General features: G+C 37.9%; 61 protein-coding genes (1 of these 61 running past the window's edge). 34 read left to right on the plus strand and 27 right to left on the minus strand.

What is annotated here, in order from left to right:
- Window positions 1-705: 705 nt before the first annotated feature.
- The gene (locus P364_RS0129525) at window positions 706-1,080 is read left to right on the plus strand and encodes a hypothetical protein (RefSeq protein WP_024633620.1); all 375 of its coding nucleotides are present in this window, start codon (window positions 706-708) and stop codon (window positions 1,078-1,080) included.
- 109 nt (window positions 1,081-1,189) lie between these two features.
- On the opposite strand, the gene P364_RS0129530 is transcribed toward P364_RS0129525, so the two are convergent.
- The 3 genes from P364_RS0129530 to P364_RS0129535 form a co-directional block, all read right to left on the minus strand.
- Window positions 1,190-3,103 (minus strand): C1 family peptidase, encoded by a 1,914-nt coding sequence (locus tag P364_RS0129530; protein ID WP_024633621.1) that lies wholly within the window; start codon window positions 3,101-3,103, stop codon window positions 1,190-1,192.
- Window positions 3,104-3,484: 381 nt separating this feature from the next.
- Window positions 3,485-3,697 (minus strand): transposase-like zinc-binding domain-containing protein, encoded by a 213-nt coding sequence (locus P364_RS38805; protein ID WP_435874268.1) that lies wholly within the window; start codon window positions 3,695-3,697, stop codon window positions 3,485-3,487.
- Between the two features lie 105 nt (window positions 3,698-3,802).
- The gene (locus P364_RS0129535) at window positions 3,803-4,693 is read right to left on the minus strand and encodes a DUF6710 family protein (RefSeq protein WP_024633622.1); all 891 of its coding nucleotides are present in this window, start codon (window positions 4,691-4,693) and stop codon (window positions 3,803-3,805) included.
- A gap of 253 nt (window positions 4,694-4,946) precedes the next feature.
- Between P364_RS0129535 and P364_RS38810 the strand changes: the two genes are divergently transcribed.
- Window positions 4,947-5,471, plus strand: a complete 525-nt coding sequence (locus P364_RS38810; protein ID WP_024633623.1) for a zinc-ribbon domain-containing protein — start codon at window positions 4,947-4,949, stop codon at window positions 5,469-5,471.
- Between the two features lie 198 nt (window positions 5,472-5,669).
- Here P364_RS38810 and P364_RS0129545 read toward each other — a convergent pair whose 3' ends face one another.
- The 10 genes from P364_RS0129545 to P364_RS0129595 form a co-directional block, all read right to left on the minus strand.
- On the minus strand, window positions 5,670-5,909 hold the full coding sequence (locus P364_RS0129545) for a helix-turn-helix domain-containing protein (protein ID WP_024633624.1): 240 nt from the start codon (window positions 5,907-5,909) through the stop codon (window positions 5,670-5,672).
- Window positions 5,910-6,152: 243 nt separating this feature from the next.
- A complete protein-coding gene (locus P364_RS0129550; protein ID WP_024633625.1) occupies window positions 6,153-6,893 on the minus strand; it encodes a hypothetical protein in 741 nt (246 codons plus the stop codon).
- Between the two features lie 37 nt (window positions 6,894-6,930).
- Window positions 6,931-7,545 carry an SH3 domain-containing protein gene (locus P364_RS0129555; RefSeq protein WP_024633626.1) on the minus strand — a complete coding sequence of 205 codons (615 nt, stop codon included), beginning with the start codon at window positions 7,543-7,545 and terminating at the stop codon, window positions 6,931-6,933.
- Between the two features lie 378 nt (window positions 7,546-7,923).
- The gene (locus P364_RS0129560; RefSeq protein ID WP_024633627.1) at window positions 7,924-8,664 is read right to left on the minus strand and encodes a hypothetical protein; all 741 of its coding nucleotides are present in this window, start codon (window positions 8,662-8,664) and stop codon (window positions 7,924-7,926) included.
- Window positions 8,665-8,702: 38 nt separating this feature from the next.
- Entirely contained in the window at window positions 8,703-9,320 is a 618-nt protein-coding gene (locus P364_RS0129565; RefSeq protein ID WP_024633628.1) for a hypothetical protein, read from the minus strand.
- Window positions 9,321-9,775: 455 nt separating this feature from the next.
- Window positions 9,776-11,113 carry a hypothetical protein gene (locus tag P364_RS0129570; RefSeq protein WP_024633629.1) on the minus strand — a complete coding sequence of 446 codons (1,338 nt, stop codon included), beginning with the start codon at window positions 11,111-11,113 and terminating at the stop codon, window positions 9,776-9,778.
- Window positions 11,114-11,240: 127 nt separating this feature from the next.
- A complete protein-coding gene (locus P364_RS0129575; RefSeq protein ID WP_024633630.1) occupies window positions 11,241-12,095 on the minus strand; it encodes a helix-turn-helix domain-containing protein in 855 nt (284 codons plus the stop codon).
- Between the two features lie 1,237 nt (window positions 12,096-13,332).
- Window positions 13,333-13,533 (minus strand): hypothetical protein, encoded by a 201-nt coding sequence (locus tag P364_RS37985; RefSeq protein ID WP_024633631.1) that lies wholly within the window; start codon window positions 13,531-13,533, stop codon window positions 13,333-13,335.
- A 336-nt stretch (window positions 13,534-13,869) separates the two neighbouring features.
- Entirely contained in the window at window positions 13,870-14,361 is a 492-nt protein-coding gene (locus tag P364_RS0129590) for a hypothetical protein (RefSeq protein WP_024633633.1), read from the minus strand.
- A gap of 236 nt (window positions 14,362-14,597) precedes the next feature.
- The gene (locus P364_RS0129595) at window positions 14,598-15,119 is read right to left on the minus strand and encodes a DUF2321 domain-containing protein (RefSeq protein WP_024633634.1); all 522 of its coding nucleotides are present in this window, start codon (window positions 15,117-15,119) and stop codon (window positions 14,598-14,600) included.
- 489 nt (window positions 15,120-15,608) lie between these two features.
- Between P364_RS0129595 and P364_RS0129600 the strand changes: the two genes are divergently transcribed.
- Both P364_RS0129600 and P364_RS0129605 read left to right on the plus strand, forming a co-directional pair.
- Window positions 15,609-16,733 (plus strand): replication initiator protein A, encoded by a 1,125-nt coding sequence (locus P364_RS0129600; RefSeq protein WP_024633635.1) that lies wholly within the window; start codon window positions 15,609-15,611, stop codon window positions 16,731-16,733.
- Window positions 16,734-16,902: 169 nt separating this feature from the next.
- Window positions 16,903-17,766: a hypothetical protein gene (locus P364_RS0129605; RefSeq protein WP_024633636.1), complete on the plus strand. Its 864-nt coding sequence runs from the start codon at window positions 16,903-16,905 to the stop codon at window positions 17,764-17,766.
- A 142-nt stretch (window positions 17,767-17,908) separates the two neighbouring features.
- On the opposite strand, the gene P364_RS0129610 is transcribed toward P364_RS0129605, so the two are convergent.
- The 5 genes from P364_RS0129610 to P364_RS38335 form a co-directional block, all read right to left on the minus strand.
- Window positions 17,909-18,418 carry an AbrB/MazE/SpoVT family DNA-binding domain-containing protein gene (locus tag P364_RS0129610; protein ID WP_024633637.1) on the minus strand — a complete coding sequence of 170 codons (510 nt, stop codon included), beginning with the start codon at window positions 18,416-18,418 and terminating at the stop codon, window positions 17,909-17,911.
- 281 nt (window positions 18,419-18,699) lie between these two features.
- Complete coding sequence (locus tag P364_RS0129615) at window positions 18,700-19,701, minus strand: hypothetical protein (RefSeq protein WP_024633638.1); 1,002 nt, start codon at window positions 19,699-19,701, stop codon at window positions 18,700-18,702.
- A 266-nt stretch (window positions 19,702-19,967) separates the two neighbouring features.
- On the minus strand, window positions 19,968-20,276 hold the full coding sequence (locus tag P364_RS0129620; protein ID WP_024633639.1) for a LytTR family DNA-binding domain-containing protein: 309 nt from the start codon (window positions 20,274-20,276) through the stop codon (window positions 19,968-19,970).
- Between the two features lie 467 nt (window positions 20,277-20,743).
- Window positions 20,744-21,067, minus strand: coding sequence for a hypothetical protein (locus P364_RS0129625; protein ID WP_024633640.1), 324 nt, complete (start codon window positions 21,065-21,067; stop codon window positions 20,744-20,746).
- Between the two features lie 29 nt (window positions 21,068-21,096).
- A complete protein-coding gene (locus P364_RS38335) occupies window positions 21,097-21,579 on the minus strand; it encodes a hypothetical protein (protein ID WP_236642283.1) in 483 nt (160 codons plus the stop codon).
- A gap of 389 nt (window positions 21,580-21,968) precedes the next feature.
- Between P364_RS38335 and P364_RS0129640 the strand changes: the two genes are divergently transcribed.
- From P364_RS0129640 to P364_RS0129650, 3 genes are all read left to right on the plus strand, one after another.
- Entirely contained in the window at window positions 21,969-22,667 is a 699-nt protein-coding gene (locus P364_RS0129640) for a phosphodiester glycosidase family protein (protein WP_024633641.1), read from the plus strand.
- Window positions 22,668-22,800: 133 nt separating this feature from the next.
- Complete coding sequence (locus P364_RS0129645) at window positions 22,801-23,340, plus strand: hypothetical protein (protein WP_024633642.1); 540 nt, start codon at window positions 22,801-22,803, stop codon at window positions 23,338-23,340.
- 138 nt (window positions 23,341-23,478) lie between these two features.
- A complete protein-coding gene (locus P364_RS0129650) occupies window positions 23,479-24,330 on the plus strand; it encodes a hypothetical protein (protein WP_024633643.1) in 852 nt (283 codons plus the stop codon).
- Window positions 24,331-24,412: 82 nt separating this feature from the next.
- On the opposite strand, the gene P364_RS0129655 is transcribed toward P364_RS0129650, so the two are convergent.
- Together P364_RS0129655 and P364_RS0129660 are read right to left on the minus strand one after the other, a co-directional pair.
- Window positions 24,413-25,324 carry an ATP-dependent DNA ligase gene (locus P364_RS0129655; protein WP_024633644.1) on the minus strand — a complete coding sequence of 304 codons (912 nt, stop codon included), beginning with the start codon at window positions 25,322-25,324 and terminating at the stop codon, window positions 24,413-24,415.
- 565 nt (window positions 25,325-25,889) lie between these two features.
- Complete coding sequence (locus tag P364_RS0129660; RefSeq protein WP_024633645.1) at window positions 25,890-26,438, minus strand: hypothetical protein; 549 nt, start codon at window positions 26,436-26,438, stop codon at window positions 25,890-25,892.
- A 159-nt stretch (window positions 26,439-26,597) separates the two neighbouring features.
- On the opposite strand from P364_RS0129660, the gene P364_RS0129665 reads away from it, so the two are divergent.
- Together P364_RS0129665 and P364_RS38535 are read left to right on the plus strand one after the other, a co-directional pair.
- On the plus strand, window positions 26,598-27,521 hold the full coding sequence (locus P364_RS0129665; protein ID WP_024633646.1) for a hypothetical protein: 924 nt from the start codon (window positions 26,598-26,600) through the stop codon (window positions 27,519-27,521).
- Window positions 27,518-27,652 carry a hypothetical protein gene (locus P364_RS38535; RefSeq protein WP_268870912.1) on the plus strand — a complete coding sequence of 45 codons (135 nt, stop codon included), beginning with the start codon at window positions 27,518-27,520 and terminating at the stop codon, window positions 27,650-27,652. Before P364_RS0129665 ends, P364_RS38535 begins: the two co-directional genes overlap by 4 nt.
- A gap of 153 nt (window positions 27,653-27,805) precedes the next feature.
- On the opposite strand, the gene P364_RS0129675 is transcribed toward P364_RS38535, so the two are convergent.
- Both P364_RS0129675 and P364_RS38340 read right to left on the minus strand, forming a co-directional pair.
- Entirely contained in the window at window positions 27,806-28,045 is a 240-nt protein-coding gene (locus tag P364_RS0129675) for a helix-turn-helix domain-containing protein (RefSeq protein ID WP_024633647.1), read from the minus strand.
- A complete protein-coding gene (locus P364_RS38340; RefSeq protein WP_024634632.1) occupies window positions 27,997-28,323 on the minus strand; it encodes a sigma-70 family RNA polymerase sigma factor in 327 nt (108 codons plus the stop codon). Before P364_RS38340 ends, P364_RS0129675 begins: the two co-directional genes overlap by 49 nt.
- Before the next feature lie 177 nt (window positions 28,324-28,500).
- On the opposite strand from P364_RS38340, the gene P364_RS37665 reads away from it, so the two are divergent.
- The 3 genes from P364_RS37665 (at window position 28,501) to P364_RS0129695 (ending at window position 30,898) form a co-directional block, all read left to right on the plus strand.
- The gene (locus tag P364_RS37665; RefSeq protein ID WP_161634274.1) at window positions 28,501-28,671 is read left to right on the plus strand and encodes a hypothetical protein; all 171 of its coding nucleotides are present in this window, start codon (window positions 28,501-28,503) and stop codon (window positions 28,669-28,671) included.
- A gap of 516 nt (window positions 28,672-29,187) precedes the next feature.
- On the plus strand, window positions 29,188-29,550 hold the full coding sequence (locus P364_RS0129690) for a hypothetical protein (RefSeq protein WP_024633649.1): 363 nt from the start codon (window positions 29,188-29,190) through the stop codon (window positions 29,548-29,550).
- A gap of 4 nt (window positions 29,551-29,554) precedes the next feature.
- Entirely contained in the window at window positions 29,555-30,898 is a 1,344-nt protein-coding gene (locus tag P364_RS0129695; protein ID WP_024633650.1) for a cell division protein FtsZ, read from the plus strand.
- A gap of 44 nt (window positions 30,899-30,942) precedes the next feature.
- On the opposite strand, the gene P364_RS0129700 is transcribed toward P364_RS0129695, so the two are convergent.
- Window positions 30,943-31,944 (minus strand): hypothetical protein, encoded by a 1,002-nt coding sequence (locus tag P364_RS0129700; protein WP_024633651.1) that lies wholly within the window; start codon window positions 31,942-31,944, stop codon window positions 30,943-30,945.
- 642 nt (window positions 31,945-32,586) lie between these two features.
- The gene (locus tag P364_RS0129705; RefSeq protein WP_024633652.1) at window positions 32,587-34,719 is read right to left on the minus strand and encodes a type IA DNA topoisomerase; all 2,133 of its coding nucleotides are present in this window, start codon (window positions 34,717-34,719) and stop codon (window positions 32,587-32,589) included.
- A gap of 129 nt (window positions 34,720-34,848) precedes the next feature.
- Between P364_RS0129705 and P364_RS0129710 the strand changes: the two genes are divergently transcribed.
- Window positions 34,849-35,505, plus strand: coding sequence for a hypothetical protein (locus P364_RS0129710; RefSeq protein WP_024633653.1), 657 nt, complete (start codon window positions 34,849-34,851; stop codon window positions 35,503-35,505).
- 190 nt (window positions 35,506-35,695) lie between these two features.
- Window positions 35,696-36,529 (plus strand): tyrosine-type recombinase/integrase, encoded by an 834-nt coding sequence (locus tag P364_RS0129715; protein WP_024633654.1) that lies wholly within the window; start codon window positions 35,696-35,698, stop codon window positions 36,527-36,529.
- A 79-nt stretch (window positions 36,530-36,608) separates the two neighbouring features.
- Here the strand turns inward: P364_RS0129715 and P364_RS0129720 are convergent, their stop codons facing one another.
- Complete coding sequence (locus tag P364_RS0129720) at window positions 36,609-37,217, minus strand: hypothetical protein (protein ID WP_024633655.1); 609 nt, start codon at window positions 37,215-37,217, stop codon at window positions 36,609-36,611.
- 499 nt (window positions 37,218-37,716) lie between these two features.
- A complete protein-coding gene (locus P364_RS37920; RefSeq protein ID WP_024633656.1) occupies window positions 37,717-38,160 on the minus strand; it encodes a hypothetical protein in 444 nt (147 codons plus the stop codon).
- A gap of 543 nt (window positions 38,161-38,703) precedes the next feature.
- On the opposite strand from P364_RS37920, the gene P364_RS0129735 reads away from it, so the two are divergent.
- The 11 genes from P364_RS0129735 to P364_RS0129785 all read left to right on the plus strand — a co-directional run bounded on the left by P364_RS0129735 (window position 38,704) and on the right by P364_RS0129785 (window position 48,298).
- The gene (locus P364_RS0129735; RefSeq protein ID WP_236642457.1) at window positions 38,704-38,919 is read left to right on the plus strand and encodes a hypothetical protein; all 216 of its coding nucleotides are present in this window, start codon (window positions 38,704-38,706) and stop codon (window positions 38,917-38,919) included.
- Between the two features lie 30 nt (window positions 38,920-38,949).
- Window positions 38,950-39,129 (plus strand): hypothetical protein, encoded by a 180-nt coding sequence (locus P364_RS37465; RefSeq protein ID WP_152532768.1) that lies wholly within the window; start codon window positions 38,950-38,952, stop codon window positions 39,127-39,129.
- A gap of 239 nt (window positions 39,130-39,368) precedes the next feature.
- A complete protein-coding gene (locus tag P364_RS38345; RefSeq protein WP_024633658.1) occupies window positions 39,369-39,911 on the plus strand; it encodes a hypothetical protein in 543 nt (180 codons plus the stop codon).
- A gap of 573 nt (window positions 39,912-40,484) precedes the next feature.
- Window positions 40,485-41,528 (plus strand): S16 family serine protease, encoded by a 1,044-nt coding sequence (locus P364_RS0129750; protein WP_024633659.1) that lies wholly within the window; start codon window positions 40,485-40,487, stop codon window positions 41,526-41,528.
- Between the two features lie 91 nt (window positions 41,529-41,619).
- Window positions 41,620-42,384 (plus strand): abortive infection family protein, encoded by a 765-nt coding sequence (locus P364_RS0129755; protein WP_052016829.1) that lies wholly within the window; start codon window positions 41,620-41,622, stop codon window positions 42,382-42,384.
- 25 nt (window positions 42,385-42,409) lie between these two features.
- The gene (locus tag P364_RS0129760) at window positions 42,410-43,276 is read left to right on the plus strand and encodes a hypothetical protein (RefSeq protein ID WP_024633661.1); all 867 of its coding nucleotides are present in this window, start codon (window positions 42,410-42,412) and stop codon (window positions 43,274-43,276) included.
- 168 nt (window positions 43,277-43,444) lie between these two features.
- Window positions 43,445-43,984, plus strand: coding sequence for an imm11 family protein (locus tag P364_RS0129765; protein WP_024633662.1), 540 nt, complete (start codon window positions 43,445-43,447; stop codon window positions 43,982-43,984).
- Between the two features lie 405 nt (window positions 43,985-44,389).
- A complete protein-coding gene (locus P364_RS0129770) occupies window positions 44,390-45,271 on the plus strand; it encodes a hypothetical protein (RefSeq protein WP_024633663.1) in 882 nt (293 codons plus the stop codon).
- Window positions 45,272-45,325: 54 nt separating this feature from the next.
- The gene (locus tag P364_RS0129775; RefSeq protein ID WP_024633664.1) at window positions 45,326-46,315 is read left to right on the plus strand and encodes a site-specific integrase; all 990 of its coding nucleotides are present in this window, start codon (window positions 45,326-45,328) and stop codon (window positions 46,313-46,315) included.
- Between the two features lie 226 nt (window positions 46,316-46,541).
- Window positions 46,542-47,342, plus strand: coding sequence for a hypothetical protein (locus P364_RS0129780; protein WP_024633665.1), 801 nt, complete (start codon window positions 46,542-46,544; stop codon window positions 47,340-47,342).
- A gap of 200 nt (window positions 47,343-47,542) precedes the next feature.
- Window positions 47,543-48,298, plus strand: coding sequence for a UPF0489 family protein (locus P364_RS0129785; RefSeq protein WP_024633666.1), 756 nt, complete (start codon window positions 47,543-47,545; stop codon window positions 48,296-48,298).
- Window positions 48,299-48,441: 143 nt separating this feature from the next.
- On the opposite strand, the gene P364_RS36390 is transcribed toward P364_RS0129785, so the two are convergent.
- The gene (locus P364_RS36390) at window positions 48,442-49,140 is read right to left on the minus strand and encodes a helix-turn-helix transcriptional regulator (protein ID WP_024633667.1); all 699 of its coding nucleotides are present in this window, start codon (window positions 49,138-49,140) and stop codon (window positions 48,442-48,444) included.
- Window positions 49,141-49,441: 301 nt separating this feature from the next.
- On the opposite strand from P364_RS36390, the gene P364_RS38350 reads away from it, so the two are divergent.
- The 9 genes from P364_RS38350 to P364_RS0129845 form a co-directional block, all read left to right on the plus strand.
- Window positions 49,442-49,669 (plus strand): helix-turn-helix transcriptional regulator, encoded by a 228-nt coding sequence (locus P364_RS38350; RefSeq protein ID WP_217506324.1) that lies wholly within the window; start codon window positions 49,442-49,444, stop codon window positions 49,667-49,669.
- Between the two features lie 133 nt (window positions 49,670-49,802).
- A complete protein-coding gene (locus P364_RS0129800) occupies window positions 49,803-50,207 on the plus strand; it encodes a hypothetical protein (protein ID WP_024633669.1) in 405 nt (134 codons plus the stop codon).
- Between the two features lie 20 nt (window positions 50,208-50,227).
- Complete coding sequence (gene nusG, locus P364_RS0129805; RefSeq protein WP_024633670.1) at window positions 50,228-50,941, plus strand: transcription termination/antitermination protein NusG; 714 nt, start codon at window positions 50,228-50,230, stop codon at window positions 50,939-50,941.
- A gap of 177 nt (window positions 50,942-51,118) precedes the next feature.
- Entirely contained in the window at window positions 51,119-51,577 is a 459-nt protein-coding gene (locus tag P364_RS0129810) for a thioredoxin domain-containing protein (protein WP_024633671.1), read from the plus strand.
- A 33-nt stretch (window positions 51,578-51,610) separates the two neighbouring features.
- Complete coding sequence (locus tag P364_RS38815; protein ID WP_363325759.1) at window positions 51,611-52,108, plus strand: metal-dependent hydrolase; 498 nt, start codon at window positions 51,611-51,613, stop codon at window positions 52,106-52,108.
- Window positions 52,109-52,298: 190 nt separating this feature from the next.
- Complete coding sequence (locus P364_RS0129820; RefSeq protein WP_024633673.1) at window positions 52,299-52,661, plus strand: hypothetical protein; 363 nt, start codon at window positions 52,299-52,301, stop codon at window positions 52,659-52,661.
- A 546-nt stretch (window positions 52,662-53,207) separates the two neighbouring features.
- Complete coding sequence (locus P364_RS0129835; protein ID WP_024633675.1) at window positions 53,208-54,005, plus strand: hypothetical protein; 798 nt, start codon at window positions 53,208-53,210, stop codon at window positions 54,003-54,005.
- On the plus strand, window positions 53,998-55,908 hold the full coding sequence (locus tag P364_RS0129840; RefSeq protein WP_024633676.1) for a VirB4 family type IV secretion system protein: 1,911 nt from the start codon (window positions 53,998-54,000) through the stop codon (window positions 55,906-55,908). Before P364_RS0129835 ends, P364_RS0129840 begins: the two co-directional genes overlap by 8 nt.
- A gap of 8 nt (window positions 55,909-55,916) precedes the next feature.
- Window positions 55,917-57,671: the 5' portion of a hypothetical protein gene (locus P364_RS0129845; protein WP_024633677.1), read on the plus strand. 537 nt of this gene lie beyond the right edge of the window; the window shows 1,755 of its 2,292 coding nt (coding positions 1-1,755); it begins with the start codon at window positions 55,917-55,919; the stop codon falls past the right edge of the window.

A 57,671-nucleotide genomic window follows, 5' to 3' on the forward strand; every position in this document is an offset into this window, starting at 1 on the left:
TAATCGGCAATCGGACTATGTTCTTGTCCATTTCGGCAATCGGTACAAGTTCTTGTCCTTGGCTCGGGACAAGAACTTGTACCGATAAAATAAAATAGCCGCTAAAATAGCGACTTCAATGGGAACATGTTCTTGTCCCTCGACCCAGTCTGGTGGGTAACTTTCTGTCACTACCACCCTTCACAAATTACCTATCCATGTTGTTTACAGCGTTTCTCATATGGTATCCAATAAATAACGATTTTATACACCTGCATTCAACGAAAAAAGAGCAGCGTGCTAAAAACTGCAATCCGTTCATTGCATATTAAATTTTCGGCTAAGTTTCTTCATTTATTGACGAGATATCATTAAATTACTGGTATATATCTTCCACACAAGTTTACTATCAGTGAAAGTTCCTATCCACCAGTTATTATCACCAGGAAAATAAAACAGAATATCTTCTCTTCCATCACCATTGAAATCCATTACCCAAAACGGCCGGCCGTCATTGATTCCGTGTCCAAAGCCAACAGTGTTACCTAACGGAGAACTTTGGTAGGACTTTATGTCATTCTCCAGTCTGGTAGGTAACTTTATGTCACTCCCACCAAGGATTAGAATTTGTCAATGAATATTGTAATAGAGTCTGATAGAATAAAATGATACTTTTAACATGTAAAAATTAGTCTTATTTACAAAATAAACTAAGGAGATGGTTACGTGTTAAAAAAATTTATCGCTGCTTCTCTTATTACCACTACAATACTCCCTGTTTCAGGAGCCTTTGCAGCTGAAGATGTAAACACAGTATTTCTACCGTCATACACCCCAGCAATCGCTAATGAGTTAAGCAATTCAGATATTTCTACTTTGGCTTTGTCTTCATATTATAAAGTAAATGATTATTCTAACTTCAGAAAAACCCCTTCACCAACAGGAGTAAATATTGGCTCTCATGTATACGGTGATATTGTATATGGTGGCACAGAGAGTGTAATTGCTGATGGCATGACTTATTTATATGTATATAGTTATAAATATCAAACATGGGGATGGGTGCAAAACTACTTTTTAGATAGAATTGAACAACCTTAAAGATATAAAGTAAGAAACGGCATTAAGATAACCTGCTCTACCTCGCATTCAATAAAAAATGAGCAGTCTGTAACTACGTCAGCTGCTCATTTTTTAACCAACCGTTTTTTTATTGACGAGATATCATTAAATTACTGGTATATATCTTCCACACAAGTTTATTATCTGTGAAAGTTCCTATCCACCAGTTATTATCGCCCGGAAAATAAAACAGAATATCTTCTCTTCCATCACCATTGAAATCCCCTACCCAGAACGGTCGACCATCGTTGATCCCATGTCCAAAGCCAACAGTGTTACCGGCAAGATTCCACTTTAATTCCGATCCATTATAAGAGCCAAGCCACCAGTTATCATCCCCTGGGAAGTAAAAAAGGATCTCATCCATCGTTGAATTAGAAAACCTTCCCGTCCAAAACGGCCGACCGTCATTGATCCCATGTCCAAAACCAGCGGTGTTACCGACGAAATGCCATTTTAGCTCCGTACCTTCAAATACCCCAAGCCACCAATTATCGTCACCTGGGAAATAAAACAGAATATCTTCTCTTCCATCACCATTGAAATCCCCTACCCAGAACGGTCGACCATCGTTGATCCCATGTCCAAAACCAACAGTGTTACCGGCAAGATTCCACTTTAATTCCGATCCATTGTAAGAGCCAAGCCACCAGTTATCATCACCTGGGAAGTAAAATAGAATCTCATCCATTGTGGAATTAGAAAACTTTCCCGTCCAAAACGGCCGACCATCATTGATCCCGTGTCCAAAACCAGCAGTGTTACCGACGAAATACCATTTTAGCTCCGTACCTTCAAATGCTCCAAGCCACCAATTATCGTCACCTGGGAAATAAAACAGAATATCTTCTCTTCCGTCACCATTGAAATCCCCTACCCAGAACGGCCGCCCATCGTTGATCCCATGTCCAAAACCAACAGTGTTACCGGCAAGATTCCACTTTAATTCTGGTCCATTGTAAGAACCGAGCCACCAGTTATCATCACCTGGAAAGTAAAAAAGGATCTCATCGTTATCATTGTTAGAAAATTTTCCTATCCAGGTTGGACAACCTCGTGGTGCTCCACCAAATCCATTTGTATTTCCAATAGGCTTACATTTTGCATTCCCGTCTCCTGTTTTTGAACAAAGCCACCAGTCATTATTTGAATCAAAAAATAACAACTGGTCTTCGCTGCCACTAAATTTACCTATCCAACCAGAAAGTTCTGAATCATTTACGAAGAATAGGCGAATAACGAAGTCTAATGCACACCAAGCTTCAATTCCATTCTCTTGGTTAAGATAACGGTTAATGTACTCGTAGCTCAGGTAACCAAAACCTTTATCTCCCCACCAATCACCCCAAGAATTTTTGAATTTCATCTTTTGATTGGTATCATCATATCCAACAATACATATTGCATGATGACTGCGGTACGTCGAATCTCCTGGAAGAGGAATAATCCCAGTTGTCTTGGCTTCGGTCCAATTGTCATAGACTGGTACTCCCATAACAAAAGGTCCGTTGTTAAATATACTGTTTTTCATTGCGTCTAATGAATCAAGCTTAGCATATGATAAAACTTTATTATCCGCAGCATTTGAATCAGCATTGGGGTGTGGATTATTAACTGAATACGCGATATACGGCCAATATTGCCATTCGCATACCCCACGATCTGTCAGAACTTGCATTGCGGTTCTAATGTAAGTCCCTTCTTGCGGTAAGTTATCAATCTCTTTGCATTTTTGATACAGATATCGCGGTGATAATTCAATGTATTTATTTTCTTCCTTCGATTCTTGAGCCTCTTTCATACCAACAGCACAGGCGAATCCAACACAGGTTCCTTCACTACCCTGGCTTTTAACCGGAGTACCATAAGGCGACTCATATTTTTCAGGAATGGTAGCCAAATTTAACTCGGCAGGGAATTCCCGAATAATAGCAGAAAATAAAATGTCTCTTTCATCCGGCGGGGACGGTACAGCCCCAAACCCAAATTCATCTAATGACATTTCAGACCTCCTACAGGCTTAATTTCTAAGCCTAAGCTTCTGTTACTTGAATAAAATTTATTCATTAGCATTTAGCTGGGGTTATACTGCACTTACCCTTTGATCGTATTTAGACAACTATCTGTTAGTGCAGTGCTAAAAGCCTGTTAAGTTACGATGCACTCGTTTAAAGAGCAGACCCAACAAGTTGAACAGAAAATAGAGAATCCCAGAAGAATGTAGGGTTCTCTATTTTTTGTTCATTATGTGTTGTCATAACCCACTCATTCTCATTAAAGAGTTCAGGTCCAATCTAGCTTGATCATTACAACTAAGAATTACTTAGTACTAACGGAGCAAGATTCTGGTTGATAAATGTTTCTATATATTTATCCAGACTACTTAACTTTCTCCGGGTCTACGTTTCCTCTCAGCTGATTTTTCTTTCAACCTCTTATTAAGCAACAATTGTGCAGTACGAGAGCTAAACGTTTTACCGCATCCTATACATCTGAACCTTGGCGTCCCAGATACAGAATTTACTCCGTATTTATTGGTGTGGGTAGATCCACAGTGTGGGCACCTCGAAACCCTTATGTACTCAGTCCATCCCATTTCAAATTCTTACCTCCGTTCTTAAAATTCTAGTCATTCGTCTTCGGTTGTGTTACCTTCCTGCATCTCTCCAGGTAAATGACCATCCTAAGATTTATCTATAATTTAATTTACATCTATCCCTTTAAATCTGATCTTTCTCTGATATTCATTTTTGTTGATTAACTTACCAATCTCAAATACAGCAGCTAAAGCTAGATTGGTTACAGGCGCAAGATGACTGTTATCAACTACTCTAGTATAATTTACGCCATCACAACTGATATTGTGAAACACTTCATTTTCCATTCTATATATTTCATCTAAATCTAACTTTATTTGGCCTTCATTATTCAAAATACCAGTAGTGATAGAATGGTTTCCACTATTCACGAATGTTACTCCAAATGGTAACCAAAGCTCTAATCGATGATTATCGTCCTGTGTCCAATCACCATACTCTTTGTTTTCGCCAATACAGAGAAATGCTCTCAACAGCCTGTCTATATGCCACGGACGAGTTAAGACTGGGTCCTCTCCTAAATTAATAAGAACTTCTTTTCCAGAGGTTTGAATAATTTCAGAAATGCGTTGTCCAGAGACTCGAGACCTCTCAAGCATTGTATGAAAACTGACAGAATGAGAAAGTGATGTCTTGTACAAGTACTTCTCTCCCTCATCAACTGAAATATAGTGCGTTCGTTTACTTCTCGATCCAGGATTGGGAAGAATTTTGTTAATACCAACTGTAAATACCTTAGCATCATCATGAGTAGAGACGGAGCGATAAACGTTTTTATAAAACTCTTGATTTACTAAACCTTTAATTAAAATATAGATTGGATGAGTATCTCCATATTTGTAATCAGTAGGTGTGTTTAGTATTTCTCTAGCCAGGGATAGTATATTTTCAAACTCTTCTCTTTGCTTATTTTCTTGCTTTAATTTACTTGCTTCTTCTCTTTGCTGAAGTTCCTGTTCTAGTTTCCTAGTATCTTCTCTTTTTCGTTTAAACATGCCATTCCTTCCTTCATCTATTTATTAGCTACTCTTCTTTTGACACACAATTTAATTATAGTAAATGCAGTCAGTACAAACTACTCCACAAGCACCTCATATATCGTCCCTTTAAAAGCTCTAATTCAACAAGATTCCGTAGTAAACCGCTGATTAATATAAGCCCCCAATTCCCAATCCATTGGGCAGAAGGTTATAATGGTTGAAGGCTCTTATAGATGGGGTGAGGTGATTTATTATTTTTAACGACAAGTTGATTAACTCCCTTCAGCATACACATATCCATTTAGTTAAAGAATGGAACTTATCTAAAACCAATCAATTTCTTCCGGAAGAAGTCACAGCTGATTCACACCGAAGAGTTTGGTGGAAATGTGCCTCTGGGCATGAGGAATTTGATCCCATCAGGATTCGTGTTCGAAATAACGGTTGTATTCAATGTAAGCGAGAAGCTAAGAAAATACTAGAAGCTAATAAGGAACTAGATAAAAACCCATTAACGGGCACCTTTACTGATCTGATACATAACCCTAATATGAAGCTCATTGAGGTACTAGGGCTGCCACAGGACTTTACTGCTAACATAAGCATTGAGTCACTTTATGAAGGGGATAATGAATTTGATAGGAGGATTTATCTTTCTCTAAAGCGGTATGGTTTAAATACTGTTGATCAAATCCTGCAACTTACCTACAATAAACTGGATTCTATTAGGAACTTAGGAGAACGATCCCAGATCAAGTTATATACCATTTTGAAATCAAAATTCTGCTGTTGACCCAATTACATTGTGCCTATCGTGGACTCTAACTCCCTTTTACTTCATCTAATGAAAAAGCGAGCTACACATGATTGTGTTAGCTCGCTTTGATAATTCTCTTTTGCTAATACGAATGTTTACTTACTCTCTACTGTTAATGCTTACTCCCACTCTGTTCACTCCATCTCACAATCACGCCAAGTTTACTCTTTTGTGTTAATTTCGATATGCCTTATCAAGGTTAATCCAATAATCAGCCGGTGGCTTAAAGACTTTTGCTAACTCATCAGCAAAATATTGGGTTACTGGTTCTTTACTCATGAAAAAAGACGCTAGACTTTCATTTGCTATTCCTGTTTTCTTTGAGAGATCATCCAGATCCATACCTTTTGCAACCATTAGTTCAATAACCTTGTCTCCAATAGGGAATGCGTTTGGGTTATTAATTTGATTCATAAATTCGCGTATCTCCTTTGTTCATATGTCTTAAAATAACTTTAATTCGATTTAGTTGAAATATATCATTATAAAGTCAGGGTGTAAATCAAATTATACAACTTTGTATGTTTTGATTTACACGTATGTTTACTATGTAAATCAGCTTTATAAGTGCAAACAAGAAGGACCACTTCAATTTCGAAGTGGTCCTTCTTGTTTAATTCGTGTTTTCAAGGAGTTGCCAGAGCCCATCGTATAGTCTTAAGAACCTTCGAGAACCTTATCCTCTATAACAGGAGCAGGAATTTCTGTAATCTCAATCGACTCTTCGGGACCAAAGCTTTGAATCTTCATTGGCATGGAGTCCAGATATTTATACTCCTCCGTTTTAGTTGAACTTCCGATAATATTACCCTCTTTATCTTTTGTGAAAATTTCACGTTTAGTAGGTAATCCAGTATCCAAATCAATGGTTACTATCTCTTTATGAAGGTCATCTTCAGCAAGAGCCTGTTGCTCGTTTTTGTCTGAAGAAGTCAAGGATTTCATTTCATTAGACTCAAGTACCGTCCAATCCTGACTTTCCAGTTCATTCTTCGCCTCTTCTAACAGAGAGATCTGCAGTAACTTTTCATTTTCTGCAGCGATGTTCTCTGGCATAGTCCAGGTGTTACCCACTAACTTCCCTGTTTCAAAATCCCGTCCGTATGAAGTGATTTTCTTCCCGCCATCTTCAATGACGAGTTTATTATGAAGTTGGTTGTCCCGGTATTCCTCCGTGATTTCAGTGAGGTTCTCACGATCACGGTAGCGAATGATGTAGGACCCGTCTTCCATGGTTTCTTTGATGTATTCCACCTTGCCTTGTGTTGCCTTATTGGCAGCACTTAGAACATCACTCTGAGCACTAACTATCGTTGGTTGATTGAGGTACATATAGCCACTTACAGCGACAGCTGCCAGTGGTAATGTTAGCAAAGAAGCCATTGTCTTTTTCTTCACAGGGGATTCCTCCTTTTTTCGCTACAATTATAACGCTTTATTCTGCTTTTAAGTTCCAGCCATTTACAAATCCATTGTCAAAAGTTCCTGATGAGTTTGAACCGGCTTGAAAGTCTTGTACTCTCCAAGCATTCGGGTTGCAAGCAGATGCCTTCAATTCTGAGTCAAAGGATTGTAGGTAATAATTTTCATTTAGCCCCTTCATGACACCACTCATATTGCTACAATCATTTGAAAACATTTGAGTCCATCTACTTGTTTTGGCAACAGAAGTATAATAATAATTGAAAGATGTAGGACCAGTAGTGTTGTACCAAGCAGCATAGCCTAGAGCTGCGTTAGCATAGTATCCAATGCTGGAATTAGGATAATATGTACGTTGCCACGTGTAGCTGTCTGCTGTAGTCAACCCACATGCTCCAGACGGGCAGTACTCCACGAGATCTGTTCCCATACTCACTTGGCCAATAATAGGGTATGACGTGCCTGCGCCACTGCGAATGTTCAGACCGGATGTTTTTACATCGTATACGTTGGTCTTCTTGTCATACGAGTTAAGGGCATCAATTGTACCTGTTGGAACATAGAATGATACGATTGCAAATACAAATAAGATGAGATACTTACTGCTTAGGTTGATCAATTTTACCACAAATATCAACTCCCTCCATATTATGTACAAAAACATATTACCATATCCAACCAATAATATGTTACAAATTGTAATATAATCAAATAATATATCGTTTCATAATGATAATATCCAATTTTATCATCATCCTTTTTACGTATTACAACACAGAATATGACCCATAATCATATGGGCGATTGCAAGACACTACCCCAAAACAAAAAGCCCGTACAGACGATATTTATCTGTGACAGGGCTTTTGAAGTGAGACAGTTTTATTCGTAGACCTTTAGACCTTAACCTTGCTTACATTTAAGTTTAGTTCACAGCTTTGATTCTACAGTTGATACTACTAAGTGGAGTTTGTTGTTTTTTCATGATTAGATCCAGAATCAAATTTTAAGAACCTTCCAGAACCTTATCCTCTATAACAGGAGCAGGAATTTCTGTAATCTCAATCGACTCTTCGGGACCAAAGCTTTGAATCTTCATTGGTATGGAGTCCAGATATTTATACTCCTCCGTTTTAGTTGAACTTCCGATAATATTACCCTCTTTATCTTTCGTGAAAATCTCACGTTTAGTAGGTAAGCCGGTATCCAAATCAATGGTTACTATCTCTTTATGAAGGTCATCTTCAGCAAGAGCCTGTTTCTCGTTTTTGTCTGAAGCAGTCAAGGATTTCATTTCATTAGACTCAAGTACCGTCCAATCCTGACTTTCCAGTTCATTCTTCGCCTCTTCTAACAATGAGATCTGCAGTAACTTTTCATTTTCTGCAGCGATATTCTCTGGCATAGTCCAGGTGTTACCCACTAACTTCCCTGTTTCAAAATCCCGTCCGTATGAAGTGATTTTCTTCCCGCCATCTTCAATGACGAGTTTATTATGAAGTTGGTTGTCCCGGTATTCCTCCGTGATTTCAGTGAGGTTTTCACGATCACGGTAGCGAATGATGTAGGATCCGTCTTCCATGGTTTCTTTGATGTATTCCACCTTACCTTGTGTTGCCTTATTGGCAGCACTTAGAACATCACTCTGAGCACTAACTATCGTTGGTTGGTTGAGGTACATATAGCCACTTACAGCGACAGCCGCCAGCGGTAATGTAAGTAATGAAGCCAATGTCTTTTTCTTCACAGGGAAACTCCTCCTTTTTTCGATACATTTATAACGTCTTATTCAGCTTTTAAGTTCCAGCCATTTACATATCCGCTATCAAAATATCCGCTTGAGTTAGAACCTGCCTGAAAATCTTGCACTCGCCAAGCATTCGGGTTACATGTGGAAGCATGCAATTCAGAGTCAAAGGATTGTAGGTAGTAATTTTCATTCAGACCCTTCATGACGCCACTCATATTGCTACAATCACTTGAGAACATTTGAGTCCATCTGCTCGTTTTTGCTACATAAGTATAATGATAATTGAAAGTTCTATTGCCAACTGTGTTGTACCATGCAGCGTAACCTAGAGCAGCGTTAGCATAATATCCAATACTTGCATTTGGATAATATACACGTTTCCACGCCTGGCTGTCAGCAGTAGTGTTGGAGCATACGCCGTCTGGACAATAGTCAACTAAGTCCGTACCTTGACTCACTTGAGCTATTATTGGATAGGAAGTCCCCATTCCGCTACGTATGTTCAATCCAGCTGTCTTTACGTCATAAACAGGTTGCTTTTTTTGGTATGAAGCTAGGGCAGCATCAATTTTACCGGTTGGTACATAGAATGATACGATTGCAAATACAAATAAGACGAGATACTTACTGCTTAGCTTAGTCCATTTTACCACAAATATTAACCCCCTCCAGATTTTATACAAAACTATACTACCATATCCAACCAATAATTTGTTACAATTTGTAACTAATTGATAAATATTGGATTAAAAAATAAGTGACTGAATCGTGAAATATAGTTCATATTATGTTGTCCACTGATTTACTTACCTCACCCTATGAATGAAATAAAATATATATTTATCTGACTTTTGTGTTAATAAAAGTTCTTTCAAAAATACAAAAAAAGTCGCTTAAATAGCGACTTTTTTTGTATTCGATCTCGGCTAGGTTTCAACATTATTGATTTAATAATCTTCTAATCCTTGAGTTGATGTCTTACTATGTAAATTGGAGCTAAGCTCCTTTAGGTGATGTGATACAAATTTAGTTAAATGATACTCTTTTTATGAATGCCAAATACATAGAACAATGATAGAGGTGGCTTTACACTTCATTTTTGTACTTTTTATACTTGTGCTGGTTTGTAATCTTTCCTTGAAATGTATTCTCCATCATATCCAATGATCCTGAGGTAGATTCTCATAAGCAAATCGTTATAATCAGTATAAAAGTTGTAGAGTTCATTACTATTCATAAATGGAATTGCGCCTGTATGGAACAATGGATTCCGTACCTTTCTCAGATCGTCAGTCAATAAATTTTTAGGTATAAATCGAAGCTGCTTATTAATCGATGTCATTTTCTTTTGAATGTTCATTAGCTCTAATTCATCTCTACTTAAACAACCAAGGCTGACGAGATAGTTTGAAATGAGGAATTCATACGCCATAATTAACTGTGCCAGCTTGTTATCAATGAATGTTTGATTTTGTATATCTACGATTCTATTCGTATACTCATTTAACTTTAAGGAGTCTTCTAGTTCTCTATACTTCTGATACGAAGAATCAAATAGATGCTTAAGTCCTCTCCTTGTTAAAAAGTTATCAATAATAGCTTCATTATTAAACCTTAATTTAGTAGTTTCCATAACATCGAATCTTACTATTTCATTATTCTCATCATAGTATTCGATTTTTTGTGGATAGTTAGTTGTTAAGGTTACTGAACTTAGGAAAGAAGTAATAGATTTAATCTCCTTCTTAACTTCCTCTAATGAGTGGCATTCGTGAGGTACTACTGTAATATAAGATAATACACCATGATTAATCCTCTTAGTATCAATGAGTTCCCTAATCTCATTAGAATTCTCCGTCAATTTAAATTCTAAAGCTAATCGCTTCAGATCTACCGAGAACTTATCAAAATTAAAACCACCATTGGTTTCCGTTTTTTCAAGACCCAAAAATTCGAAATTTGTTATATAGGCTATTGCTTTAGAAGGGTGAATACCTTCTACTCCTCTTTTTTCGAAAGTAAACTCTGGTGATATACAGTAAAGTACATTTGTCTGGCCCTTTGAATTAGTGGATTCGATCCACAATTTTTCAATATTAACAGACCAACCTTCCATTTCATTACAGCGTCCTGAAAAACTGTGTTCATCAGGTTTATAATAGTGTATCCCCTGGTATTTTAGAATAAAGTGACTAGTCCCCGTAATATCTAAACAAAACTCCCATGAAACAGGGATAGATGTCGAATCAGTCATAAGATTTCCTACTCCTGAAAGATATCTTATTAGGGAATAGGGGTAGATGTCACCCAATTTGTTATGAAAATCATTCTCTGGTACCTGACTATCTCCGTTTATCAATTCTTCAGCTCCTATCTTACTAATTGGAGAAATATGAAAAATCATCTTGTGAACATTTTTAGAGAACGTTTTGAGGATAGTATTCACTCTTATTCAGCTCCAAATTATTGATAACTACTGAAATTATATCATCATTGCCTTATTCTACTCACAAAGTTTCAACATTATGAGTTTCGTAGCTATCAAGTAAGCTTAGATTTGTTCTATAGGAGGGTTAAGACACTTGTCCGATCTTCCTTAATTCTATTTCTGATCTCACCTTCAAGTCTTCATTGCTAAAGGTAGACTTAAACCAGGCGATTGGATTATCAATCTTGTTATTTATTAAACCTTCCGCGAACTTTTTTAAAGCTCTATAAATCGAATCAAAATGGTACTTTTGGATGCTACTCTCGATAGATGGATATAGTTCAGAGATCAATCGCGGTGGAAGATTAAACAATTTGCAGCATGATAAAAATTCCTCTTGATGGAAACAGATTGCCCCTGTTCCTTGAAACTTTATCATTTTTTCTACCACGTCTGCATATCGTGCATATTGTGCCACTTCAGGCATGTGTTCGCGCATAGGTGGTGTATCTTCTTCTTCTTCAAGATCTGTTGAAGGATAAAGATCTAAAGAATCTTGATTAATAAAACCTGCTTTATAGGGTGCATGCTGTGCATGTGAAAAATCAGCTTCATATGCATGCTGTGCATTATTAAGTGCATGATGTGCATCTTCCTGTATTTTTGATTTGAATTCATAAGCTACTTGAGAAGTATTGGTCTCGGTATATTGATTAGAAGTCTGTTTGACAGGGTGTCCTACTACCTCTTTAAAGCGAGCTTTTTTTTCAATTAAATTACGACTAACCAGATCCTTAACAACGTATTGGGCTTTGCGTTTAGACATCCCTCCAGCTGCTGCGATCGTATCATAATCTGGGAAGACATGCTCATGCTCAGCTTGATAGACTTTTATCACAATCATTATCATTTTTTCATATGTTTTAAGATCAGAGTTATCCAATATCCCTCGTAACCCCTTAATCAATTGCTGTTCAGATGAATTAAAATTAGATAGCATGAATAGTCCTCCTTAGAGTTCGTTCATGCCAATCCCCTTGAATTTGAAGCTTTTCTTCCGTATAATAAGGGAACCGGCATGTTAATGTTGTATTTAAGCGACTTTAACACGCCCCCAGGATATCTGTTTTTTCCAGAAACAGTTACCTGCGGTTTCGTTTTTAACTGCTGTCAAGAGTTCGCACCTCTAGATAGCGAGTGAATCAAATGCTTTTTCTAATTGGCCATGAGGCCTGCTCCCTTAGGGAGCTTTTTTTTAGGTATAACTTTTTGCCTTGTGGCATAAACTACTAATTTGCCTTATCGCCATTGTATTTTTTGCTAATTAGTGAGTCAAGATATCGGGGTTGAAAGGACATTTTTGAATTATCGGGGTTGAAAGGACATAAAGTCGGGGATGAAAGAACAACCTATCGGGGTTGAAAGAACGTTATGACGGGGTTGAAAAACACAGTTAACTTTTAAAGATTTTTTTTAGTATCGGGGTTGAAAGAACGTTAAAATATCGGGGTTGAAAGGACAACCTACCATATTATCGGGGTTGAAAGGACGCTATTCCACCTTTTCCCCCTGTTTCACTGATTGTCTTCACTGTATGAAAGTAACCTCCAAGTAGGCTAATCGCAATACTTCATCATTCGGACCATAGCTTTCGCCTTACCAAAACAGGCTGAATGCCAGGCTGCTGGTTAGACCCGCTACCTCCGAAGAGATCCACAACGATATTCCCAGGTCGGCTGCTGTAATTGTTATGGTAATAGTTCCAGCGGCTTCTGCATAGGATGAACGTGCTTACCAACATTTCCGCGGGTTACACCTCCCAAACCGTGGACGGTTCTGCCTCTTTAACTGGTAAGCCAGCTCGTCAAACTGTGCTTTGCCGACGATCCCCGTACCAAGAAGGGGCCATCGAGTGAGCATAGAAAACAGGCTTATGTGCCAACGATACTGCGACCAGCCGAATGATGCTGAATTCTTAACTCATACTCACTGGCTGTGAACAACAATACCTGCAGCATTCATTGCGTCTTAGAATTCCCTCTGATAGGACGAAGGATGGTAAACGTAATTACCTGCTGCTGGATCCATCAAACTAGCATAACGTTCAAAAAGGGCATTTAAATAGCCCACAAATTCCTCTGCAGGCATGTCGTCATTCTGTATCCTACTGTGCCCATCGGCAGCCAATCGTGCAGAAACACTTTTGACTGCAACGTTAAAAGGGGAGCTGTCAGATGTTACCCCTCTTCGTCTAAGGAACTGAGTATTATCCAAAGCACTTGAACATCGAAGTTATCCTCAACCACTAGATCCTCAATCTCGGGATCTGGAATACTCCCAAACTCTTCGATTAGATCCTCGAATTCTTCAGATCCAAGCCCGATAAAGTCAAATCTGCCCAGCTCTCCTGTAATTCGTCCAGCGACCTGCCCAGTCATCCCAATTCTCGATACTTTATTTTTAAAGCGATATTCAGGAGCCGTTCCTGCTGATAGTCTAGATCCACAAAAGAAACCTGCAGACCGGTATGGCCCTGCTCATAAACCAGGATCTTACATAGTTGATGACCACCGACCATGTTCCCTGTGCGTTCATTCCAGACGATCGACTCGACATAACCAATTCCTCAATTCTACACTTCAGCTTTTCATACTCGGGAATTGCCTGGCTGTAGGTCAACCCGGGGGTTATACTGCTGCATTGATCTGATCGAGTAGCACGGGATGTCATTATCTATACCTCCTTAATTTATGTAGAAAAAACACCCAAGATCTTTACTTGGATGTTCTTTGTCTAAAAATCTTAGGTAATCCGGTTTCGTATTCTTCCCTGTCATACTCCATACGCAGTTGCTTTTTCAATTCATTGTAATCTTTAACAGCTATTTTGACGAAGCGCTCTACAACATCGTTTGGGGTAATTCCTATGGATGATACATATTTACCCCATGCATCCAATAGTTCAGTAGAAGCATATGCAGAATTATCAAACATAAGTTTGTCAGTAAATTCTTTTGTTAAGAATTCATGATCTTTGATACTTCCAAGCATAACCACACTTTTTTTAGGGATTGTAAAAGAATCATATAGATGTGCTCTAGCAAGAATCAAAGCGTATAACGGACTGTATAAGTTATGTAGCCTTTCGAATTTGCGTCTCTTCTTCTCTTTGTACGGTTCTATAAAGAAATGTAAAATAAGAAATGTTAAAACTGCTATTATAGCTGAGATTCCTGCAGACAATAATGGGGTTGGAATTGAATTCATTTTTCACCTCTTTCAGATATCACAATTCGACATAAATCAGTACATGTCCTTCTGTAATAATTGAGTTGAGTTGATTTCAACGTTTGGGTGTCCATCGTATGCTTTCATACGCTCACTCAGTTGCTGTTCTCCGCTCGTCTATGGAATGATTCCTGTATTCGGATGCAATCAATTACACAGGCTTAAATGTCTCATATTCTGTCATAGAAGGCAAAAGAAAAGCACCGGTTAAGGTGCTAGGATGGCCAGATAGTTTTTTTTGCTGCTTCACTCAAAACATCTACAAGGATATCCCTTACGCCATCTCCAATGAACTTAGTAGTTTTATTCAAAACCTTTCCTATTCTTGTTGAAGCTAGAAGAGTTCTAGGTCCATCAGACATAGCGTCTTGAATATTATTTTCAAATTTCGCTATGTCTTCAGCTACTAATTCTTCATCTTCTTTGAGGAGTTCGATAGCCGCTTCCAACTTGGCCTTAGTCCAGGGGAATGCTGCTCCACAATCTTTACAGAAACTAGGTACGGTACTTCCACCGAAGTTAGCAACCCCCTCGACGTGTAATTCACCTTGGATAGCATTACCGCATTTTTCACAAGTACAGATTGTTTCTTTACCACATTCAGGGCAAAACTTTTTATTATCATCAGGGTATTTTTTCATAGCACTGTTAATTAAATGACCATTTTTACATACTTGTGCTTGATCATACCAATTTTGCTTCTGTTGTCCACCGTAGCCATACCCTAACCAATCCACATAGAATCCCCCTTAAGCTTCTGTTAACATCAGGAATATTCTACCTCTTTGGGACAAGATGGTCTACACTCCATTCCCTTGAGTGCGATCTGATTTTGAGCTAAGCCAGGAAGCTGCTCCATAGTTTTTATAATTGAATCTTAGTCTGTTTCTCTTGTCTATGACTGGACCAGTAGCTTTTATGGACGCTGATTCGCAGAATTCATGGCCACTATGGCATTTCCTCTCTTCCTGGGGAGTTGAGCCCCATCTCTCCTCTAACATCTATCTAAAATTGTGAAGAGATAATTGCCAGGGGTTATTCCCCTTAAGTCTATACATTTATCTTAGATAAAAACGTCGGGGATGAAAGAACGTATTATCGGGGTTGAAAGGACAAAAGGTCGGGGGTGAAAGAACATTTCGATCAATTTTATACTCAATATTTAAAGCTATGGTATTCTATATTCACAGACATTAACGAGTATATAAGAAAGGAGCTGTTATCAAATGCCCCCTCGGAGAATTAATATTGAACAATGGGTTGGTAAAATAACAGCGCTAGATCTACCTGCTGAAGATCCTAAAGTCCAGGAACTCATTATCAAGGCAGCTGACCAATTGAAGACGAAATCAAAGGAAGTTGCTCTAAAACATATACAAAACGAAGGAACCGGTGAACTGCAACTAGCCAAACGACTCGTTCAGGAACATCAACTCACGGATGAAGAAAAGGACCAAATAAACAAGGAAATCTTTAAACATCAAATAAAACAAAAGATTTGGGAACAATCCCAGGTAATCAGACGAGCTACCTATTACAATAAGCCTTCTCATCCCTATGGACATATCTTCTCAGAGAGTGCGATCAGTTCAATATCAACATCTAGGACGGTAGCACCCGCTTCAGAAACTGGAGATACACTGGTCCGCGACAACAGAAGAACTAAGATTTATCATCCAGCTAAAAAGGAACTGACCCTCCAAGACGCAAAGGTGTTAATTGGAATTCATAAACTTTGGGAAGAAAGTGGGAAACAAAAAGAGTTTGAATTCACCATTTATTCTCTTGCTAAGGCCATGAATCGTGATACTGGTGGAAAGACGTATTTAGAGATCTGGCAGTCCCTTGAGGTTCTTCAAGATAGCAAGTTTGAATTCACCTATTATCATGATAAAGGGTTGATTGATTCTTTAGACCGAATCAATATCTTACAGGCAATTGGACGGCGCGACCGCAACGAGACATTCAAAATAATGTTCTCTGATGCTGTCTACCGTTCATTACAATCAGGTGCTATTGCTTACTTGAGTTTAGCCATTCTAGAAGATTTAAAGACAGGCACTGCGCAGAACCTATATCTTTTTTTGCCTGCACAAGTGGCTCAGGGGATCACACGGTGGCCTTTGGATGAGATTGCCCTCCTAATGGGGTCTAAAGCAAATAGGCCAGCCAAGAAGAAACAAATCGTGGAGGAAGCGTGTGAGAATATGATGGAGATTTCCCTCCTCGATGGTTACAAATTACATGAGGACGAATCTGGATCTATTTTTCTGGAGATCCGACCATCCAAACTTCTACTCACTTCAGGAAATAGTGTTAAGACCGTCCAACAACTTACATTCTCTCTATAAGAGAACGTAAGTTGTTTTCTTTTCATGTCCTTTCAACCCCGATAATATAATGGACTAAGTTAAACTTTAAATTACCACAACTCTGTATATGTTCCTAACTATATGAAACGAATAACATAGTAAAACGTATTAACTATAGGGATTAAGCAAAGTTAAAGGAGAGGTGCGAATGAGCAAAAGGTCAAGAAGAAGAGGAAGACAAAAGAGGAGGAAATGGAAAGAAAAAAAGATAGCAAGCGAACAAGTAAAAAATCAGGATTCTAATCCTCATACAAAAAAGCGACCTGCGATAATAGATACTTTAGAGCTAGTAGAAAGAAAGCCTAAGTCAACTAAGAAAAAGAAACAGATTAGAACGTATGAATCTAAGAAAAAGAGAGCGATTAGGGTATCATTAGATAAGTATGAACGATTACAGGCTTATATGGATCCTTACTGGTCCATTGCAGACAAAGATCAAAAAGTGAAATTACACTGGGTTCGGTATCTCCTTATCAGTATCCTATCGTTTCCAATCTATGATTCCTTACTTAAACATATTATCAAAAAGTATACAGATATTATCTCGCTTTTTGAGAATTATGACTGGTATTTCGATCTCATGCATTCAAAAGTTTACCAAAACTTTATCCATGATGTGTATCAACCTATACAAGATAATTTTATTTTTCAATGGATTGTGCATTGGGTACCTAAGACATATATTTTAATAGGCGATTCATACATATGGTGTACAGGCAGCACATTGTTCATGGTTCTTATCTTCCCTATATTGAGTTTGGGTTTCCTTCGTAATCTAAGAAAAGTCGATAAGCTCAAAGACAATCTCATAGACGAGTTTACTTTAAAAAAGGCATCTTCGTATATTGGTACATTTGTATCAATGTACGCTGCTGCAGACGCGTATCTTGTTTCAGGGATTATTGGAAAAGTATTGGTTATTTTAGTTGTATTTGCTACCATTTCTAATGCCATGATATTCCGAAGTCTGAAAAAAGAAGCAGTTAAATATGGTTTGGCTCCTTCTATATAGGTTACAAAAAACATCCCAGAAGTTGGGATGTTTTTTTGTATTTAATTAAATTAAGCGACCTAGCTTGTTCGATACTCCAAAAGATCATTGTGGTATCGCATCGACTCTGTAAGTTAGTGCCCTCATATAAGAATATATTTCATTAGAGCATTTTTTTTAATTGAGAGACGCGTCCTTGACTGATCCCCATCTTGAGTGCAATCTGATTTTGAGCTAAGCCAGGATGTTGCTCCATAGTTTCTTTCAGTTGTTGAAGTAAACGGGCCGTTTTAGGGCGTACGTCTGGATAATTATTGGTAGCACTGTCGTCCAATTGAGTTTTTGATACAGGTATTGATTCAGAGATTACCTTCTCAGCAGGCGTAGGAGAATACTCGGATTCTGGTAAGAACCATTCGGAAGATTTATCTGGATGTTTTAACTGAGTAGCACAGGTACTACAGACAAACTGCTCCTTATAATACGTCTCGGCTGCAAAATAACCACAAAAAACACACATTGTAGATTTGTACTTTCTTAGAATCAGTTCCTTCCCCTCAATAAAAAATTCGAGCGGGTCACCAATGTCAATCTGCATAGTATCTCGCATTTCCTTTGGTAGGACAATTCTTCCAAGGCGATCCAATGATCTCTTCATACCGGTTCTTTTCATACAATCCCTCACCTCATACCTTCAACTATCTTTATTCTAAAAAAGAATTTATCCAACTACAACTACTTTTTTCAAAAATAAGGAATAAAGTAACATAAAAATATATACAAATCAGTATTCACTAAAAAGTATCCCACTCTCTTACCTGGACGAATGGCCAAATGGTTTGTATGTATCTAATTCAGTATTCAAGATAATAACTCATTTATTAGATACCCTACCCTTCCTGTGGTCCAGGAAGGGTTTAAGGTTAAGGGGGCGCTGCACCGTATTGTATAAAATTAATTAGAGGGAAGATTTTGTTCTAAAATTGCCTCGAGTTCAGCTCTCATTTCATCAGGAGTCATTGACTCAACTGGCTGATACTCACCATAGATGTTGTAGTCAGCATCATTTGAAGTCGTACGTGAACTACTTTGGATTTGCTCATCCTTATAATAAGCAAAGGACTCCGGAGTAATTCTGTTCTTTCTATACAATTGAACGTAATCGTTAAAACTGAGAGAAGAGTTTTGGCCATTTTGTTCATAAGCCTCATGAGTGTATTTGTAGTAGAAAACAAGATCCTCATTTCTTCCCGTGTAACTACTTGGAATTTGATTTAAGGACTTCAAAGCTTTCTCATCTTCACCATCCTGACCGTACACATGATACATGGCCAGCAAGTACATCATTTGAAGGTCATTACTAGGGTTGGTTATAGATTTAATTAGCTTACTTACCTCCATATATTGACCTGTAGCAAGGTATCCATTGATCAGGTCCCAAATTGCCCCATCTTCTGTTAAGTCTTCTTCTAATGATTCTTCATTATTTTTTGATACTTCTTGTCCACGTTCCAAACTGAATTCATATGTATATTTTATCTTATTTCCAAAACCAAGCTCTGATACAACAAGATCTCCAGAAAGGTTTTCTCCTAGTAAGCCTATCTTCTCCTGTACTTGTCCTGGCTGTACACTTGCAGGACGTGAGATAAGCATCAAATTATAGTCGTCGAGATCTAACCCATGACCATTGTTTGAAAACCATCCACTTTGAAATTCCCCGTTTGTGACAACAACTTTGTCTTGAGCAGAATATGCACGCCTGTTACCATTTAAAGTAAGAATCAACTCCATGTTATCTGGGATATTAGTTCTCCCAACAATCCTAACTTTCCCATTAGAGTAATCTATTTCCTTATCTACGACCAAGTCTACAACCGTATTTTTTGACGAGCAGCCGGCTAATACCAATAATATAGTTACTAAACTAATAATGACCTTTAACTGTTGTTTCAAACTTGATCCATTGTGCTGAATAATTTTCGTCCCCTACTTTCTTGAACATGATCGGAATATTCCTATTTCTCTCGAATTCTCATTTGTTTTTATTAAGCAAGAGTAAAAATACATTAAGAGAGTGGCTACCCCACCCCCCTCTGAGTAATACAAGGAGAATGGGATAGTGTAGTAGTTATGTATACCTTAGTGGCCTGTACCGTGATTATGCATTTTATACCCCCCTTTTTATCCTAACTTTTTGAAGATGGCTAGATAAGCTAGGCTTATCTGCAGAGCGGTTCCTTTATTTGAACCTGCTTCGAGTGGGATCCTTTAAGTTCTTCTCCATTCGTTAACTTCATGGTTGCTCCTTCGATGCTAACTACATTATTTTTATTTACTAAGAGGTTTCGATCTACTTGGACGAAAGGAATATGACCCATAAAAAATTTGGCCGTGGGGAAATTGAAGTACATGCCTTCTTTTGTCTTAACACGATATCCTTCCACTTTATTAATAGTCACATATAAAATATCGTCTTCATGAATCATTGCCGGCGTATCATTGGATATTTCAAATACTTGAATCTGCACTACTACCAACTCCCTCTTCTGTTATCCTCTCAATCTTACTATGTCTTTAGTCCCAATTCCATATAAATAGACTGCATTAAGTGGCTGAATTAAATATAAGCAAAATTCAAATAGTGAATTGTTACTCTATCGTTAAAAGACTCTCCTATTAGCTATAACGCAGATTCTAAGCTGCTTTAACGGAAAAAGAACCTATGTATACTTATTGAGATTAAAGTCCTTTAGAGAGCAATCTACGTATGTTTAGTACGACAAAAAATAACAATCTAAATTACTAGATTATAAGTTGTTTAATTGATCATCAATAAATAAAAAAAGCCCAGTTATAGGGCTTAGCACTTGAGTAAAAGGGAGAGTTGTTTATCTAGGAATACGGGAGAGGATCGATGGAGAAGTAATCGACACGTCCTCTGGATTATCATATACTGATGCTTGCTGTGGATCCATCATTCAAGTCAAAAATCTTACTATATTTTATCTAACGTTACTCCTCGATTTAATATCACTCCCCTTGCTACATCTTCTGCACTAAGTGCAACGATATCGCTTCTCATATCTCGTTTTAAATTCTTTTTAAGTAGGTAGGTGGACCAATAATAATGGCTTTCCACATAAAGAAAATAATTCTTTCCATCCACCAGGATAATATCACCTTCAATTGGAGAACCTTCAATTTCTACTTCAGTTCCTAAATCGGGATTATTTACTGCTTTGGATTTTTTAAAGTTTCGTCCGCAAACATGACAAACGGATTGCTTAATTAATACTTCACAGAATGGGCATTTCTTCATAAGTTACACTCCTTAAATTGCTTTCTAAATTACTCGTATGCATTTCCTTCAGAATCAAAGAAAGCACGATCTTTACCTGTTAGTTTTTCTAGGTGACGTATATAAGTTAATATATGATTTGTTTGTTGAGGAGGCTCTTTCATTTCATCAAGAATAATATACAAATTTCGCAAAGTGGTTTCTGCCTCATCCTCTCTACCTTTAGCATATCCTTCTTTATATTGCATGCTACTGCCCTCATCTCGTTCAGTGTCTGACGCCGAAATGCGAGGATCGGATAGAATTGCAAATAAGTAAGATGGGCCCCTAAGATCTTGGAGTTCGCCTGGTCCAGTTACCGGCATACGCTCCCAAGCCTTTTCGAAATGACTTCTAGGGATTGTAATGTTCGTTGTGCTTGGTATAACCGCATTATGAATAAGTTTATATGTAAAAGCCTTACCTCTCAGTTGATGAAAATCTGAATCCTCGAACTTTCTAATGGCATTCCAAATTTGATCGAGTGTTTTCATAGTTTTCAGCCTCCATTAAATTACAATGTATTTCTTTCAAGAGTACTTAACTAGTGAACGTTCTCTTCCTTTAACAACCTCCCCATTCTGTTCTTTTAATTAATTGTAACATCCTTTTAGGAAAGTAAAGCCAAGGATATATGGGTGCGGATTTTAGTGATGAAAGTGATTCTAATCGCGTGTAAGGACTAAGCGTAAATCATAATGTAGTTACATACTTATTCTATCCAGTTTCGATTTATTATTTTAATGGTTGTATGATGTCTCTCCATTTTACCTATATCAGTGAGAAGGAAATCGGTAACAGGGATTGCCCGGGAATGGCAATCATCTAGTTGATTCCCACGATTTCATCTCATAAAAAAATTATAGGGAAAAGGATGATATCAATGGCAGATGCAAAATACAGACAAACCACATGGAATGGAATTACAGTGGATTACATTGAAGCGGATATGTCTACAATCCAAATTGAGGACTTGGGCGGTAAAAACCTGACCGCATCCACTAAGTATGGCATTAATGGCACTTTCTTTGATGACAGTACTGGTTATGTCCACGGCATTGCAGTTTCTAAAGGAGGTAGCCCGGTAAGGAACTATGCTTCTACGAATGCAACGTATAAACGTGGCACGCTGGTTTGTTCGAGGCCAAACGCCGGTACTTCCCGAGTAGCGAACGTATTCGTGATTAACAAATTAGCTGACCTATCCACCCCTGCTAGTTGGATTGAATGGGCTATCGGAGGCATTAGTCTCAAACTTCAAGAAACGGTTTCAAGTGAAACTGCATTCAATAACCTGGTGAAAGATGAAAAAGGCGGAGTGGATTTTGGAAACAACAAACGCGCTGCCATCGGGTATAAAGGTGGTAAAATTGTATTGGCAGTGATGAGTAAGGCTACGGATTGTACCCCTCTAGAAACTAGAGGTATCATGAAGTCTCTAGGATGTACAGATGCTATTATGCTGGATGGCAGCACGGCGGCACAAATACGTGCCAAAAAACCAGATGGTACTAACTACACTTCTGGTGGACCTCGTCTCGTATACAGTATCATTACAGTGAACGGGGCAACTTGGTCCTAAATACTTCGGTTTTTTCAAAGGGAAATCGCATGTCGATTTCCCTTTTTCCTATTCACTTCCTTAAAAATAATTTGTAACTTTTCCCAACATTGTAGCGTCTTTATCTATATGAATTTTATAAAGGTGGGATATCATGCTGAAATCTATTGCTTTAACAGCGTTGCTAACTTCATTTATTCTTCTTACGGCGTGTGGTGATACAAACTCACCAACAGAAGAACCGACGAATACGACGAATACATCTCAGAATTCCGCATCGGATACATCTAAGAATCCTGATTCAGAAACGGAGTCTTCAACAAAATTTAATTCTGGTAATGATATTGATTTTAAAGAGGCGGAATCCTCCCTAACGGAAGATCAATCCCCCATTCTAGATGTTCTTAAACTTAATTTAGAAGGACTAGTTGAGCATGACCACGATCAGTATCGGTCTGGATTTGTCACTGAAAAATTAGCCGATGCTATGGAGGGGTATTATAGTGATGATTTCCAATATCATTTTTCAACCATTGAAAGCATTCAAAAAAGTGAATCAATCAAAAATCAAGTTCACGTTACAGTCCTTGGGGAACGATTAGATTCGAAATCAGATTCGATTGAGAACGTTAAAATGATGTATGCAATCCGGATGAATAATGAAGGTGAGTGGTCCATCTACACAATTGATTGATCTGTTTGCGTAATTCCACTAAACCTGTGCATCATGTGAGGAATAATGCTAGTCACATAAGGCAAACTTAAAAGGAGCCAACTTTAGAGTTGGGTCTTTTTTTGTATGTAGATTTTGAAAACAAGGGGATGATTCCATATGTCACAGAAGGTAGCGGTCATTGTTATTCATGGTTTGGGTAAGCAACAGGAAGATTTTGCTTCCATATTTATTGATAATCTACTCAAGACATTCTCCGCAATCAGTGGTGAGAAAAATCCTGAGTCCTGCATTGAAATTAAACCGGTCTGGTGGGCATCTATTTTTGCCAGTCGGGAGGAAGAGCTAAAACGAAAGTTAGTGGGCCCACCGCATAATCTCCGATATGTAGAGCTTAGAGAATTTATGATTCACTATCTGGCAGACGCTGTCGCATACCAACCCTTAAGGGACGGTGGAGAACAAAACTACGATGCTGTTCATCAGGCCATAAGTAAGGAGCTGAATAGTTTGAGTACAGAGGCCGGGTTGGATGCTCCTCTCTGTGTTATTTCGCATAGTCTAGGTAGTGTTATTGCAAGTAATTTCTTTTACGATCTACAACACGCTAAGGAGAACACTAAAATAACAAACCCTAATTCCGCTTTGGAGCGAGGAGAAACCTTGTCTCTCTTTTATACTTGTGGAACTACTTTGCCTTTATGGAGTCTACGATATGCATCCTTTGACCGCCCCATCCAGGTACCTAGCAAGGAGTTTTCTGCTAAGTATCCTGCTATAGCTGGGGAATGGATCAATTTTTATGACAAAGACGATGTATTAGGCTATCCCTTGAAGAGTATACATCCTGAGTATGATAAGGCGGTTCATGAAGACCGTGACGTTAACGTTGGGACTATACTGGACCAATGGACGCCCCTTTGTCACAATGGGTATCTTCACAGTAATAAAGTTATAAAACCAATTGCTGAAGGATTACATAAGGTCTGGATGCAGATTAACGGAGTTTAAAAAAATGGATCTACAGTACATTCACTGTGGATCCATTTTATACTTAACTTGATTAACAAGCTACAGGTAGATGCAACTTAACTTAATTAGCTAACACATTCTCTTTTGAAACAGTACTTGTAGGAAAGAATTCAACTAGTGTTGGTGATCTTAGATTACCATTCTTAGTGAAACACTGAAATTTGATTCTGCAGCTAATCAAAGGCTCTAGATATATCCAATCCTTAGTTTCACTTCGTACAAGGTTCTTCTTAATAGAATGAAATTGCTGTATCAGGGCTCTTTGTGGTGGGAATTCAAGAAGACCTACATACTTATCATTCATTTGTAAGCCCCACCCAAATCGATTTTTCCTTATTGAAACAACATCGCAAATGGCAAACTGATAGGCTTTTATTTTTGTAATGACATCCTGGGGCCGAGAATCTAAATAATATGGTGCATCGCTGTTATATTGTACGATACCTTCAAGTCCCTGTTGCTTTATGTTGAGGAAGAGCTGCGTTCCATCATCGTATAAAGGTGTAATAGATATAGTATCTGAGGGTGGCAATATAGCTTGAAGGATTTCGCGCCGCTCAGTAAAAGTCTTTGACATGACGGATTGACCATTTATCCACAATACATCCCAAATCGGGAAATGTGCCTTTAAGCTTTTAGAAATTTGCTTGATCGCAGAAGCCTTTTTTGTATGAAAACGTGCCATAGCATCATCCCACCAAATTTTAGGTGTTTGGTCAGTTGCTTGAGTGACATCAAATGCAATGCATTCTCCATCCAAAATCGCTGTCTTTGCCGAGAGGCTAATTTTCTGCAGTTCAGGGAACCTTTCAGTTACCTCAGTCCCATGCCTAGTGTAAGCACGGACATTTCCATGGTCGTAGTGAATGGATATTCTAAACCCGTCCCATTTAATACTGGATTTCCAGCCCTCTTTAATCCCACTTGGTGGTAATGGCTGCAATAACATAGGCTTGATTGGTTGATTCAACATGACAAAAACCTCCGCCCTAACCTTAGCATAGGAAGTATTGAATTTCCTATTTAAGATTGCTGGGTAGTTTGAGATATTTTTCATGCAGGTAATTGTCCTGAAATGGAAAAAAAGATTCGTTTGACTTGAAAATTAAGATGTTACTCCCTTATATATTTACAGATATCGGGAATGTACAAGAAGACAAAACAAATTCTCAGATTCTACTGGAGGTTGAACTGAGTTAGTTAGAGATATATCCATTGATGACGACGTACTTACCTTGTTTTTGGATCAGATGGGGAACTGGTATTTAGTTTTCAATTCAATAAACACAGATTTATGGTCCAGAAAAACAGCAGGGGCAACCCCTGCTGTTTTTAATACTTACTAGGATGGAATAAAAACTTGGAAAATAGTGTTACTACTTTAAAAATGAATTTCAAATAAAAACTCAGGGGACAAGAGGATTAACTTCATATAATGAGATAGGTTAATGTTTTATTGTCTCTTACTGATATCTTTTTAGATCTAGTGAGAAAACATCTCTCACTAGATCCCCTTCCATACCTCTCTTTATAAACCATTAAACACGTATCTCTTCTCTCCTCGACCCTGAGTATGTTCTCTTCAAATCATCATAACCTTCTGGTCGGGCTGCATTTTTATCTACGTATTTAGTATTAGTCATAAGGAGCCCATTCCCATAATGTGTTTCAATAATTCCACTTGAGTAATCAACAAATACTGGACTTTGACAATACTTACAATTGGACTTCCTTCTACTCTTTCGTGATGGCGTTAAGTATGTAGCGCTGCATTTACAAACTATCTTAAAAGATATCAAGGGGTCCTCTTCTAATTCTTCTTCTGCTTCCTCAATATGTGTCTGAATTATATGTACGGAGCTCGTTTCAATGCTTTGTGCACGAAGACATTTAAAATCAGCTACAAGATTTGGATTGAGACCAAACACATATTTTCCGGATTCAATCACAAATCTTTTGTTAGTCTTATAACACTCTTCCCACTCTTCTAGTTGTGACTTAGATAATTCAATAGAACCCTTCACACCACTATTTAAGGTGTACACCAGCGTGTTTAAAACTTCGGCATGCTTGTCATAATTGTCCATCTACCGTCCTCACTTCACTTTTAAAAGTCCTTCTTATTACAGAGTATACCATGACCTCATATTTATGAGATGAAGAACAATATTTTCACTTCCCCTCTTTTGACCAATTGTTTTGGAATCCCGCTGCCGGTAAACTCTATAACAGGAGGTCGGTTAAATATGCTACTCACCAAAAAGACAATGATATCTCAAGCGATTGAGCATGGCATTCACTTAACTCCAAAGTTGCTTGATAGATACTTAGAATTAGGATTCCTAAGTGGATCCTGGACCGGCGATGGCAGGGGCAAAGGGGCGAGGAAGTACTTCAATCACGCGGATTTAGATACAATTCAACATATTAACGAACTTAAACAAGAAGGAATTAGTAAAAATCAAAAAGATCTAATCTTTGTATTGTTCTGGGAAGGTTACGATGTGGATTTGGAAAAATTGAAGATAAGGCTCCTTAGCTTCTATGAAGATGTACAAACTGTTTTCAATGAAATAACAAAGTACAGTCAAGACAATAGTTATGGAGACTTTATAGATTTGCTCGCTTCACAGGATGTTAGGAAAAGAAGTAAAATCGGAAGGCCGTCAAACTCTGATCAAAAAGAATTACAAGATGAACAGGCAGCTAAGGTAGAAATGCTTTGGGATGGAAGTAACCTGGCTCGCGCCCTCAGTAATAGAAATATCTCTATTGAACATATTGAAAAGCTCAGCAGATCGAAAGGAATCATGTTTCAAGACGAAATTGATGGGAAGCCTATGAGCGAGATTATTCAAGGCACTGTAAATGGTTGGTTACAAAGAATGGACTGGAAAAAGCAGATTCAAGATACAAATGAAGAAGACTTTAGAGAATCGTATTCCATCATTCATATGATGCGAACAGCTGGAGCATCCCTTGGTGAGCTTGGAATTCTATGGCCATCAAATACAGGCAATTATAAACTCAACATGACTCGTATAATTTTGCTACTCTTGATTTGCAATATTGAGATGCGTTCAGGGATAAAATGGTTTGTAAATAATCATTGGTCAGAAATAGTTAGTGATTATTCATTGGTAATTACGAAAGGAGGTGACACAAAATGAAGAACGTTGGTCTAGCATTTGGTAGTGGAAACGCTGTATCTGTTCCCACATGGTTCATTGCGATCATCTTGCTGTTTGCTGTTATTGGTATCTATGAAATGTATAAGAGTTTCAAAGAATCTGTAGATTAAAAAATAAAAAAGTAGCTATTCCCGAACTGGGAAGGCTACTTTCGTCGTTGATAAGGCCATATGAATGAGAACACGATAGATATATGTAAGCTAAAAATGATTAAAGCTATACAATTTTTTGCACAGCTATTCAAAGTGCCCTCCTCCCTCCTTTCACTCATTCTTTGGGTTATTATCTGTGGTGTGATTTATAATTAATTCAAGTAAGCCTAAACGCAGTGATTGCATCACATCCTCCTTTGGCATTCGTATATATTTTGCCATCTGCTCCATCTCCTCCTCAAACATATCGAGTATAGCCATAAAAGCTGCTTGATCACCTTTCCTAGATCTTTGAACAAGATTCATGAACTCAATTTCGTCGATAGAAAGCTTAATGTCTTCTTTTTCCATTTATTTACTCCTTGTTGTGAAATTTGAAGGTCTGCAGAAACCTCTTTTTCTGACTTGCCACAAAGGTAAACATCATGAATTACTTTCTTTCCTACGTCTGATGGAATGAGAGCAAATATCTCCTCCACATGGATTCTTGAAATAGAATCATTTTCAAAAGAATCGATTGTTGTGATATCAAACACCATCCCAAATTCCTTGTTAGCTGTCACCTTAGACCTGTACTGAAGTCTCCAAGCCATCTTCTTTAGCTCGGATCTACATTGTTCTTTTGTCATCTCCAATTATCTCACCTCACTATATAGGTAAAAATAAGAACGCAATAACAACCAAAAATATGAATTGTAGGAACAAATGTTCTTATTTAATTATATTGGAATCTCCGATTTTCTTCCAGTTAAAAGTTGTAAACTACCGTTCTTTTTTACCTATATTTATGAGAAGGAGGTGAAGAAATGGAGATTGAAAAATTCATCGAGTTAGTTCCTAGTTTTGGATTCCCTGTAGTAATCACGTTTATGCTATTGAAGTATCTTATGGACAACATTAAGGAAAAGTTTGATACGTTGGATCGGACCTTAAAGGAATTGATTGATTTGATCAAAGATAAGAAAACGCTACCTTGAACACTACAAAGTGTATTGGAGCTTGACCGATCTCAAATAGATCGGTTTTGTTCTATGAATAATCATAATCATCTGATTAGATGAATAGATATATTGAAGGAATGAGCAGCGCATCGTTAGAGAAGTAGATATTTAAGTTAGAGCTTGAAGCGTAGTTTTATTTTTAGTCGTAGATACGTAGATAATTATGAATTTAAATGAGATATAAGAAACAGAAAGTTAAACTACCTAAAATTCGGTATGAATAACGATTTAGTTTACATAATCATGCTAATTTAGTGAAATACAGATCATCTGTTCTTGTTTTGAGTAGTAACACTATTGTGTCACACAATAGTGTTACTACATGCTGATCTAAAAAGCCTTATCATATAAGGTTTTTTTAGTTTTTCATAGAAAGTTATTTATATGTCGCATAATAGTGTCACATGATTGTGTAACTATATTTTTCTTTACATCTTCCAATAGTGTCCACTATAATTAGCAATATAATCCTCTCAAAAGGTATTGAGTGAGGTGATCAATCTGAAATACAACGGAGAACATGCAGAGGATCAGCTAGATGAATACGACGATTTGCTCTTCTCGGAAAGAACCCTTTCGTTCTTTCGTAGCAAGCTAAATGATTTTGCAATAGATATATTCTTACTGATTGCAGTTACGAATAAAGAGAACAAAGGATTTATTAAGACGAGGATAGATGATTATCGTGATCGTAGATTCTTCATTGATTCTGCATTAACTGTATTGGAAGCGCAGGGATTCATTAAACGTGGAAAAGTCGGAACTATGGCTCCTTATTATTTAACTAATAGAGGGAAGCAATTGCTGGGATTAGTAATTAAAGAACGAAAAAATATGAGTGAAAGAAAGGAATAAACAGATGAGCAAAATTGATGTGAATAATCTGGGGCATCTACGGAGAATGATCTCTCCATATGTCTTTTCTGAAAGCATTTTAAACGAAATAGATCGACTTCCAAACCAAGTTATTATCGGGTTAGGTCAAGGTGGTGGTCGGATGGCAGCAGAATTGTCGCGTTGCGGTCACCCTACTTATCTTTTCAATAGTTCAAAAAGTGATTTAAACGAACATAAAAACCTTATTCCTGATGATAGAAGGATTGAAACACCTTCTAAACGTTTAGTCGGGCTCGAAGGTACGGATAAAAATGCAAAACTTGGCTTTGAAATAGCTAAAGAGAACATTGATTTATACAAGCAAGTTGCAATACAACCTGATGTTCAATTAGCCGATTTCGTATGGGTAACTGTTTCTTTAGGTGGAGGTAGTGGAAATGGGGCCCTCAAAGTTATTATGGAGATCTTGTCCAAGGTTAGGGAAAGAAAACAGCTGCCAGGTGGGAAAATTCCTTTAGGTGTTATTTGCTCCCTTCCTTCTACTGATGAGCGTGGGGTTGCGTTTAGAGATAATGCATTAGCAGGCATTTATGTTATACAGGATCTCATGGCTAAAGGGAAAATGGGCGCGGCTCTTGTAATCGATAACGAGAAACTAAAAGATTACTATGAAAATGGAGAGCGAGTTCAGGGTGTCGATGCTCGATCTTACACAAATATGGTTGTTGCCTCAACACTTTACGATACAGCTGCTCTTCCTCTTCTGGAAGGTAGATCTGTCTACGATAAAACTGAATTGTTATCTACTTGGTCTACGCCTGGATGGTTATCAGTATCTAAACGATCGATTCCACTCAGTGATGACGTAATTTACAAAGCTGAGATTGAGAACTTATTTAAACGTAATGAAGTCCTTGCAAACTATAGACTAAATAATGTGCTGACAGGTGCAATTGCAGTTATCTACCCGAATAACCGTAAGATTTCCCCACAAATTGCAGATGACATTTACAGAGATACTTCAGAGATTCTAAATACTCGGGTTAATCATGCAATCTCGAAAAACGATCGTCTATATAATGAGATTCTTTTGTATGGTTTAGCAGTAGTTTCAGATCCTCCACTCCGTATTGAGGAACTAAAACATGAGCGTGAGGAATGGCAAGTGATTGAGGAGGAGCAAAAACGAGCAAGAGAACAGACTGCTGCTGGTTTGAGCGACTATAATGACTTTTTCTCAACTAATACTTCGACTAATACAAATCAAGGAGGACTCCTGACTCTTGATGATCTGGATGAACGAGACACTGAAGACAAACCAGCTGCACTTGCTGATTTAAGTGATCTTGATGATCTAGACCTCTAAAATAGAAAGTAAAAGGTGGCTCTTTAAGAGCCACCTTTTTTGTCTTATTCATTTCCACTTTCTAATGTTGCTGCACTTTCATTTAAGGGAAACTCTTTCAGCCCGTTATCAATGTAAGACTGGATAAACGCTTCTTTATCTTTCTCACTAGCAAAGAGATTTTTTAGGGCTCCCCTACTCTTCCACTGTTCTATAGCTTCTAGCCTTAACAACCTCTTCATTTGCTGTTGTTTAAGCTTAAACTCTAGGTCAAGGTTTCTTTGAATAAGCTCTTGTTGTTTAGTTGTTCTCTCATCAAGCTCAGCTTGTTGTGAAGCAAGTTTTTCCTGTTCTTGAACCAACCTCTCCTGGGTTACCGAAAGCTCCCCTTGCTTCTCGAGTTGTACTTTGTGTTCTTCAGATATTTCCTTGAATTGTTCACCAATGAATTCAATACCTTCAGCAATATCACTTTCGAATCTTTTTTCATTATGGTCAATGTAGGCTAGGAATGCACTTTTGAGTGTATCTAAACTTGAAATATTATAGATCTCGCCAGAGTTTATCATAGAAACAATAGTGTCTGGAGACATTCTGGCAGCGGAGACCGTTGATATTCCAGTAGTCATCACTTTAATGTCTTTCTGAGAGTATTTATTACAGTATCTTAAAGTAGCAACGATCTTTGCTCTAATAATCGCATATACATCCCAAGTCCATGTATTCCCGGTCTTTTGTACGTTCAAGTAATCAATAAGATTATCCTCTCGTTTCGCGTTTAGCCACCAACGCAAACGGGCATCATCGATCTGATGGTCCCCTGTTGGAGATTTTAGAAAATCATATGATTTGAGTATCTCAGCTACTTTGGACGTAGAATACCGTGCTGTACGGTCCAATTGAAGAATATCTGTGCTTACCATTTCAAATTTTTCATGGTTTACGTATTTGTATAGAATATCCGATTGTTCAAAGTATGATTTAATTTCCTCACTAGGACCAACCTCTTCTATATTCCGTGATTGGTTAGCGGTTGTGCTGTTGTGCTGCTCGTTAGTATCAGTCATATAATCCCCTCCTACCCTACTGAGAATAGACTATAGAGCCGTTCCTGTGGGCTTATGTAAGCTCTGCTTTACAATTTTATATCAAAGACTACGTCCACGTCTAGTTTATTCACTTAAATCTACGTTGGTTTACGATTAAAGGCTAAATTGTTAGAAAAGATGAATATCTACGGAAGAATTCAACAAAAAAAGAGCCGTAGATAACATTTCTACGGCTTGAATGAGGAAAAACAGCGTATTGGATAACGAAGACTGTATCTACGCTAGAATTTTATACACAGATCTAACGTAAACTACGGTCTACGATCAGATGAAGGGTATATATTATGAAGAAAAGATGTGTAGACCGAAATCTCTGGTATGATTAGATGAATTCTCTACGGCTACATTTAAATATTGTGACTTTGATCTGCGTTAGTCTACGATCTAATCATAAAATGAATAAAAAGTGATTAGCTCAATGATTTAATATTTTACCGAAGATTAAATATCTACGAATGGATTGTTGTTAACCTTGAATAAATTATAAATGAAGATTATGGATGATTTTATCTTCTTAATTCGTAGATATTTATCTACGTCTTCGTAACGATTGATCAACCTAATCTTCTTTGATCTACACGTATATTTAACAACATATCGCTATCTTTTTATATTCTTATTAACAAATTCTAAGGTGAGCTTTCCATTCATAGAAGCAGCATCTAGCATTAACTTAGCTTTGTAGGCTTTTCCCGATTTGTTTTTGAAAGAAATAGTGTTGGTTTTACCAGAGGTGAGAAGGTCACTGATATTTTTGGAGGTTAACTCCTTACCATATTGCATTGAATTGATTTTAAAGTCGCATTCCGTAGACGTGCAAAGATATGCGAATCTTTCGGCAATAATACTTTGATTTTTGCATTTGGGGCAGTTACCAATTGTATTCATAAATTTAGCCTGGCTAATCGTAGATGTACCATTTTTTAAGCAAGATATAATCTTTTCCGTAAATTTAACGACAACTTGTGAGAAGGCTCTATCTGATGCTTTGCCTACTGCTATTTCACTTAAACGTTGTTCCCATTTAGCAGTCATCTCTGGGCTGGTTAGCACATTTAAACCGAGATTACGAAGCATTTCAACGAGAGTATTGCCTTTGTCTGTAGGTTTAAGTTTCTTTCCATCAACTATGATATATTGCTTTCTTTTTAGATTTTCAATGATCTCAGTTCTTGTGGCGGGAGTACCCAACTGTATATAGCTCATTTCCGACTTTAACTCTGCATTAGTGATATGCTTCCCGGCCTTTTTCATGGCATCAATTAGACTTCCCTCCGTATAATAACCTGGAGGTTTAGTTTCTATTGTTTTGCCGTCCGCTTTGGTACATACAGCTAATTCCTCCTCATTAAATGCAAAATTAGATCGTAGATCATAATCTTCGGTAGATTTATCTCCTTTATCTTCGGTGTTTTTGTTATTATTTTTTTCTTCATTAATGATTTTCCATCCAAGAGAGATTAGTTCTTTGATGTTTGTTTTAAATTCAAATTGATCTACGATGCTAAGTATACGATGGAGTTTATACTTTGCAGGTGGATAAAAGTGAGTCAAAAATCTTTTCACAATTAATGAATAGATATTTTCTTGATCCTTTGTTAGATCATGTGGAATCTTCTCAGTTGGAAAAATAGCATGATGATCTTCGATTTTGTCGGGGCGACAAAGGTTTTTGTTTTCTGGGTTTACATAACATTTATCCCCGTTAATAGTGAATGAACTATATTTACTATTTTTAAATAGATCAAAGATTTCATGCATAACAGCCAAGTTGTCTGCAGCAACATAATTAGATGTTGTACGTGGGTAACTTATGGCCTCTAATTGTTCGTAAAGCTGCTGTGCAATATCAGCTGTCTGTTTAGCTGTATAACCAAATTTCTTGTTCGCCTCAGTTTGGAGCAAGCCCAGATCATAGAGTAGGGGAGGTTTCTCTAGAGCTTCTTTGGATTCGTAGCTTTTCGTTTTGGCAATCTTTCCTTGTACAGTCTGAGCAATCTTATCTACCGTTAATTTTTCCGTTATAGGTTCATCAATGTGTAGTGTTCCAGAATAATTTACTTGTTGCTGCTGCAACTCTACAACAACAGTGTAATAAGTTCTGCTTTTGAACATAGTGATTTCTTGATGACGGTCATAAATCATAGCCAATACAGGAGTTTGTACGCGTCCAATACTAATCACATTCTTGGATCCCCCAAACTTCGTAGTAAATGCTCTTGTTCCATTCATTCCAATTAGCCAATCTGATGTAGATCGAGATCTCGCCGCTTTATACAAGTTATCATACTCTGAACCATCTTTAAGATTTCGGAACCCTTGGGTGATAGCCTCTTTTGTCAGTGATGAGATCCATAAGCGTTGAAAGGGGAGTCTAAGTTCAAGGTATTCATAGATGTATCTAAAAATCGCTTCACCTTCTCGGCCAGCATCTGTACAGTTAATAATACTTAATGAAGATAAAGCTAGTTTTTTAATTAACGAAAGTTGTTTTTGAGTATCTTTGTTCGGCACTAGTCTAAATTGCTTAGGTACAATGGGGAGATCATCAAAGTTCCACATTTTGAAACGTTCTTCATAATCTTCTGGTTCAGCGAGGCTAACCAGATGTCCAAAAGCCCAGGTAATGTAATAGTGCTCACTTTTAAGATATCCTTGTTCTTGTTTAAACCCTCCCAAGGCTGTTGCTATTTTTCTTCCCATGTCCGGTTTTTCAGCAATGATAAGTATCAAAAAATATTCACTCCTTTAACTGTATTCAAAATAATAATTAGATGTATATTTTGATTTACAACCTAATTAAATGTAGTATTATTAAGTTAATATTTCAAGTGATACTTTATTTATAGGGAGAATTGTCGTATGGAAGAGGGCGTTACGAATTCGCTAGAATTCATACCCGATAAAAGGTTTAACAAGCTTAAGCAGCTTCAAAAATTGATGCTATCATATTGTTATCGAAAAATTGAATATGAGCCACATCTAAATGAATTGAATGATCTGGAGCGAAGAAGGGGACAGCGGAAAACTTGCGCACAAGCCCTCATCATCATAAAGATGTACAGTATTACTCTGGCTGAATTAATCGATGATGTTGTCCTATCGATAAAATGGATTGAAAGAGAACGTTTGGTACTTAAGCAGATGGACTACTTAAGTTGTGAATTAGAATGGTTACATAATAAGTTGAATGAGCTCTACCAGGATCGATCTCATACCGGTGAAGCGATATTAAAGTTGGCTTATTTGCTTAGAAACCTACGGATTTCTCTTTCAGAGATTGAGATCAAAAATGTTTTATCGTTAAGTAAAGCTGACTGGGATAAACATGAGTTCATTTGCAGCCAACATAAAGTGAACAAAAGAGATATATTTAACGTCCTTATTCTATCTGTTGTGGGTCCTCCTGGATTAAGAGATCAGGTATTAGATGCTGCTCTTCAGCACGTTTTTTCGGATGAGAAAACGAGGAGGAAAATAGCCTGGAATGCAGAATCACTTTTCGGAAGTTTAATATAGTTTTGGCTGAAACACTGCGAGTGGGTAAGAATTACCTTAGCTTGGATTCTGCCATAAGCTCAATGATGATAAGAAGCGAGAGGATGCAAACATGAAAGAGCCATAATGTCATGTAATAATGACGTTATGGCTTTTTTTGTTCGCTTAAATCCTTCAGAGGATATAAAATTATAGCAACGGAGGTGAGGTTGTGTCATTTTATAAAGAACAAGAGTATGTAGAATACCTTCAATCAAATAAGAAAAAGCAGCTAACCATAAGATCATATTCTGATGAAATTCATAGCTTTATGGCATGGTTCAATAAAAATTATCCAACAACAGAATATATGCAAATTTCTCGGCCTGCTATTGTGAGTTATTTAGAAACAGAAAGAATTGATAAAAGCGAAGGTACTATTGATAAAAAGATCTCGATACTTCATTCATATTTTGATTTTCTATGGAGTCAAGGGTACTTAGCTGGGACGGATCCGGCTAGTAAAATAAAGAGGTTAAAGAAAAACATTTCAGAAACTATTGTCCTTACACCTTTAGAGCAAACTAACTTACGAAACTGGCTTGTGGATGTCCCTATAACCAAAGTATACAAAGCATATCGTGACCGGGCTCTATTGACGCTTTGCTTATCAGGTGGACTGACAGGCCGTGAGCTGCAGTATCTGAAGTTAGAGGACATTGTACAAGATAGAGATCGTCTCATTATTTCAATAATAGGTGAGAAGCGAAGAGATGTGGCCATTTATAACGAAGATGCCCATTTCATTGTTAAATATATAGGAATGAAAAAGAATAAAGTTGATGCCCCCCCATACTTATTTACTAATCACAATAGCGAACCGGTGTCACAAAGGGTAATCCAATTCATTTTCTCTAAGATAAGCAAAGAGATTGGTTTTCAAGTTTACCCGAGAATTCTGAGAAATACATTTGCAATTAATAAGTATAAAGAGGGATTTTCCAGTGATGATGTATCGGCGCTTTTGGGTATTATTAACTGGAAGCCGATTGATGTAAATGAATGATTAATGCTTTAGTGAGCTGATGTGGTAGAGGGGAATATCTCATTTACGATATGATTATTAAATATCATTATTCCATTTTTTAAGTAGACTTAATAATCTGGTCCATGATTTTTTTACTATTCCCTTTCTCTACTTCATGTACAAAATCTAGGAGTAATATAGTGATCAATTCCTCTAACGTCAATTGGAACTCTGGTATAATTTTACTCATATCGTAAAGGAATATCTCTCCACGCTCTACATACTTCCGATGCATTTCAATACGTATTATTTTTGTCTTTACTTTAGCTGGAACTTTCTTTTCGACTAATGCCCAGTGGTTTGGGTTTATTTGTTCAAATGAAGTGACTGTCTTATTTGAGTTTTCCTCTAATTCTTCCTTTTTCTTAAGTACTTTTGTACCTAGTGTGGAAATTTTAGCTGCATGACGAACCTGATTTAAAAACTGATCATATAGAGTACCTACCAAGTCTTCGATAGTGATCATGATTGAATGATCTGTTAGTTCCATGACGTCATCTAAAAAAGATTTAGCTCGTAGGATTTCATAGTGAGGAAGTCTGATATCCAAGTAGCAGCGTGAGTATTTTTCGAACTTGCCAAGTAGATAGGAATGGATGCCGCGCTTTTCATCGGCTAATTCATTTAACCCTTTCGACAATAGATTAATCTGGCTTAAAGATCTCATTACTAGTGTTCCTCCTAACAACTGTTTGTAAATATATCTATTATGCTGAGGTCGGTTTTATGTATATTTTCAAACGAAAGTGGAAATAGATTTAGTAATACAATTTAAGGAGAAGTACATTGATGGATAAAAAATCAGATCTCAAAGAAACGGCACTGAAATTTGTACAAAAGACTCAAAAGACTTCTAAACGGCTGGGAATACGTAAACCTCTGAAATCAATAAAATAATACATGAGAAACTGTATTTACATGAAATACACTCCGAAAAAATCAATATTGGAAACCTTTCAGGTTTAACTAATTGATTTTTTCAGGGTGTGTTTTTTCACCGTTTTAAGCGACGAAGATATCGATATAAAAAGGAATACAGAGTAATGGAGTTCGCAGTGGTTTTCACAAGTCAAATATCGAGGTGAGACTTCATTGGTGACCGGACAACAAAAAAGGCCACTTCAAAATTGAAGTGGCCTTTCTCAGTATTCCGTTATAGTCATAAATTAGTGCTCTGATTCTTCATACTCCTTCCGAGCTTCACCAACTGAAATTACATCAAATTCTCCGTTAATCGCCTTAACAAGCAGCTTGATCTGTTCCGATGAATAGCCAAGCCGTTTGGCCCCAAGAATCGCATAACCCAAGCAGGCTTCATTATCCCACTGTCCATCGCTAATCATTTCCTGAAAATCCCGATTCACCAAAGAGCGAAGGTAATCAGAACGGTTATTGTAGGATTTGACTTCCAAGTGTTCCCACAACTGTTTGGTCATCGTAAGTGAAACCTTTTTGGTGATTCCCAGGGAGGGCCTGCCCATAGTTTTGAGTGGGAGCTTCAGTTTCCCGGTAGCAAGATCAAATCTGCAATCAACACATAAAATAACTTTCTCATTATTGGATAACAAATCAGTGGTATCATTTGTACTGCCACAATTCATGCATTCCATCTGCTGTAATTCTCCCTTTACTTTAAGTTACCTAAAGTATATAGTTTAAGTAACCTAAAGTAAAGCGTGAGGTGATTCCGGTTCGAAAGGAGGTATTGGACCGTTGGTCGACTTCTCTAAATAGAAGATGCCAAAAGTGCGGTATAATAGATTTACGAACCGACAGTAAATAGTTACGTAAGACGCAAAAAATCGTCATCTTCTATAATTGAAAATTGAATGAACTACAAATGACTCAAATTTTTTGATTCATTCTTACAGCACCTAGTTGAGAAAGGACTAGATCATAAGACAATTGCAAACTACAAAGCGAGCTGGAGTGAATTTTCAAAATGGATGTTTCAAGTAGATCCGCATCTTAAAGATCGAGGTACAGTCATTCAAAGATATATTGCAAATTACAAACGGCACATGCAAGAAGCTTGAGGAAGGAATGGAAAGCAAAGATGTCTGTTCGTGCAGTCCAACATATCGTGGAAAGGTATGGGAAGCGAACGAGGATGAAAACTCTGGCTTGTCACAGCATGAGGCATACTTTTGGAAATGAACTTGTTAACAGATAACCCATCCGTACTGCTGGATCAGGTGGCACTGTTAATGGGACACTTCAAAGAAACCGGTGATCCCAATATTCTTCAAAAGACTATAATTTACACAACACCAGGATTCAAGGACTTTACTGTAGCTGTGGAGTCGACCAGCTGGACTTCATGCTCCGGGAGCTGGAAGCGGCTCCGGCCCACGTTAACATTTAAATGAATAGTTCAGAACTACTTAAAGGAGAGTGTAATGATGAATAAAGAAAAAATAAGAGAAAAGTTTTTGGCGGCTCCAGGGAATTCTTTTGCTGTGGCATTTCGTCTAGTTCAAAAAGCAGCTGCTGAAAACGAAAATCCGGAAGACTGTATTCAGCTCATAGGTGAAGTAGCGAAAGAATTCGGGGTTGATATAAGTGACTGCAGCTATTGAATTTCTATGTCTTTCTTCAGGTGGTTTACGCGTAATACCGCATTGAGGATCTGGAGATTGCAGCGATGTCGATCAGGTGGGCATAAAATTTGAAAGAGGTAGTTGAAAAATGGAAAATGGGAAGTTGGGGCGAGGTGGTACATTGACTGTGTCGTTACCGGACAAGTCTAGTCGTTTACCGTTGTAGAGGTGGAAGGTAGAAAATAAGAAACCATTATGATAGATAGGGCTGAATATTATTGACTAAACAATATATCGCAAGTATTAAAAATAACACAAGAGGTTCATGGGTAAGTTCCGTAGCTCCTCATAAAAACACAACTCAATTATGGCTCAAGCCTAAGATTACTCATAGTTATAGTGATACTCTTTTGAAAGAAGAACGTCTTATATTCAGAGATGAACAAAAAGCTGAAAGTGTGCTAAAAACATTAAACTCAATTTATCCCGATACATTCACTCTCGTAATTGAAAAGGAAGATGTTTTTATGAGTGAAGCTGGCTTTCCTACTGTATGTGTAAAACCAGAACAATTTCGAGAATTGCTGACACAACAAATCAATGAATTTATCAGAATTGAAAAGAACGAAACTGGATTAGAGTATCAGCAAAAGTCGTACTTTGTACGTGGTCAGATTAAAATGACAACCTGTCTCATTGACGATGAATGGAAGAAATACAAGGAGACGGGGCGCAGCTACTATGAGTTCCTATTTTATTTAGTAATCAAGTATGAGTTGCTTGGGGTATATCGAATTAACGAGCTTAAAGCGGGTGACTAAGATTGTTGAAGTTTTGCCAGGGCAGGAACCTGTTATAAAGGACGTTCCGTCACTACTAGGTACATATTGGTAAGAACTGTTTGAGAAGCGAGGCGCGATCATGTCAAGCTAGGGAACAATTTATATTTGACTGTAGGGGATTCAACAACTCTCACTGGCAAGCCGGTTACTTTACCCATGCTTTCGATCGGCTCAAGTTACTGTTTGTGGATCAGCCGTCTTTATGACCAGGGTTTGGGAGGAGGGCGGCGAGACATTGACGAGTATAAGTCAGTTACTCACAGACCATTTTTCTCCAGAAGGTCATAGTTCGGTCCGAGAATGTTTTCGATCCCACAACACTTTCATTCGGTTACATGTCCAGATCCCAAGGCTACTATCTCCAGTTGGTTAATGGAAAGGTTTAATGTATCTGCAATCACACAGGTTCACGGTGAAAAGATAAGCTTTATTATGAAGATCGATCAAGAAGTTTGATAAACCGTAAAATTGTGTTGGTGCAAATAATACGTCTGCAGTGGAGTCGATCAGCTGTGTCCCTGGGTTTAAATTATCTAAAATTGGAGTAGATCTATGAATAGTGAAGCTGTTAAAACAATTGATAAAACGACTAGAAAACGTACAAGGTCTATTGCTTTAAGTATTATTGCTATTATGCTTGTTGCCCTGGCCGCCCTTCCGCTATACACGTATCTAAAACCCATAGAATTGAGAACATATGAACTACCCGGAAAACTTTACCCAGCACAAGAACTATTTCGTTATCCATCTGAGGACTCTATTTATATCCCTAGCGTGAATGTGGTAAAAGTAAGCCGATTATCTGATTATCTTTTTCTTAAAGTGCAATACGGGGGGTTACTTCAGGAGTTTGAAGAACCGAAACAACAGGAAGGTCTTCCCTATGAACCACAACTTGATCCACCTGGGAGTTTGAAGTTCCCTGATACAGAACAAATAAGAGAAAGTCTATTATATGTTGCTCTACCGGCGTACATATCAGGAAGCAATGAAGCGAACGTTCCAATTCAGTATGGATATGAGTTTGAAATTGGGGGTGTCCCTTCGGAAGTAGATAATGAATTGTTAGATTTATTAGGTTCAACTATCGTAACCATAGATGACTATCCTCCTACACTTGAAAAAGTGGAGGAAATATTGGCTTCTAAGGAACTTCATAAAATCGAAGGAAGATCTTATGATGGGAAAACTGTTTTTCTAGAAACTGCGCTGTATGGTACTACAGTTAACGTACACTATACAATAAAGGAATTATGGAAATTTAGCGACTTAATGAAATTTGACTTAGCCAATATCGAAGGGAATTCAGGTGGTGCTGCTACGGCCTATGAAGTTATGCTTAAACAAAGAGAAGAACCACCAAAAGACCATGGGAAATTTCTTATTACTGGAGCAATCGATGCAGAGGGGAATATATCAGGTGTCGGGGGAGTAAAAGGTAAAACATATTTGGCCATAAAGAATTCAATTCCGGTAATGTTTGTCCCTAAGGGGATGAATTATGCAGAAGCAATGGAAATGAAAAGTCTGATGAAGAGTGACATTGATATCGTTCCAATTCAGAAGCTCGGTAATATTGAGGCATATTGGTTGTGAAAAGAAAGTTCTAATTGGCGTGATCAGAAATTCAGTTTTACACAGTGGAAGTTCATTTTAATAAATAAAGTTGACTTAAGGGGATTTCAATATGATCAAGGATAGAATTCAAGAAATTGAGAGATTAAAAAAGCTTGTTACTGATGCTGCAACAAGTAGTGGATCGGGGCCAGATGAAGAATATAAACAATTGCGAAACAAGATTATTAAATCACAGGCACTAAAAGACTTACTCCCCACATTCATAAAAGATAGCCGAAGCCTCATGGAGATCTTTAATCATTTCAAAGCTATAATACCAGGATATGCTGAAAGAAGAGAGCATATTAAGAATGCGTTCAGTAATATTTTTGATTATTTAGAGAGCGTTCAGGATAGTCCACTTGACGGAGTTATCGGGGAAAGGCTCTCGGGGGAAAACATCCATGAGTTTGTTCGGCACAACTGGGACAAGGCATTGGCTCGAAGAGAGGAAGATCCTGAAGGAGCTATTACAATTGCTTCTACTTTGATAGAGCAAACTATTAAGTTCATTCTAGACAGTGAAAACATTGATTATAAAAAAACAGATGATCTACCTACACTTTACAAAAAAACACATACTGTACTGAATCTATCACCTGATGGTCACACAGAAGAGACTTTCAAGCAGATATTACGAGGGTGTACATCGATCATTCAGGGGTTAGGAAGTTTGAGAAATAATGATGGTGATGCTCATGCTCCAAGTACTAAACGGGCGCTGCCTGGAAAGCCTGTTAAACCTGGCGTTCGTCATGCTGAGTTATCAGTTAATTTATCTGGAACGATGGCAAATTTTTTAATATCTACTTGGACCCATAGAAAGTTGAAATAAATAAATTACATTTGGAGGTTTGTCCATGAGTCAAGTTGAGTATTCTGAAAGTGATTTATTTTTAAGTACTTTAAAGGAATATCTTGAATCAGAAGGTGAAGAAGATATACTAAAGCATTTAGAGCCTTCTAAACTGTCTATAAATTATTCTGACAGATTTAGTGGTCGACTGTGGAATCAGAGAAGCGCATATGTGGATCTTAAAGTTGCAGTACGTTCTAAAAAAGCTTTAGAGGCAGATGATCTATATCACAGATTAAATAGATATTGTAGTGAGCTATATGAAAACACAGATGAGTATGGGTATGCAGGCTTGAAAATTGGAGTTCTCGTAGGGTTAACGAGTACAAGTAACAACGAAAATAGAGATATCCAATATTACAGCAAAAACCAAGTTTACGAAAATTTGAGGACGAAAGTTCATAATAGTACTTTGGATCCAATTGAGGAAATGTATATACTTGAGGCTTGTGCTTGTGCAATTAGTGGACAACGATTAGCAGCAGTAACAATGTTAGGCTGCGCGGCGGAGCAATTGCTGCTATTGTTGTCGAGATCCTACCTGCAGTATCTGCGAAAGCATGGTTCAGAAGCTGAGTCTAAAAAGTTTGATGAAAACGTTGTACAAGCAAAAAAAGCACACGCTAGATTAGATGGTTTTAAAAGAACTGTTAGCAATCAAGAAAGGTTATTTGAGTCTCTTGGTTTAGAGAATTCTAATCTTCATTTTCAGTATTTAGACTTTTTACGACAAATAAGAAACGAGTCTGGCCATCCAACTGGGATCAGATTATCCGAAGAGACTATGAACTCATTATTTGTTAATTACCAACTACTCATTGATCGCGTTCACCCATTGATCCTTAGTATTCCTATCGCGAATCCTGTTTAAGTTATCTTCAGATGGAGCTGAGAGGTTATGACAGGTTATTAATTAATAAACAGCGTCTATCCGTTGATAGACGCTGTATTTCTATGAAAAGGGAATGTCAAAGAGGTATTCCAATCTTATATCTCAAAAGAGGCGGAATTATGACCATTAATTCACGATGAATTAGAGTTGTATATAGTAAATGTTACGAATGTCTTGGACTGTGTGGATTGGAACATTACAGATGTAAGAAGGTATAACGATGGGGACTTCGCAGGCTTTAATAAATTGATGTTTGACTTCTCCAAAATACCGAATGACACCTTTATGTTTAAAATAAAAGAGACTGCTACGGTGGAAGTGTTTGTGACAGATTTATTCAAAAAAGTCGTAGAGCAACATAAGTTTAAAGGTTTGAATTTCTCGGTCATATACGATTCCGAGTTTAAACAGAAGATGGAAGATGAGGAGCAACTTTTGTATGCTCAAGCCCTTGAAGTGATTGAACGAAATAAGGAAGAAGAACATTCCTATGAAGACGCCTGTGAACTTGTAGATCAGGGAGAAGCCATGGTTAGTGGCCCGTGGAAGATGCAATTGGATCAGAAGGGACAATTCTGGCCTGGTGAGCTGCTTAAAGATTTGTCTTATCAATGGATCATGCCAGATTATATTCCGCCGGTGTTGCTTTTAAAGTCTTGGCAAAAGGTTGAGAGATCAGAAATGTAATTTGAATAGTTTTGGGGGATGAACATGAAGGGCTCGAGACGCAATATTACTGTCTATGGTTGAAACTCAACCCATACAAGGATATTCGTGATTTTTAAAATTATTTGGAAGCATAAGTTTGCCTTGAGTCGAAATTGGAAGAAGTAAGTTTGCAATAAGTTTTTGGAAGCATAAGCTTGCCAAAGGGAAAACTTATGGGTTAAGTCTCAGCGGTCCTCCCTCTTTTTCAGTCCCAAAATCACACTTTCTAACCTTCGATAATGTTAATTTATCGAGGGTTAGTTATCAGGCTTGGTTTTTTGATAAATTCCATGTTATAGTTAACCATAAAATAGCAGTTAACCAGTTAACTATGCATTATATAAGGGTTTATTGGTTAACTAATTTATATTATGGAGGACTATTATGAACAAGACAAAAGGATTCAAAATGGATGAAGAAAAGCTCGAAGAAGTGAATGCGCGCATTTCGGCGACTGGATTGGAATCAACAGAATGGCTAGAATCCTTAATGGCGTTGGAGACGCTTCACAATATAAGAAAGAATGATCCGCGTATTGAAGAAGATTTAAAGGACCTGGAGAAACATATGAATGTGATCTACAGTCTTTTTATCCGAATAAATCAAAAAGCAATAGAGGTAGTTGAGGAAACAAAGGTCGACTTGGATGAAAAGAACGAACGGCATGCCATTGAGCTTAATGAGTTAAATAGAGAGATAACTGAACTGAAAAAAGAGGTAGCAGTCCTAAAACGAGATAATTCTCTTCTTGCTGAACATAAGGATGAGGCACGAATTGAGGCTGAACGTATTAAGAAATCAGCAGATACTTTGGAGCAGCTTAATAGACATATGGCAGAAGAGAATAACCGTCTAAACATTCAATTAAATGAATTGCAGAAGATATCTGATGAGTATCTGGAGTTAAAAGAGACGATAAATACAATGGAGCAAAATTATCAAAGCAATATCACTGAACAAAACGTTGTAATAAACCAATTAAATACGGAACTTACTGAAAAAAGGAATCTGATCGATAAACAAGTTGATGATTTAAGGAGGAGAGAAGAAGAATACGAGAAGAAGCTGAATGAGCAGAGGAAAGAAATTGAATTGGAGTATAAAGAGAAGTTATTAGAAGAACGTATGAAAATTCAAGAAGAGACTGCAGCAAAGATTAGTGAATTGAACCTACAACATTCTAGATCCATGTTAAAATTAGTACAAGAGGTTAACGGTGAAAACAAAAAGAGTAGCGATGGAGATAATCCCTCTATTAAAGAATAAATAGTTCTATAAGTATTTATATAAATTAAGTTAGATAGTAGAAGGGGGAGGAGAATGGAGAATCACCCTATTGATCCTGAGGGATCTCAAACACAAGTATTTTTGTCATTGAAAAAAGAAGAACTCATTAAGCAAAGTAGACAGTTAATTTCACATTCGCAGTCAGTGAATACAAACAAGGCATATCGTAGTGACTTTGCATTGTTTGAAAAATGGTGTCGTGAATATGACTATATTTCTTTGCCAGCAAGTGAAGAATGTTTGGGTAACTACATATCCGATCTTGTTCTTCATGATTATAAAGCCAACACTATTTCAAGGAAATTGAGTGCTATACGTTTTGCACACGAAACAGCGAAGATGGAATTTCCGTTCACTTACTCTATTCAACAGATTCTTGCTGGTACCAGGAGACACTTAGGAACAAAGCAAAAGGGCAAAGATCCAATAACAATCCCGATGTTGCAAGAAATGGTTCATGCTATAGATGGAATAGACAATGAAGTGAAAAAAAAGAGGGACAAGGCGATACTTTTAATAGGCTTCATGGGTGCCTTTCGTAGAAGTGAATTGACCGGAATTGATCTGGAAGATGTTACACTAGTTGAAGACGGTCTTATGATTGAATTGAAAAAGTCAAAGACGGATCAGCTTGGTGAGTCAGAGAACTTAGCAATTCCTTATGGCCAGTTCGATCACACTTGTCCAGTTCGAGCTTATATTGATTGGGTTTCAGCAGCCGGAATTGACAATGGTCCATTGTTTAGGAGCATTAATCGCCACGGAAAGATTTCAAGCAATCGACTATCCGATGGGGCAGTTGCTGAGATTGTGAAAAACTACGCCGGAAAATGTAACTATGACATTTCGAAGTACTCTGGCCATAGTCTTAGAGCTGGCTTTGTAACTACGGCTGCTAAGGCAGGTAAAAGCGAGTGGGCAATTGCAAAGCAGAGCAGGCACAAATCAATGACAACTTTAAGAAGATACATTCGGTTGGGGAATGCCTTTGAACAAAATGCAGCAGATGATTTAGGACTGTGAATGAGCTGAACTTAACCATGATTATCATTCAATATCAATTTTGACTTCTTGTATATGGCTTGGTTACAGTGCCTAGATCAGCATTAATGGCCGATGCTACCTACTCGTGTAGATACCGCTAAGTGTATACTAATAGGCTTGCTGTTATTGAACTAACAGATTGGCTGCAGCTGACATATGAAAGCCAGAGCATATAAACATGTAACAAACCAAGGAGGATATTGCGTTGTCTTCATTAAAAAGTGATCCGGTCATTCAGGATGGAAACGAAGTTCTTTTGCAGTTAATGGAGTCATCGCTTTCAGACAAAGTCAAGATCAATCATATTTGCTTAAATCCAATTACAGGTGAACAATTAACTTTTCAGGACTTAGTAAGGATAGAAAGTTTTTTCAACTTTGTTTTTCTTATACATCAAGATGATGTTAAAGATACTCCCATTATTCATCCAGAGTTTATAAGATACCCAAAGACAATGGGGATATATACTGTTCCAAAGAGGCTAGAGCCAACTTTTAATGGCAGAAAGTGGTCCCGTTATGTCGAGCTTGAAGGTATGGAATATAGGGCTGCAGAAAATAATGTAAGGGCCAAACACGCATTTAAAGAATATACGAACGTTAATCTGACAGATGCAAAGAGAAGAAATAGATTATATGGTTATACCGTCGCACATATCTTTGGTGGCGCAGATAACCCTTTGTTATTTTCAGCTGGCTTTAATTTAGCCCTCATTAATGACGGCTTTGCAAAATATACTGATGAACAGCACTTAGATCCATTAATATACTGGGCATTGACTTCCGCCGCTTTTCTTCTTCATAAAACTACAATACATTCACACATCAATCTAAAGTCATTACCGTTTGTTGGTCCGCTAATACCTAAAATTCAAGATGGAAAGTACCAAAAACAGAAACATCGTATTCAATTTCAAGTTGTTCAGCCATTGAATTTTTGGTTTCCAGTGAATGTGGTTAAAAGGAACGATCAATCTTATACCGTGTTGCTGGTAACCCCTGAATAAAACCTCCAAACAAGTGAAGTAACATAAGGCGGGAGTTGGGGGGCTGAGTTCGTAAGGTTCAAATATAGAAAACAGCGACTTCTCTTGATATTGGAAGTACTGTATAGGGAGCGTTTTCGGCGGTACTTTTACTTTTGTAAACGTGTTATATTATGGAGGTTATTATGCAGATAATCATATAAATGTGAGGGGGAACACATATGTTGAGCGAGGGTGATTTTTCTAATTTAAGAATAGAAAATATCTTAGGGAAGATGATTTACGTTTTTGATAAGCATCACTTTGCATTACCAGTATGGGCTTTAACTGCAGATAAAAACAAACGGCCTTATAATCTTATTAGTTTTGATTATCATACTGATACTGTCGCTCCTTTTAATAAATATGCTTTTAGAAAAGTATATGAGGACAAGATGAAGAGTTCGACAAAAGATGAGTTTCAACTTGCAAATGAGATTATTTCGGAACGAATATTGAAGGTGGATACAGACGACCTGTCTTCCTTATTAAACGCTGTCAAAGATTTAGAGTATGATGAACATATTACGACAGCTCATGAGCTAGCTATTATTAACGAATATCATGTAATAAACAAAAGTGACTCAATAGCAATGTTTAAAGGAGAGCACTTATACACAAACGATTCCTTAAGCTATGAGATTGGTGAGATAGAATCTAATTCCTGTGTAGATGACAATTACATAGAGCAAACAGGTTTTAAAATACCGGAAAAACCTTATATATTAGATTTTGATTTAGACTATTTTCCGAAACGCTCATCATTTTCACCCGAGAGGTCCTCATTTCTAAGGCAAATTATTGAGAATGCAGAAATAATTACAATAGCTCGTGAAAGAGAATGCTTTGATGATTTAAAACTTGAAGAGTTCGAGGTGGATGAAGCAGAAAAGTTACTGTTAAATTTTATTGCTGCAGTCCTAGAAGAACCGAAATAGGGTAATGGTTAGGGTCTAACTTTGTTGCAGAGGTTGGACGGATAACTTAGAGATAGCTGAGATGGTGTAGTAGTAACTAGTAAAGCGAGGGAATTATGAGAATAAAGAAGCGAGTTCCATATTAGGAACTCGCTTTTTCCATCTTATTTTTCATCCATTTGGCGTTGAGCCGAATCTGAGAAGATGACTTTTACCGCTGCAATGATCTTATCCTTGTCTCCCTTGGAGAGAGGCTTACCATACAATTGTAAGCCGGCATCATTAATTAAGGATGTGAGCTCCTTTAATTCAGGAGTGTCCGGATGGAAACCTTTTTTATCTGCAGCATAACCAGCTAGGTAATCAGGAGTCACATGTAAAGCAGCCGCAAGAGAGTAGATATCTTCAATCGATGCAGATACACTTCCCTGCATAATTTCTGTGATTTGTTCCATGGGGATTTCGGTTTTTTTAGCAAGAGAGACGAGATCCACAGACTCCTCTTCTATCAGTTGTTTTAGTCGTTGAAGGAAGATTTCTTTTCGTTCAATTTCCGTAATGTCTGGAGTGTCGGTTTTTACAATGCCTGCCTTTTGAAGCAAAGTCTCATAAGGGATATTATATCCTCTTGCAAATTTAGCTAATTTGTCTGTTTGAACAATGATTTCTTTTCCCGAACGCGGGTCAACGCCACTTTCAACATTCTTAATGTAAGAGTGACTTATTCCTGTTACTTCCATAGCTTGTCTATATGAATATTTCTTTTCTTCTCTGACCTGTTTTAAGTATTGTCCTAAAATGGCAGATGGTGAACTAGTAGCCGAATTAGGTTCAATAGATACATCTTTATTTGTAGTGGTCATAAAAAGTGCCGCCTTTCGAGTGTCTTAAAATAGTAGAAAAATTATATTTACATCAAGCAGCCAAACAACTCTGATCGATGATCGCCATCATATTTACTAATTACTGCATTCAAATGTAAATCTTCGTTTACATTAGTGATATTTTGTGTAATTCTTGGTTGACACCTATACTAATCATTAAGTAATATATTCAATGGAAGAGGTTCTTATTCCTCCATCTGCAAATGGAGGCCTTATTTCAAAAGGATATTTAACTACATATAGATTATTACAACTGGCAACTGGAAAGGAGAACGTTCTTTTGACTGTAAGTCACTCCGCTAAACTTAAAATTAGAAACAATGTCCGTTCATTTCGAAAAAAGAACGGTGAGACTCAAAAGGACCTCGCTGATGCAGTAGGCGTTACCAGACAAACGATCAGCAAAATTGAGAAACAGAATCATGTGCCGGATTTTACATTAGCCATTCATCTAGCTTTCCACTTTAAAGTAATGGTGGATGATCTATTTGAGGCTGATATGAAATAAAGTGTATTCAATGGATTACGAAAATGTACACCGTTGATTACATTTTAGCACAAAAAAATGACTAAGAATAGCACGATGCAAAAAAAAGTTGGTCAGAAAATTAAGCATAGTAAAAAAAAGAGGTGGGTTGAGAATGCATTCGTCTATTGAGCTTTTAGCCAGTTACCAGGGACATCGAAGTAAAGTCCTTAAAAACAAGCGGGTTAAGCAAAATATTACCTTCGATGATTTTCTAAGTCCGGAAGAAACCTATGAACTTTTGAGTCATCGAGGTATGAGCCGAATCATCTCTTATTGTAATTATGCGATTAACTCTATTGGGTTCCCTGTAGGAGAAAAGATCGATGATGAGCAACTTAGCCAACTTCCAACATTGGAACAGTGTATTGTAAAACTAGTAATTGAGGATCGTAAAGGTTACCAGGAGATTGAAGAGTTATATCCAAGCTTGCAACCGGCTGAAATCGAGCGATTATTCAAAACTGCTCTGCGAAAGCTTACGAAGCATATTCGAGATAGTAATCCGAGTAAGAATTAAACCTTGGGGAGGAAAAGACTATGTGGTATGCATTACAAGTTAAAACAGGCTTTGAGTTAGAGATCGCTCATCGGTTAAATCAGTACGCGGTGGTAAAAAAGGTGAATGGATTGATTCATGGGATATTTGCTGGAGTTAAAAAAGTTGTAAATTTAACAACTAAAGGTCGTAAGCTAAATGTGGATTCCGTCCTTTCAGGATACATTTTTGTAAAGCTTGAGGATCTGTCGGCAGAGTTGTGGCACTTTTTTAAGGAAGTTCCGGGTGTTTATAAAGTGTTGGATTGGTCCCCAATCTCATCTGAAGAGATTGAACACTTACATAACCAATGTAAGGGTGAAGTCGAAGTTGAAGTTCCTTTTAAGGCTGAAGAACCTACTGTAAGTCATCAATCACTAGATTCATTACACAATCCAAACACTGTTGAATCTTGTCAACAATCTATTGAAGAAGAAACAAATGTAACAGAAGATTATCAAACAATTTATAATTCTGATATTGATGCGGATAACAACGTAGAAAAGTTAAGTTTGTTTAGCCTAGCCTTTGATATCGTGCGTAAAGGCAAACGCACATTGATGAGAATTCCTATCTCTCTATACCGGGAAGTAAGGGAATGGGACACTGGGCTGACAGAGTTGCGGAATGAAAAAAGCCCGCGATATGTGTGGAATTCGCTTGTGAATTATATGAAGTCAATGAAAAGGACTAGCAACAAAGTGTTAAACGAATAAATGCAGATAAGGCCTGTTTTTTTGTGCTCAGTATCTTCCTGTTCTGTATATGTCACGGAAGATAATTTCGTTAATTCTTTCTTATGAGTGCATTTTAATGCAGCCTATTTCTATCTTTAATCAAATAATCAAAAGTTTATAGTAGTGAAGCACAGCTAAGCATTAGGAGGTAATTGTGTGCCAAGAAAAAAAAGTTTTCTGAAATTGTATTTACCTATGGTGGTATTAGGGATTGTAATTGTTTTTTGTGCCGGCATGTTATTCAGACCAGATGAGGATCTGATTCAAAACATTGCACCTGATGAGGCTCATGAGCAATCTAAGGGACGAATTAGTGTGGTTAAAGCGGATGTCTATGATAAGCAGCAAGACAGTGACTATCTTGTTTATTTTTACTCGGATGAATGTCATGTATGTAACTCATATAAACCAACATTGGAAAAGTACAGGTCTAGTGAAGATGCACTAAACGTATATGGTGTGGATGTTCTTGATCCAGATGCCAAAACTATACTCAAGAATCTGAATATCAATGAGACACCTACATTAATTCGGATCACTCGAGGCATTGAATCGTGGAGAGCACTAGGCGATCTACCTATTAGCTTATTACCAATACATCCTGAAAAAATATAGAGTGGAGGTACCTTTTTGTACGCTAAGACTCATATGCTTATGGGGGGAGTAGTAGGTTATTTAATTTCCCCCACATGGCTCGGTGTATTGGGCGGTATAGGATCCGCTCTAATATCTGATATCGACGAACCTAAGAGCTTCATAGGTAGACGTGTATTTCTTATTTCAATCCCTTTAAACTGGACGATGAAGCACAGGACTGTTACACATTCTTTATTCTTTTCGATTCTATTTTCTTGTCTATTTGTTATAAGTGCATTGATAATATCGATTTTCACTGATGCCACGCCAATTTTCACTCTAAGTTATGTTGTATTTGGGGGTATCCTTTCACATATTCTTGGTGATATGGTCACTGGGAGAGTGAGTTTGTTATGGCCACTATACAGAAAGAAGATAGGAATCAAGGTACCGTTTTGGCTCTATCGGGTAATCGATATGTTGTTTCGTTTAGCACTAGTGTATTTGATCATTAACAACCTTATTTTTGGTGACGTCATTAACAACCTATTGAAGAATAAATTATTTTAACTTTAGGAATGGCTTTCGGATGATATACGTTTCTTTTCATAGCCAGCAATCAATACAAACCTCCTTCTGAGTTCCATTGAAGGAGGTTTTTTTGTATATGACGAGGGGAGGCGAACGAATATATAAAGATTCTCATCAGATAAATATAAATATTATGGTTTTACAGCTTTAGAAAAATGGAGGAATGGAAATGAAAGCATTGAAATCGAAGAAATTTTGGATCATGTTGGGCCTTGTGGCGGTATTATGCTTAACTTTCGCTACAGTTACATCCGCAACAAAGTTAGATCCGACCAATGTTGATAGCTTTAAAACATGGACAAAAGATTCTGCCGATCGTGGAGCAGGCGCGGTAAGAGAGGTCTTTGGCTGGATTGCTGCTATTTTCTTAATGTGGGGTGCATTTATGTTCCTTACAGCCGGTGGGGATTCTAATAAAATTCAGGGTGCTAAGGATAAATTCAAGTATACTCTCATTGCACTTGCCGTTGTTATCATGGCTGATAAAATTGTGGGTCTCTTCTACGGTATCTTTGGCGGCAACTTAACCTAACATGCAATAAAGGAGTGACTCGTAATGTACGGCAGGCAGCATCTATTGACTTATAAGAGTAACGAAAAAACCAAAGTAATATACGGACTGTCATTTTTTCAAGTGGGTTGGTGGATATTGGGTGGTTATTTATCATTACAAGTGATTAACTACATTCCTAAAATACCTGGGATTGGTACAGTGGGTTATATTCCGCATTTAATACCATTCGTCATTTGCTTGGCTTTTGCTCATATAAAGCATCCTTCCACTGGGCAAGATCTTCATCGTTTTCTGATGGGGTATGTCTCGTGTCGTTACCGCAAAAGAACATTTCTATAGAATAAAAAAAACTATTTTTGTGAGGTGAATAACTATGGATATCGTTTTGGGCTTGGTATTAGTAGGGGCCGCATTGTTTATACATTTCCAAGGAAGAAAAACGAAAAAAGCACAGAAAAATGCTACAAAAAAAGCAAAATAATTTCTATAAAGATGCCCTAATATATTAGGGCATTTTTCTTTTATATGGTGTGAGTTACTTTTCTGTGAGGTGAAAAAAGATACATGGATATTATTTTAGTTGTAGCTATTGTTGGTGTGCTCATTTTTTTACAATTCGGTGGAAAGACAAAGAAAAAGGAGAAGAAGGAATCAGCTAAAGACTGGTTTCAAGTTCAAGAAATAACGACTGATGGCTTAATCACTACCCCGGACGACCGGTATATGTACATGCTTGAAGTTCAACCAATATCGTTTGCTTTAAAGTCTCCGAAAGAGCAAGAAGCAATCTGGTTAGCATTCCGCGAAACGATTAATACCATCCCACATCCACTTCGTTTCAAGTCTGAAAGTCATCCTTATGACTTGGAAAGTTATTTCCAGGATTTGAAATCACAAGCTTATGAAACAAATGATCCAATGGATTTGGAATATGTGGATGAAATGCAAGAAACCTTCTTTGGAATTGTCGAAGCAAATAAAATTCAAGACCGCAAATATTTTGTTTTTCTCGAAACAGATTCAAGATACTTGCTAGACCTGACTACTGAAACATCCAATCCTATCATTAACGATCTTCTTAGAAAAAATGCTTCCAGGAAAGGCATAGAGCACGATATAGATACGGTAAAACAGGAGCTTACTAACAGTATGAGGATTATGCAATCTAAATTTTCTGATGTTGGCATCGTGACTACGGAAATGGATCGGCAAAAAGTGTTGCAATACTTATATCGTACACAAAATCGGGAGATCGCCGGCTTGGTTAGTTTAGAAGAATTTATTGGTATGGTAAATGAAGACGGGCAGGTTCCTCATTCCTTTGGCAAATCTATATATACACAGGAGGATGCTCATGCTTAAAATCCCAAAATTGTTTAATCGGAAAAAAGAAATTGACGAAACAGAGAGTTCAGAGGAAGAATTCAAGCTTCAAGGTTTAACCGAACAAGAAGCCGATATTATTGCCCCACCCTCAATTATTGAACGTATGCCAGGTGAAAACAATGCAACCGACTACTGGGTTGAGTTCGGCGATAATACGGGAGGGGCATCATACCTCCGCACATGGTTTCTGAAATTTACAGGGCGAACCACTTTCGTCGGAATGTTCGACCCGATCATGTTAAGTGAAGGTGATGGGGCAGTAGACATAACCGTGTCCATTGAGCCTGCAGAAATAAGTCATGAAATCAATGTAATATCCAATCGGATAGCGGTTTTACGGGCAGAGTTAACGCAAGAGCATAACCCTGGAAAAGTCGGCGCAATGATGCAAGAACTATCTGATTTAGAAGAGCAATTAGGTCGACTCAGGGTCAATGCTGAAAAGTTGTTTAACACATCTGTAGCACTCAATGTTTCTTCAAACACTCCTGACAAGCTAAGGCGTCTTAGTCGAACGATTATTAAACGTCTTAGTGGTATGGGGATACGCTTCAATGCTGCTGATACTAGACAGCTTGAAGCATGGAGACATACTGTGGGCATCGGGCCAAAAGTCATCGCAAAGCCTCATATTAAAGAAATGGAGAGTAGTAACGTAGCCGATTTTTTCTTGTTCGGGTATGGAGGACTATCTCACCGTAAGGGTGTGCTTTTGGGTTTTGACCATTTTCGCAGACCTGTTTTTTATGATGGATGGGATCGACGACTTAATAACAGCAATATGGTTGTGTTCGGACGAGCTGGTTCAGGAAAATCATTTGCTATTAAAGTCTTAACGAGAAGGTCCGCAGCCCTTGGTATCAGCACAGGAATTATTGATCCTGAGAGGGAATATAAAAATCTTGTTTTGGCGATGAACGGACCTTATGCGGAATTGTCTCCTAAACATGCTGATTACCAACGATTAAATTATTATGATGTTCGAGAAGAGGAAGACGAGCGGGGACGAGTTTTCGTCGATATTGAGGAAGCATATCAAGGTGTTCAAGCAGTAATATTCAAAATGATCCGTACCGTTGATGAGAGTGCTCTTACAGGGGCAGTCAAAGTGGCCGTACATGATACAACGATTAAGCTGTATAAACAATTTAACATCAATAGTAGTCCTGAGAGTTTGTATGAGCTAGTAAACAATGAATATGTTATTAAGGAAATGCCAACTCTCTATGATCACTACCAGCTTATGCTGCAAGATGAGAGACTATCGGGTGTTACTCCACTCATCAAGTTGTTCACACGAGAGGGCGGGGACGACTCCAAAGCTATCTTTGATGGCCAGTCAACGTTTAAGATTGGGGAGGGCCGTGTTTTTGGAATCTCCACAGCCGACTTGGACGAAGAATGGATGAAACCTATTGGTTCATTTATTGCGAATAAGTGGACATGGGAGAGGTTTGGGAAGAAGGATCGTTTCCGCAAAAAAAGAATTATATCCGATGAGGCTCAGCTACAGATGGAAGATCCAGAACAGGCAAAATGGTTGGAGAATGCATACCGGCGGGGAAGAAAATTGAATGTTTCCATGTGTGCGGTAACCCAAGGATTTGAAGTCTTTCTAAGGGTTCCAGAGGGAATGGGAATTCTAAAAAATGCTCCGACAAAATTATTACTTCGCCAAGAGAGTATTGACATCGATGCAGTACAAGGGAAATTCAACTTGGCAGAAGGTGAAGCTCGCTTCTTACTTACTGCAAGTGCTGGCGTAGGTATATTGAGAGTTAATGAAGAATCAACGATTGTCTCCATCCAACCAACGGCAAATGAATACTGGTTGTATACCACCAATCCTAATGATTATGAACAAGGTATTGGAGCGTGATGTGAGAGATGGCAAATATAAAATTCAAGGGTCTCATCCTGAGACTTTGTTTGGCATTGCTCATTTTGGGCTTTATACTTCCAACGGTTAGTGGTATAGCATCAGCTGAAACTCAAACAGAAACATCGAATGAGGCTGCAAACAGCCCCACCGACCAAATAAGGAACGGTGTATTTGGCGATCGCTTGGATGATGATGGAGATCCTGGGTACTTGGAGAGGCAGTTAGCTTCTTTGGTAGTTAACTTTGCTGATTTTATCCGGAAGACACTTGGACTCAAGGATTTTAACGAGCTTATTTTTCTCCAAGGAACTGAAAACCTTGTTTTTAACACTTTCGAATCGTCTATTTTTAGTGTCATTGTTGATTTTTTCAATTCATTTTTAACAGTAAGTGCTTGGTTAGCAGTCTTCAGTCTATTTGTTTGGGCTTTTATGATTATGTTTAAAGGTGGCACTCAACAAGGTCAAATCAGTATCACTAACATGGCACAAGGACTTGTGATTTATTTTGTTGGATTGAACATGGCTGGATACATGTATAAGCTTCTTTTTGATATAAACTACATGGTCGTTCTTTGGGCTATAGATGGAATGAAAATGGCAACGGGCTGGGATGTTATGCAGGTCAACATCCTTGAAATCCTCACTTCTGAAACTAAAAGCCTCGGCCAAGCGGCCCTGGTGATTCTGATAGTTTTCTGTGTAGGTATGCTTAACTATCAATATGCTTTGCGATTGGTAACCTTAATCTTCTTAATGGTTATTTTTCCTTGGGTTTTATTCCGTTGTACGACACCAGGGGCTCAAAAAGTGCTTGATGACTGGTTTAGGGAATTTGCAGCACAGATATTTACTCAGGCGGGTCATGCAATTGGTTATGCCATCTTTATCTCCTTACTCGCCAAAACTCCTAACTTCTTTATTCTACTTGTATTCTTAGTGGGTATGCCTACGATTACAAGTTTGATCCGACTCCCTATCGGGGCGCATGGTGGGGGTACCGTAAGTGGTGGTTTTGGTATGGGAACAGTCATGGCCGTTCAAGGTATCGTCAGAGGCTTAAAAGGGAATGGAGGGGGAAAATCCAATACAACAAGCTCTGATACCAAGGGGATTCTTCCTTCGGGTTCAGGAGGTGCTTCACCAGCAATGGCAACGGCAGGTTCATATGGTATTAGTCCAGTAAGTGCTCCAAGCTTTGGTTCTATGATGGGCAGTTCAAACTTGGCGCCTGTTGCACCTACAAAAGGGGCCCTTGCTAAGAACGCTCCAGGTGGAGCTGCGAACAAGGTATCTTCCGGAATGAGGGGGGGACCTTCAAGTAGTGGCACCTCAACTACTACACAAGCTTCATCACCAATTAAAAGTTATGTAGATTCTAAAGGTGGAACGATGGGGTTAATGCAATCGGCTGCTATTGCCAGTACTAAAGCTGCAGGTAAAGTGGCGAAACAAACAGCTAGGGTAGCTGGGGCCAGTGCAGGATTTATCGCGGGTAGTGCATTGTCGGGTAACCTATCTGGTGGGTTTGTTGGAGCTGCATTAGGAGCTCAAGCAGTTGGGAAAATCGAACAAGGCGTTGGATCCCTAGCAAAAGGAGCGCGAGAGGCTGGTAGAGCATTTCAATCATACCGATCAGAAAAGCCTATAACTGAAACTCAGTTGGCCTCTGCCCCGTTAGCATTGCCAATGGGTAGTGGTCCTATCATGGCACTTCCCGCTGGTCCAGGTGTACAACCGGGAGGAGGTAACAGTAGACCG

It is taken from the genome of Paenibacillus sp. MAEPY2 (genome assembly GCF_000499205.1).
GTDB lineage: Bacteria > Bacillota > Bacilli > Paenibacillales > Paenibacillaceae > Paenibacillus > Paenibacillus vandeheii.

Bases quoted from the DNA above. Each gene is read 5' to 3' on its own strand.
- P364_RS0129530 (WP_024633621.1), bottom strand. From the start codon at position 3,103: ATGTCATTAGATGAATTTGGGTTTGGGGCTGTACCGTCCCCGCCGGAT.
- P364_RS38805 (WP_435874268.1), bottom strand. From the start codon at position 3,697: ATGGGATGGACTGAGTACATAAGGGTTTCGAGGTGCCCACACTGTGGA.
- P364_RS0129535 (WP_024633622.1), bottom strand. From the start codon at position 4,693: ATGTTTAAACGAAAAAGAGAAGATACTAGGAAACTAGAACAGGAACTT.
- P364_RS0129545 (WP_024633624.1), bottom strand. From the start codon at position 5,909: ATGAATCAAATTAATAACCCAAACGCATTCCCTATTGGAGACAAGGTT.
- P364_RS0129575 (WP_024633630.1), bottom strand. From the start codon at position 12,095: ATGCTATCTAATTTTAATTCATCTGAACAGCAATTGATTAAGGGGTTA.
- P364_RS37985 (WP_024633631.1), bottom strand. From the start codon at position 13,533: ATGACTGGGCAGGTCGCTGGACGAATTACAGGAGAGCTGGGCAGATTT.
- P364_RS0129590 (WP_024633633.1), bottom strand. From the start codon at position 14,361: ATGAATTCAATTCCAACCCCATTATTGTCTGCAGGAATCTCAGCTATA.
- P364_RS0129600 (WP_024633635.1), top strand. From the start codon at position 15,609: ATGCCCCCTCGGAGAATTAATATTGAACAATGGGTTGGTAAAATAACA.
- P364_RS0129605 (WP_024633636.1), top strand. From the start codon at position 16,903: ATGAGCAAAAGGTCAAGAAGAAGAGGAAGACAAAAGAGGAGGAAATGG.
- P364_RS0129610 (WP_024633637.1), bottom strand. From the start codon at position 18,418: ATGAAAAGAACCGGTATGAAGAGATCATTGGATCGCCTTGGAAGAATT.
- P364_RS0129625 (WP_024633640.1), bottom strand. From the start codon at position 21,067: ATGAAGAAATGCCCATTCTGTGAAGTATTAATTAAGCAATCCGTTTGT.
- P364_RS38335 (WP_236642283.1), bottom strand. From the start codon at position 21,579: ATGAAAACACTCGATCAAATTTGGAATGCCATTAGAAAGTTCGAGGAT.
- P364_RS0129640 (WP_024633641.1), top strand. From the start codon at position 21,969: ATGGCAGATGCAAAATACAGACAAACCACATGGAATGGAATTACAGTG.
- P364_RS0129645 (WP_024633642.1), top strand. From the start codon at position 22,801: ATGCTGAAATCTATTGCTTTAACAGCGTTGCTAACTTCATTTATTCTT.
- P364_RS0129650 (WP_024633643.1), top strand. From the start codon at position 23,479: ATGTCACAGAAGGTAGCGGTCATTGTTATTCATGGTTTGGGTAAGCAA.
- P364_RS0129655 (WP_024633644.1), bottom strand. From the start codon at position 25,324: ATGTTGAATCAACCAATCAAGCCTATGTTATTGCAGCCATTACCACCA.
- P364_RS0129660 (WP_024633645.1), bottom strand. From the start codon at position 26,438: ATGGACAATTATGACAAGCATGCCGAAGTTTTAAACACGCTGGTGTAC.
- P364_RS0129665 (WP_024633646.1), top strand. From the start codon at position 26,598: ATGCTACTCACCAAAAAGACAATGATATCTCAAGCGATTGAGCATGGC.
- P364_RS38535 (WP_268870912.1), top strand. From the start codon at position 27,518: ATGAAGAACGTTGGTCTAGCATTTGGTAGTGGAAACGCTGTATCTGTT.
- P364_RS0129675 (WP_024633647.1), bottom strand. From the start codon at position 28,045: ATGGAAAAAGAAGACATTAAGCTTTCTATCGACGAAATTGAGTTCATG.
- P364_RS38340 (WP_024634632.1), bottom strand. From the start codon at position 28,323: ATGACAAAAGAACAATGTAGATCCGAGCTAAAGAAGATGGCTTGGAGA.
- P364_RS37665 (WP_161634274.1), top strand. From the start codon at position 28,501: ATGGAGATTGAAAAATTCATCGAGTTAGTTCCTAGTTTTGGATTCCCT.
- P364_RS0129695 (WP_024633650.1), top strand. From the start codon at position 29,555: ATGAGCAAAATTGATGTGAATAATCTGGGGCATCTACGGAGAATGATC.
- P364_RS0129700 (WP_024633651.1), bottom strand. From the start codon at position 31,944: ATGACTGATACTAACGAGCAGCACAACAGCACAACCGCTAACCAATCA.
- P364_RS0129710 (WP_024633653.1), top strand. From the start codon at position 34,849: ATGGAAGAGGGCGTTACGAATTCGCTAGAATTCATACCCGATAAAAGG.
- P364_RS0129720 (WP_024633655.1), bottom strand. From the start codon at position 37,217: ATGAGATCTTTAAGCCAGATTAATCTATTGTCGAAAGGGTTAAATGAA.
- P364_RS37920 (WP_024633656.1), bottom strand. From the start codon at position 38,160: ATGGAATGCATGAATTGTGGCAGTACAAATGATACCACTGATTTGTTA.
- P364_RS0129735 (WP_236642457.1), top strand. From the start codon at position 38,704: ATGAACTTGTTAACAGATAACCCATCCGTACTGCTGGATCAGGTGGCA.
- P364_RS37465 (WP_152532768.1), top strand. From the start codon at position 38,950: ATGATGAATAAAGAAAAAATAAGAGAAAAGTTTTTGGCGGCTCCAGGG.
- P364_RS0129750 (WP_024633659.1), top strand. From the start codon at position 40,485: ATGAATAGTGAAGCTGTTAAAACAATTGATAAAACGACTAGAAAACGT.
- P364_RS0129755 (WP_052016829.1), top strand. From the start codon at position 41,620: ATGATCAAGGATAGAATTCAAGAAATTGAGAGATTAAAAAAGCTTGTT.
- P364_RS0129760 (WP_024633661.1), top strand. From the start codon at position 42,410: ATGAGTCAAGTTGAGTATTCTGAAAGTGATTTATTTTTAAGTACTTTA.
- P364_RS0129770 (WP_024633663.1), top strand. From the start codon at position 44,390: ATGAACAAGACAAAAGGATTCAAAATGGATGAAGAAAAGCTCGAAGAA.
- P364_RS0129775 (WP_024633664.1), top strand. From the start codon at position 45,326: ATGGAGAATCACCCTATTGATCCTGAGGGATCTCAAACACAAGTATTT.
- P364_RS0129785 (WP_024633666.1), top strand. From the start codon at position 47,543: ATGTTGAGCGAGGGTGATTTTTCTAATTTAAGAATAGAAAATATCTTA.
- P364_RS36390 (WP_024633667.1), bottom strand. From the start codon at position 49,140: ATGACCACTACAAATAAAGATGTATCTATTGAACCTAATTCGGCTACT.
- P364_RS0129800 (WP_024633669.1), top strand. From the start codon at position 49,803: ATGCATTCGTCTATTGAGCTTTTAGCCAGTTACCAGGGACATCGAAGT.
- nusG (WP_024633670.1), top strand. From the start codon at position 50,228: ATGTGGTATGCATTACAAGTTAAAACAGGCTTTGAGTTAGAGATCGCT.
- P364_RS38815 (WP_363325759.1), top strand. From the start codon at position 51,611: ATGCTTATGGGGGGAGTAGTAGGTTATTTAATTTCCCCCACATGGCTC.
- P364_RS0129820 (WP_024633673.1), top strand. From the start codon at position 52,299: ATGAAAGCATTGAAATCGAAGAAATTTTGGATCATGTTGGGCCTTGTG.
- P364_RS0129835 (WP_024633675.1), top strand. From the start codon at position 53,208: ATGGATATTATTTTAGTTGTAGCTATTGTTGGTGTGCTCATTTTTTTA.
- P364_RS0129840 (WP_024633676.1), top strand. From the start codon at position 53,998: ATGCTTAAAATCCCAAAATTGTTTAATCGGAAAAAAGAAATTGACGAA.